At 58.4% G+C, this 57,671-nt stretch carries 34 protein-coding genes (2 of these 34 cut by a window edge); 3 read left to right on the top strand and 31 right to left on the bottom strand.

Going from position 1 to position 57,671, the window contains the following annotated elements; all coding sequences use genetic code 11:
- Nucleotides 1-149, bottom strand: partial view of an RNA polymerase sigma factor gene (locus tag KB449_RS18720; protein WP_282909824.1) — the beginning only. Its footprint begins 415 nt before the window's first position; the window shows 149 of its 564 coding nt (coding positions 1-149); it begins with the start codon at nt 147-149; its stop codon lies beyond the left edge, outside the window.
- 124 nt (nt 150-273) lie between these two features.
- Here KB449_RS18720 and KB449_RS18725 point away from each other — a divergent pair, with 124 nt between their 5' ends.
- Complete coding sequence (locus tag KB449_RS18725) at nt 274-669, top strand: hypothetical protein (RefSeq protein ID WP_282909825.1); 396 nt, start codon at nt 274-276, stop codon at nt 667-669.
- Here the strand turns inward: KB449_RS18725 and KB449_RS18730 are convergent.
- From KB449_RS18730 to KB449_RS18790, 13 genes are all read right to left on the bottom strand, one after another.
- Complete coding sequence (locus KB449_RS18730; protein ID WP_282909826.1) at nt 655-2,748, bottom strand: hypothetical protein; 2,094 nt, start codon at nt 2,746-2,748, stop codon at nt 655-657. The genes KB449_RS18725 and KB449_RS18730 overlap by 15 nt on opposite strands.
- Nucleotides 2,749-2,760: 12 nt before the next feature.
- Nucleotides 2,761-3,651, bottom strand: a complete 891-nt coding sequence (locus KB449_RS18735; protein ID WP_282909827.1) for a carbohydrate ABC transporter permease — start codon at nt 3,649-3,651, stop codon at nt 2,761-2,763.
- A gap of 18 nt (nt 3,652-3,669) precedes the next feature.
- Nucleotides 3,670-5,592 carry an ABC transporter permease subunit gene (locus KB449_RS18740; RefSeq protein ID WP_282909828.1) on the bottom strand — a complete coding sequence of 641 codons (1,923 nt, stop codon included), beginning with the start codon at nt 5,590-5,592 and terminating at the stop codon, nt 3,670-3,672.
- 97 nt (nt 5,593-5,689) lie between these two features.
- Nucleotides 5,690-7,351 carry an ABC transporter substrate-binding protein gene (locus tag KB449_RS18745; RefSeq protein WP_282909829.1) on the bottom strand — a complete coding sequence of 554 codons (1,662 nt, stop codon included), beginning with the start codon at nt 7,349-7,351 and terminating at the stop codon, nt 5,690-5,692.
- Nucleotides 7,352-7,694: 343 nt separating this feature from the next.
- Nucleotides 7,695-8,813: a GntR family transcriptional regulator gene (locus KB449_RS18750; RefSeq protein WP_282909830.1), complete on the bottom strand. Its 1,119-nt coding sequence runs from the start codon at nt 8,811-8,813 to the stop codon at nt 7,695-7,697.
- A gap of 140 nt (nt 8,814-8,953) precedes the next feature.
- Nucleotides 8,954-10,243 (bottom strand): response regulator, encoded by a 1,290-nt coding sequence (locus KB449_RS18755; RefSeq protein WP_282909831.1) that lies wholly within the window; start codon nt 10,241-10,243, stop codon nt 8,954-8,956.
- Between the two features lie 9 nt (nt 10,244-10,252).
- Complete coding sequence (locus KB449_RS18760) at nt 10,253-12,022, bottom strand: sensor histidine kinase (protein WP_282909832.1); 1,770 nt, start codon at nt 12,020-12,022, stop codon at nt 10,253-10,255.
- Between the two features lie 13 nt (nt 12,023-12,035).
- Complete coding sequence (locus KB449_RS18765; protein WP_282909833.1) at nt 12,036-12,941, bottom strand: nucleoside hydrolase; 906 nt, start codon at nt 12,939-12,941, stop codon at nt 12,036-12,038.
- Nucleotides 12,942-12,966: 25 nt separating this feature from the next.
- The gene (locus tag KB449_RS18770; RefSeq protein ID WP_282909834.1) at nt 12,967-13,848 is read right to left on the bottom strand and encodes a carbohydrate ABC transporter permease; all 882 of its coding nucleotides are present in this window, start codon (nt 13,846-13,848) and stop codon (nt 12,967-12,969) included.
- Between the two features lie 9 nt (nt 13,849-13,857).
- Complete coding sequence (locus KB449_RS18775; RefSeq protein ID WP_282912852.1) at nt 13,858-14,718, bottom strand: ABC transporter permease; 861 nt, start codon at nt 14,716-14,718, stop codon at nt 13,858-13,860.
- 120 nt (nt 14,719-14,838) lie between these two features.
- A complete protein-coding gene (locus KB449_RS18780; protein ID WP_282909835.1) occupies nt 14,839-16,530 on the bottom strand; it encodes an extracellular solute-binding protein in 1,692 nt (563 codons plus the stop codon).
- Between the two features lie 125 nt (nt 16,531-16,655).
- Entirely contained in the window at nt 16,656-22,442 is a 5,787-nt protein-coding gene (locus tag KB449_RS18785) for an S-layer homology domain-containing protein (protein WP_282909836.1), read from the bottom strand.
- Nucleotides 22,443-22,631: 189 nt separating this feature from the next.
- Nucleotides 22,632-25,295: an alpha-L-rhamnosidase gene (locus KB449_RS18790; RefSeq protein ID WP_282909837.1), complete on the bottom strand. Its 2,664-nt coding sequence runs from the start codon at nt 25,293-25,295 to the stop codon at nt 22,632-22,634.
- Nucleotides 25,296-25,431: 136 nt separating this feature from the next.
- On the opposite strand from KB449_RS18790, the gene KB449_RS18795 reads away from it, so the two are divergent.
- Entirely contained in the window at nt 25,432-26,301 is an 870-nt protein-coding gene (locus tag KB449_RS18795; RefSeq protein WP_282909838.1) for a helix-turn-helix domain-containing protein, read from the top strand.
- Between the two features lie 300 nt (nt 26,302-26,601).
- On the opposite strand, the gene KB449_RS18800 is transcribed toward KB449_RS18795, so the two are convergent.
- The 9 genes from KB449_RS18800 to KB449_RS18840 all read right to left on the bottom strand — a co-directional run bounded on the left by KB449_RS18800 (nt 26,602) and on the right by KB449_RS18840 (nt 41,719).
- Entirely contained in the window at nt 26,602-29,493 is a 2,892-nt protein-coding gene (locus tag KB449_RS18800; protein WP_282909839.1) for a DUF5107 domain-containing protein, read from the bottom strand.
- Entirely contained in the window at nt 29,471-31,408 is a 1,938-nt protein-coding gene (locus KB449_RS18805; RefSeq protein WP_282909840.1) for a DUF5696 domain-containing protein, read from the bottom strand. Before KB449_RS18805 ends, KB449_RS18800 begins: the two co-directional genes overlap by 23 nt.
- Nucleotides 31,409-31,470: 62 nt before the next feature.
- On the bottom strand, nt 31,471-32,316 hold the full coding sequence (locus tag KB449_RS18810) for a hypothetical protein (protein WP_282909841.1): 846 nt from the start codon (nt 32,314-32,316) through the stop codon (nt 31,471-31,473).
- A gap of 82 nt (nt 32,317-32,398) precedes the next feature.
- Nucleotides 32,399-34,396: a carbohydrate binding domain-containing protein gene (locus KB449_RS18815; protein ID WP_282909842.1), complete on the bottom strand. Its 1,998-nt coding sequence runs from the start codon at nt 34,394-34,396 to the stop codon at nt 32,399-32,401.
- A 215-nt stretch (nt 34,397-34,611) separates the two neighbouring features.
- The gene (locus tag KB449_RS18820; protein ID WP_282909843.1) at nt 34,612-35,502 is read right to left on the bottom strand and encodes a carbohydrate ABC transporter permease; all 891 of its coding nucleotides are present in this window, start codon (nt 35,500-35,502) and stop codon (nt 34,612-34,614) included.
- Between the two features lie 11 nt (nt 35,503-35,513).
- Nucleotides 35,514-36,416, bottom strand: coding sequence for an ABC transporter permease (locus tag KB449_RS18825; protein WP_282909844.1), 903 nt, complete (start codon nt 36,414-36,416; stop codon nt 35,514-35,516).
- Between the two features lie 70 nt (nt 36,417-36,486).
- Nucleotides 36,487-38,208 carry an extracellular solute-binding protein gene (locus KB449_RS18830; protein ID WP_282909845.1) on the bottom strand — a complete coding sequence of 574 codons (1,722 nt, stop codon included), beginning with the start codon at nt 38,206-38,208 and terminating at the stop codon, nt 36,487-36,489.
- Between the two features lie 98 nt (nt 38,209-38,306).
- Nucleotides 38,307-39,944 (bottom strand): response regulator transcription factor, encoded by a 1,638-nt coding sequence (locus KB449_RS18835; protein WP_282909846.1) that lies wholly within the window; start codon nt 39,942-39,944, stop codon nt 38,307-38,309.
- Nucleotides 39,941-41,719 carry a sensor histidine kinase gene (locus KB449_RS18840; RefSeq protein ID WP_282909847.1) on the bottom strand — a complete coding sequence of 593 codons (1,779 nt, stop codon included), beginning with the start codon at nt 41,717-41,719 and terminating at the stop codon, nt 39,941-39,943. Before KB449_RS18840 ends, KB449_RS18835 begins: the two co-directional genes overlap by 4 nt.
- Nucleotides 41,720-41,899: 180 nt before the next feature.
- On the opposite strand from KB449_RS18840, the gene KB449_RS18845 reads away from it, so the two are divergent.
- The gene (locus tag KB449_RS18845; RefSeq protein WP_282909848.1) at nt 41,900-43,327 is read left to right on the top strand and encodes an SGNH/GDSL hydrolase family protein; all 1,428 of its coding nucleotides are present in this window, start codon (nt 41,900-41,902) and stop codon (nt 43,325-43,327) included.
- A 118-nt stretch (nt 43,328-43,445) separates the two neighbouring features.
- Here the strand turns inward: KB449_RS18845 and rarD are convergent, their stop codons facing one another.
- The 8 genes from rarD to KB449_RS18885 all read right to left on the bottom strand — a co-directional run.
- On the bottom strand, nt 43,446-44,324 hold the full coding sequence (rarD, locus tag KB449_RS18850; protein ID WP_282909849.1) for an EamA family transporter RarD: 879 nt from the start codon (nt 44,322-44,324) through the stop codon (nt 43,446-43,448).
- Nucleotides 44,325-44,434: 110 nt separating this feature from the next.
- Entirely contained in the window at nt 44,435-45,553 is a 1,119-nt protein-coding gene (locus KB449_RS18855) for a WG repeat-containing protein (RefSeq protein WP_282909850.1), read from the bottom strand.
- Nucleotides 45,554-45,705: 152 nt separating this feature from the next.
- Nucleotides 45,706-50,127 (bottom strand): discoidin domain-containing protein, encoded by a 4,422-nt coding sequence (locus KB449_RS18860; RefSeq protein WP_282909851.1) that lies wholly within the window; start codon nt 50,125-50,127, stop codon nt 45,706-45,708.
- Between the two features lie 198 nt (nt 50,128-50,325).
- Complete coding sequence (locus KB449_RS18865) at nt 50,326-52,977, bottom strand: DUF5695 domain-containing protein (protein WP_282909852.1); 2,652 nt, start codon at nt 52,975-52,977, stop codon at nt 50,326-50,328.
- A gap of 18 nt (nt 52,978-52,995) precedes the next feature.
- Nucleotides 52,996-54,627, bottom strand: a complete 1,632-nt coding sequence (locus KB449_RS18870; protein WP_282909853.1) for a hypothetical protein — start codon at nt 54,625-54,627, stop codon at nt 52,996-52,998.
- 60 nt (nt 54,628-54,687) lie between these two features.
- On the bottom strand, nt 54,688-55,509 hold the full coding sequence (locus KB449_RS18875; RefSeq protein WP_282909854.1) for a carbohydrate ABC transporter permease: 822 nt from the start codon (nt 55,507-55,509) through the stop codon (nt 54,688-54,690).
- Nucleotide 55,510: 1 nt separating this feature from the next.
- On the bottom strand, nt 55,511-56,419 hold the full coding sequence (locus KB449_RS18880; protein WP_282909855.1) for a carbohydrate ABC transporter permease: 909 nt from the start codon (nt 56,417-56,419) through the stop codon (nt 55,511-55,513).
- Nucleotides 56,412-57,671, bottom strand: partial view of an extracellular solute-binding protein gene (locus tag KB449_RS18885; protein ID WP_282909856.1) — the 3' portion only. It continues 147 nt past the right edge of the window; only the last 1,260 of its 1,407 coding nucleotides appear in the window; its start codon lies beyond the right edge, outside the window; its stop codon occupies nt 56,412-56,414. Before KB449_RS18885 ends, KB449_RS18880 begins: the two co-directional genes overlap by 8 nt.

Raw genomic sequence — 57,671 nt, forward strand, 5'->3', positions numbered from 1 at the left:
TGGCTGATATCCTCCGCGAGGTGCCGATCCCGTGTATAAAAATAAGCGGTACGCATTACCACTGTTCCAAACGCTTCCATAAGCTGCTCCAGCGCTTCCGCGGGATCCTTCGAGAAACTTTCTTTGGAGCTTAAGCCGGCCGGCTTCATGCGATCGTCACCTCCACCCTATTAGACGGCCCGAGTTTGATTTTCGCTGCATTGGATGTTCATTTGCCTATAAAAAGAAGAGGATGACCCTAAAGCCCTTCTAGAGGTGAATTGTGGCCAGACCTTGGTGCTATTCTCGGCCAAGAGGCGCTGTACAGCGTTACCATGGCTGACCGCTGATGCCAATCGCGGCCAAGAGACGCTGGACAGCGTCTCTTCGGGGGATCTCGCCGCCAACCGCGGCCAAGAGACGCTGGACAGCGTCTCTTCGGGGGATTTCGGCGCCAATCGCGGCAAAGAGACGCTGGACAGCGTCTCTTCGGGGGACCTCGCCGCCAACCACGGCAAAAAGACGCTGGACAGCGTCTCTTCGGGGGACCTCGCCGCCAACCACGGCAAAAAGACGCTGGACAGCGTCTCTTGGGAGGATCTCGCCGCCAACCGCGATAAAGAGACGCTGTACAGCGTCTCTTGGGAGGATCTCAAAAAATACGGGCTTGCAGCTTCAAACCTTGCTTAATCTGGCCGCATCGATAAAAAACTTGCCCGCCCAGGGCTGGTTGCCGCCTACCGCGATGTAGTCGATGTCGATGCGGCTGACCGCATGCTTGTAGGACCAAGAACTAAAGCCAAGCGTCAGCTCCTGCCAGCCGGAAGGGTTCGGAATGGCGAACGGCCTGCTGAGCGTCGCGCCCGATTCGGAAGTGAGCGTGATGCGGGCCGTGTACCCGATCGCGCCAGGCGCTCCGGCCCATCCGCTGAGCGCGACCTTGAAGGACGAGAACGACGACCAGTTCTGCGATGCCGCAAACAGCTTGGTGATGCGCCTCGGCACCGCTCCGTTTGCGGCATCGCCCTGCACGCCGAGCAGCTTGGCGCCGCTATACGGAGCGGGCGTCGTCGAATCCCCGCCTGTCACCGCCGACACCGCGCTTACATGACTGCCGCCCGTCCATCCTTCCGTGCCGAACTCAAAATCGCCCAAGTTGTATTCAGCCTTCAGCAGCTGCACCTGATCGATAAAAAACTTGCCCGCCCACGGTTGATTTCCCCCTACCGCGCGAAATCTAATATCGATGCGCCGTACCTGGTCGCGGTAAGGCCACGATCCAATATCTAGCCGGAGCAGCTGCCAGCCGTTGCCCGTCGTCGGGAAGATTTGGGACAACGTCTGACCATTCTCTGCCGTAAGGCTGATCTGCGCTTCATAACCTGTCGCTCCCGGCGCCCCGCTCCAATGATTCAAAGCGACGCCAAGCTGCCGGTACTCGCCGCCATCCACCGGCCGCTCGAATTCCCGGTATACGCCGCGCCACTGATCGCCGTTCACGGCCGCGCCCTGGATCTCCAGCAGCCTCCACTGATCGAATGCTGCGGGCACGTTCGGGCCGGCTTGTGAATAGCTCTGGGCGGCCTGCGCCACGTTCGCGCCTGCTTTCCAGCCTTCCTGGCCGGTCTCGAAATTGCCCAGATCGACGGTCGGCTCCACCAGACCGAGCGGGAACGGCTTGTTGGCCTTGTAATCCGCAATATAACGCTTCATAAATTGGTAATAGGCATCGCCGTGTCCCCCTTCGACGGGTTCGATATCGCGGCTATATTCGTAGGTGAAGTTGTCGACGAAGCGGGTTTTGCCCGCCGAGTCCTCGAACCGCTGCGCGATCCATTCGTTCCACCAGGTCAGGGTGACGATCTTGGGCCGCTCCGCGAAGGCGCGCTTCCACTGGGCGGCGAACGTAATGCCCCCTCTGCGCGGCGTAGCCGTTTCGAAGTCCGACATGTACGACTGCTGGAATGCCGTCGACACCGAGAGTTGCTCCTTCTGCGTTCCGTTCATCCCGACAGGCTGCGGATGCGGCTGCAGGAACGACCATTCCTTATTGGCCAGCGACGTCTGCAGGCCCCACATTTTCCGCAGCGTGAAGTGGGCGGTCAGCGCGGACGGAGCGGCGTCCGTCACGAGCATGAGTGGCTTGCCTTCGTACCGGACGAACAGATCGTCGTACTGTCCGCCGGCATAGAAGCGATTATAAATATCGGTACCGGAAAATGCCGGATTCGGATCGTCGCTCCACGATGCGGTCCAGAACACGACATGCGGCGTGCGCAGGCCTTCCTGTCTCATCGCCTTCATCGTGTCCAGCAGCACGGTAGCCGGATGGACGAAGATATCCTCGTAATACGCCGAATCCCATGTGCTGCGCGCATTGGTGTTATCGATATTGATAAAATCGACGCCCGCTTCCTCCAGCTGGATCAGATGCTGCCGGATGACCGCCGCATTGTCCGAACGATAGTAGCCGAGCGCCGGCTGCGCCCAATAATGGAAGCTGTACAGCGGCCCCCAGGCGGGAGCCGTCTTGTTGATGCCCGAGTCGGTCAATATGCGCTGAACGTCGTTTGTCGCGCCGCCGCCCGCGGGGACGACCGGATCGAACCATAACGAATAATTGATCGACACCAGATTATTCAGCGCGGTAATATCCAAAGCGCCCTCCGTCGATACAGCCTCGGCTGGTTTGACATTCACTGCAAGCGAAAGAAATGAAGCGACGAGCAAGGCCAATACGATCGTCCGTTTCAGAAGCCTTTTTCCCATCCGTTTCCCCTCCTACATTTTGATCGCGCCCGAAGTCATTCCCTGGATAAAATATTTCATGCCAAAAGAGAAAATCAGGACAAGCGGCAGAGAGGAAAGCGTATAGGCCGCGAATTGCACGCCCATATCCGTAATGCCGAACTGGTTCATGAACAGTGTGAGTCCGACGCCCAGCATCTGAATGTCGGCGTCGCTGATCGTCAGGAGCGGCCATATATAATCGTTGTAAATGCCGACCGATTGCATAATGAATATCGTGCTGATAATCGGCAAGGAAAGCGGAAATACGAGGTGAAACAAAATTTTCCGTTCGCCAGCGCCGTCGATTTTAACCGCGTCGAAGATCTCGTTGGGCAGTCCGCCGATAAACGTGCGGCTGAGGAAAATGCCGAAAATCTGTCCGCCCGCCGCAGCCTGAATGAGAATCACCCAAGGCGTGTTGGTGAGCCCCAGATTGGCATACAGCACGTAGGAAGGAATCAGCGTCAAAATGCCGGGAATCATCAGCAAGCCGAGCATCATCATGAACAACAACTCTTTGCCCGGGAATTGCTTCTTGGCGAACACGTAGCCGGACAGCGTGGACAGCATAATGACCGCCATGCTGCCGATCACCGCATACAGCACCGTATTGACCACGTATCTCCAAATCACCTGCGCCGCGGATTCAAAATTCGCCCACTGGGGCGGACTTGGCAGTCCCCAGAAGCTGCCGAGAATTTGCGCGTTGCTTTTGAGCGAGCTGAAGGCCATGAAAAAGATCGGAACCAGCGTCGCCAGCAGGATGACCGACAGCAATAGATAGAGAACGAACTGGGAGGCTCGCGCTCTCCGCCGATGGCCCAGCCCTTCGCTCCTTTCAAGCGCACGTCCCCGAAGACGCTCCGTCGCGCTTTTCGCCATACGGGCAGCCCTCCTCTCTTAATCCGTCGAAGATTTCATGAATTTCATATTGACGATCGTCAGCGCGAGAATAATCGCGAACATCGCCACGCCGAGCGCCGATGCGTAGCCGAGATCGTTGAATTGGGTCGCCGCGAAGTACATCTGCAGTGCGGGCACGTACGTCGAATCGAGCGGACCGCCGCGCGTCACGATCAGAATGCTGCCGAAGTCCTGAATAATGCCGATGAATGCCAGGATAATCAGCAGCTTCATCTGGCCGGCCAAAAACGGCAAATGCAGGGAACGGATAATTCTGGCGGCGCCGGCGCCGTCGATCTTGGCGGATTCGATCGCGTCCTGCGGAATCGAGATGAGCCCGGCGTAGAAAAGCAGCAGCGACATGATGCCGATGAACGGAAAGCCCATGAAAATAATGGCCCAGATCGCCGTATGCGGATCCCCTAACCAGGAGTGGGCCCAGCCGCCAAGGCCGATCGCTTGCAGGACCTGATTCAGCAGACCGACGTTCGGATCGTAAAAGTTTTGCCAGATCAGCAGACTGGCGACCGACGGGATAATCATCGAGACGACAAAGGCCGTTCTGAACCAGTACTGCGCGCCTTTTCTCCGCAAATAGTAGATCAGCTCCGCCACGACAAGCGGCGGGACGATGGTTTTGAACAGCCCCGTAATCATCAGCAGCGCCAGATTGCCGAGCCCTTTGATCACGTAGGGATCGCCGAACATGCGCCTATAGTTGGCGAGTCCGACGAACGTAGACCTCCCGCCCGGCTTCCAATCGTAGAAGGAATGGAATAGGCCGGAAAACGCGGGATAATACAAAAACATGGCGATGAGGCCGAAGGTCGGCAGCAGCATCAGATAGCTGAACCGCTCGCGCCATATCGCGCCGAAGATCCCCAGCCGATTGCTTTTCTTTAGAAAATAGAACAACCAAGCCAGCAAACCGGCGCCGACGGCCGCGACGACCAGCGCGACGATGCGGGTCTGGAGCGCTTGGTGCTTGGCGACTGCAATGGCGCTACCGATCTCCAGCTTTTGAACGACGCCGGTGCTCGAACCCTTGAAGAGCAAGCTGCCGTCATTGCTCACCGCCACCGCACGTCCCGCGCCGTCCTTGCCGCTCGCCGCTTGCCAGAGCTGATCGCCGCCGCCGTCCAGCACATAGTCGTTGCCCGCAAAATCGGACACTGCGACATAACTCCCATCATCGGTAGCCGCAACCGCAGTTACGGAATCCGCAGCGGTAAATATCGAAGGCTCGGCGCCCTCCCGATCGAAAATGAACACTTGATGCGAGGACGTCCCCGCTACGACCCTGCCCTGATCGGTAACGGACAGCGCATCGATCGTGCCGGACGCCGAATACTTCCCTACTTGCTCGTGCGATGCGTTCAGCAGGTAGATATACTGATCGGAGCCGCCAAGCGCGATCCATTCTCCGTTGCCGGACACGTCGACCTTGCGCGGCTGGATGCCGATATCGATCTCTTTGAGCGGCTGTCCGTCCCGATCGTATACATAGGCCGACTTGGAGCCCTTGAGCAGCGCCACGATCGCCGAGCCGTCGCCTGCGGACGCGACGCCGGTCACCGGCCGCTTCAGATTGCGGTCCCAGACGACGCTGCCTTCCGAATCGATCCGGTAGAGATGCCGGTCGTCGGAGGCAACCAGCAGGCTTCCGTCATTCAAATAAGCAGTAGCGGTCACGACGTTTTTGGTTTTGAAATCGAACAGCGGTTGTCCGTCCCCGTCGAATACCGACACCTTCGCGTCATAGGTACCGACGGCCACCGCTTGCCCGTCGGCGCGCACCGAAAGCGACGTGATCTGGGCCTGACCCGCGGTCCATTGCGTGCGCGCCGCGAATACCGGACTGCTGACGGCAAACAAAACGATTACGCCCAATACCGCCGATAGCATGGCGCTCAGCTTCAAATTTACCCCACCTTTCATTAGCACGTCGGTCCGGGCCGGTCAAGGAACGCCGCCTGGGCCGCTCCCGATCCGGCACAGACCGGGCGCCGGTCGTTCTCTATTCCCGTTTGGGCGGCTGCCGCTCCGGGTTATCCAGATCGGACACGTCCAGCTTGCGGAACGTCAGCGCCTCCGGCAAATAACGAAGCATCTGCTCCTGCATCTTGGCCAAGTAATCGTCAACCGTCATGCTGTTATAGAAGTAGCGCTGCACGAGGCTGACATACTCCTGGACGGAAGGCTGATAATCCTGAAGCCCGCGCGCAATCGTGTTCGAAGGTCCCTGAAGACCTTCCAGATTGCCGATCTGCTTGAATGAAGCGAACGCCTTGGACATCTCCTCCGGCAGCGTAATGTCGTTCAGCGCCGGTGGTCCGTTCAGCGCCGCATCGCGGCTGTTCTGGATCGCGGTCACATAGACGCCGTAGCCTTCAGGGCTCGTCAGGTACATCATGAAGTCGACGCTGAGCGCAGTCTGCTTCGCATCCTTTTGCACGAGGCCGTAGAACCCGATCGGCAGCTGAATCGTGCGGGCCGGCGCCTGTACGTATTCCCCTTCCATCGAAGGCATATTGAAAAAGCCGAACTCGAAAGGCTTCACGCCGTCCTTGACGCCGGTCTTCTCGGCATCTGCCAGATCCTTGGGCAGCTGCCAGTAAGCCGAAGGCGCGCCGAGCATCACCGCGGCCTTGCCTGTCAGGAACAGCTTGTAGGCCTGGGCCTCATTGGTTCCGAAGAAGCCCTCCGGCGTGTAGCTGAACAGCGTTTTGAGGTTTTCCATGACCGCTTTCCACTTGGGGTTGCCCGCCATTTTGTAGTCGCCCTGCTGTTCCTTGATCGCCTTCCAGACGCGAATCGGGTTTTTGGTCACCTTGCTCTCCGAGTCGTTGTACGGATCGGCCGCATCGTATTTCCATACGTCGTCAATGTCGGGGTTGTACGTATAATCCGCTTCCTGGGAGCGCGCCGTCTCGATGCTGTCCCTGAAGTACTGGTCGGGATAAATACGCATCAGCCAGCCTGCCTGGCCCGACCAGATCGAGGAGGAATCTCCGGCAAGCGCGAACGGCGTGTACCCGGCCGCCTTGGCCTTTTTGAATATTTCGATGAGTTCGTTAAACGTTGCCGGCGGCTCCGTCACCCCGAGTTTTGCGAAAATGTCCTTGTTGTACAGCCACAGAATCTGTACCGTCTCGAAATTAAGCACGTACAAGGAATCGTCGGCGCCTACCGCGCCCAGGTTGACGCCCATCGCCTCCAGGTTGAAGCTGTCTTTCCAGGGCTTGCCGGTGTACGGGTTGGTCTTGTCGAACCACGGATAGTAGTTGACGAATTTCCGCTGGGCCTGCAGATCCGCGACTTCGTTGATCATGGCGAGATCGACCTGCGGATCGCCTGCCGCGAACTGCGCGGTGAGCCATTCTTTATAGCCGCTCAGCGGCTTGATCTCGACGTTTACCTTCACCTTGGGGTGCTTGGCCATATAGGCTGCCGCCACCTTGTTCCACACCTCGCTGCTTTGCTGCGGCAGCGTGATATTAATCGTACCGTTCAGTTCTTCCTGCTGCGCTGCCTGGGACGCCGTATTGGACGGCGCATTCGTCGGCGAAGAGGCTGCAGACGGTTTGTTACCGCTTTCATTTTTGGAGCACGCCGCGAGCGCGGCAGCTATTAAGGATAACATTAAAATATAGCCCATCCACTTCTTTGCGTTGATCAATGGAATCCCCCCATAATAAAGATTGCGTTGAAGCTTGCCTAGTTCACGCTTGCGCGGCACGATGCAAACTGGTAGACCAATTCGCTTGCCCCCCTCTTTTCATTAAATTAAGAATACTAACTAAATTAATTAGTTATTAATTAGAATTCTAATTAGATCCTTTCATACTGTCAATAGTCTATTTCCGTTTGTTGCTGCAATGATTGTCTATACGAACCGTGTACGAAGCGCCCGGCGGTCAAAACAAATATGCCATAGGCTCTGAACCTGCCTCAGCGGCAGAATCAGAGCCTATGGCATGGTGGCGTGGCGAAGTCGCATCGGATCGTTCGCTGTCCGCGTTTTACGTAAGGGGACCGGTCGAGCTGCGGACGACGAGCGCGGGGATGATCTCGTCCTTCAGCGACGCGCTCCCGCCTTTGCTGGCTTTGGGAGCGCATAAGATTTCGACTGCTTTTTTCCCCATCTGCGCCGTGTTCTGGTTAATCGTCGTAAGGCCTGTGAACTGGGCGAACCTCAAATCGTCGTAGCCGATAATGCTGAGATCTCCCGGAACGGACAGCCCGTTCATCCGGGCGGCGCGCGACAAGCCGTAGGCCTTCAGATCGCTCGTTGCGAATATAGCCGTCGGCGGTTCGTTCAGCTCGAAAAAATAATGGAACCCGCGTTCGCCCGACTGCTGGTTCTCGGTGTCTGCGTCTATGACGTGCACGAGCTTCGGATCGAGCGGGATTTGCGCGATATCCAAGGCCAGCTTGTAGCCCTGCAGACGCAACGAGAACTCCTGATTCAAGTCGACCAGCGACGAGCCGGTCAGCAAAATGCCGATCCGCCGGTGCCCGAGCGCAAGTAAATGCTGGGTCGCGAGATACCCCCCTGTCAAATTGTCGACGATCACGTAAGGCACGGGGAACTGCGGAAAATAGGAGTGAACGGTAACAAGGTCGCGCCCCTCCTTCATCCACTGTTCGATATGCTCCGACGTGAAGTCGTATTTGCCCATCGTGGTGGCGATAAACCCGGTATTCGGCTCATCCGGCAGCTTGCCGCTCAGCGAATAATCCCAGACGCCGAAGGCCAGTCCCCGGCGCTCCGCTTCCTCCCGGATCGCGCTGAACATCTCCTCGTAGAATCGGTGCTCCAAATAATAAATATGAGCTCCCGTATTGTGGACCAGATAGACGCGCTCAAGGCCGTTATTAGTGTATGGCGGCTCGGCTTGCTCCCGTCCCTTCGCTGCGGAGGAAGCGCCTTTGACAAAGGATCCCTTTCCCCTCAGCCGATAGATCAGCCCTTCGTTTACCAGCTCGGACAAGGCGCGGCGCGACGTCATTTCGCTTGTTTCGTACATGTTCGCAAGCTCCGTCTGGGACGGAATGAGCGAATCCGGCGGCCATTCGCCGGACACAATTTTCGCTTTAATATCATCAACGATAACTTGATATTTGGTTGGAACGGACACTTAGCATCGACCCCTTCTAGCTTAGTATACTAATTAGAATTCGAATAAGCTATTCTTTTTTGAAAAGCCAAACAGCCACCGATCGTTCATCGATGGCTGCGATTTTTCGCCTTGACTCCTATTATCTGCCTAAGCTCCGCTTATAAAAACATCCGCGCCTTGTACTCCTGCGGAGACATGCCGAACGTATTGCGAAATACTTTGGCAAAGTAATTCGAATTGTTGTAGCCTACCTGCCTGGCCGCTTCGCTGATTTTCATCCCGTCCTGGAGCAGCAAGCGGCGCGCGGCATTCATTTTTTCCTTGGTGATGTACAGACTGAGCACCTCGTTCGTCCGTTTCTTAAACAATCGGGATAAATAAGTCGGATTGACGTAAAAATGGCGGGATAGCTGATCCAGCGACAGATCCTCGCTAAGATGACCGGAAATATAGCTTTTTAACTGTTCGACCAAAACGGATGCGCCCGTATCGGCACCGCCGGCCTGACCGCCTTCCTGTCCGTCCGCGAGGTCGATCAACAAGCCTCTGCTCTGTCGCCTGTCCAAATCATCCCTCATTAAGCGAAAATACGTCCCCAGGTCTCCCCAAGGCAAATCGACGGATCGAAAGACGATCGAGATCGAAACGCCGAGCAGCCGAAAAATCGTGTTTTGCACGCTTTCCATGATATACGCGATTCGCGCATTCTCCCCGCCTGGCGCTTCTGCCGATTGGAGCAGCATGCCCGACATCCGCTGATCCATTCGAAAGGCAGCCGCCGCGAAGGCATGATTGACCAGCTCCTCCGCCATGTTCATGACGGCAAACCGGATCAACGAACCGTCGTTCACAGTGAATCTGTGACCCCAATCGTCAATACGCATCAAGATTAAATCTACAGGGCGCTCTCCGTCGAAGGGGATGTCCAGCAGCCGGATGGTGGCTTGCAGCGCTTCCCCGGTCTGGCTCCTGGGGTGATTCAGATAGTCCAGTATAATCTGGTTTTTTAACTCGCTGTTGGACAGCTGCAGCTTCTGTTTGGCTTTCTCGATGGACATCATCTCGTCCAATCTCCGATCGAGCTCGCCGATCGCCTTGCGCAAGCTGGCGATCACTTCGTCGTCGTCCGCCGGCTTGAGCAAGTAATCGCTGACGCCCAGCTGCAGCGCCCGCTTTGTATATTCGAAGTCCGAATATCCCGTCAGGAAAATGACCTTGCACAGCCAGCCCGCTTTTTTCACCGACTCGATCCAGTCTAGTCCGCTAATCCGGGGCATGCGAATATCGGCCAGCACGATGTCGTACGAGGAGCGAATCATCAGTTGTTGAGCCTCGACGGCAGAGTATGCAAAGCGAATCTCCTTGAGTGGCAAATCTCTGGATGCGATCATCTGCGCGAGTCCCTCCACGATCGAAGGCTCGTCATCCACGATCAACAGCTTGTACATGTCACGCCATCATCCTGTCTTCGTTGTATGGGGCTGGAGCGCCAAGATAGACGCGTCGATTGCGAACGTTACGCTCGTCCCGTGCGCTCCGCTTGCAATCCGCAAGCCTTCCGATCCCTCGAAGCTGCGAAGCAGCCGCTGATGCACGTTCCACAGACCGCAATGCTCCTTGTCATGGACGGGGTCCTGAAGGGAGTGAAGCACTTCAATCTTCCGTTCCTCGCTCATGCCGCTCCCGTTATCCGATACGCTCACGAGCGCTCCCCCGCTTGCACTTGTTATCGCAATCCGAATGCGTCCCTCGCCCTCCAAGGATTCGAAGCCGTGAATAATGGCGTTCTCGACCAACGGCTGCAGCATGAGCACGGGAACGAGCAGCTCTTCAAGCCCCGCTTCTACTTCAAGCTCATAGGCAAGTCTGTTCGAAAATCTCAACATTTGAATTTCCAGATACGTCCGCGTGAACTTGATTTCATCGGCGAGCCTCACATGCTCCGTCAGCCCTTGCCGGGTGACGAAGCGGAAATAGTCGCCCAAGTATTTGCACAATCTGGCTACATTCTCGTTCTCGCCGGATACGGCCATCCGGTAGCCCTGATACAGGCTGTTAAACAAGAAGTGCGGGTTGATCTGGGACTGAAGCATTTTCAGCTGCGCCTCCTGCAGCTGTATTTTTTTGTGCAGCACTTCTTGTACAAGAATTTGCAATTGCTGCGCCATGCTGTTGAACTGCCGATAGACGTAGCCGAATTCGTCGCCTTGCTCAAGCAGGATGCGTGAGCTGTAGTCTCCCTTTTCGACCGATCTCATCGATCCGACAAGCTTTCGCAGCGGAGAATGGATTTGCTTGTAAATAAAAAAGGCGAACAGCACCACGACGATGCCGGTTACGCCCCACAGAAATGCCGACCACCGGCGCAATTCGTGCATGGGCTTCAGCAATTCAATTTCATCCGCATAGGCCACGATGCTGAACAGCCGGTCCGTGGACGTTCTCGTATGTACCACATAGGTGCCTTTTTGCAATTTTACCCGGTATTGATCCGGCTTCGCTTGTATCGCGTTCCCCATTTCCGCAAAGATGTCGCGGTCAAGCTCCCTTTGCTGGGAACCCTCGACAAGCCGGCTGCTCTGCGTTTCGATCAGGAACACCTTAAAAACATTGGCCTCCTCGAGCGATTTGAGGGCGTCTACGATGCGCTCCTTATAAATATCGACGCCAAGGTAATAAGATACGGCCAGCGGATCTGCTCCGAGTCCGGAAAATTCGGTCGTATACGTCAAAAAATCATGATCGAGATAACGGTTGTACGTCGTATCGCTCTGCGACACTTCTTCAATCAGCTTGGTTTTCCGGGCATCGATCGGTCTGACGCCGTTACGAAACGAAATGGTCTTATTCAGGTCGGGGTAGATCAAAAAAACGTCGGCGATATAGTTATTGGAGTAGCTGATGAGGCCCATTTTCGTTTTCAGGTTCTGGTACAACGAAACGTTATTGAAGGTAAAATCTTCACGCTGCTGCAGGTAATAGGCCGGCAAGTCGGGATCGTTGTTCAGCGCGATCAGCATCTGTCCGATATTATGCAGCTCGTCGTCCATCGTTTTCATAAACAGGTTCATCTGCGACTGGGACGAAACCTCGGCCCGGCTTACCGCTGCATTCATGCCGGCACGAATCGTCATGATGCTGAACAGCAGGAGCGGAAGCGTCATAATCACAAAGCCGATGACGATCTTGATGAATACGCCGGGGCGCCGCGTCCGGTTCGTCCGCATGCTGACTTCACCTCTACTTTATCTTACCAACCAGCCATTGCTCCAGTAAATGCTCGATATGCGCAGGCTCCGTATCGAAAATCAAATAACGATGGCTTCCCTCCCCCGGCATCCAACGGTTGGCGCCGTCGGGCTCGATGAGGACGCGCCCCCTTTCCGACAATCGCCAGCCGTCCCGCAGCCCCCGTACCGCTACCATAACCGCGATCAGATCCCAGCTTGGGCGAACGCCGTCCGCCAGACCGAATCTCTCGTAAGCTTGCCGCACGGGATGCTGCGACGGCGCAGTCGCAAGCAAGCTTCGGCCCGTCAGCACTGCGCTCCCGATCTCGTAGCCTGCGAAAATAATCGGCGTAGGCCACTCTGCCGCGACAAGACGGGCGGCGTCCGGCGCCATCTCGAAATTCCACTCCCGGCCGAACGGGAAATGTCCCCCCATCGCGACCGTTTCTTTAACTTTGCGCTCGACGAGCCGAATGCCCGGAAGCGGACTGATCGCATCCGGCTCCGACCGCAGCAATCCGGCGAGATTGCGCAAAGGGCCGATCGCGGCGATAACGATCGAAGCGTCCTCCGCTTCTGCGAGCAGCCGACGGTAGAGTTGTATCGCATCCGGTGCGGGATGCTCTCCGCGATATCGGTTGTCGTATTGCAGCGCAAGCGCTTTGTTGTAAGTCTCGTAACGTTCGTGCGCCAAAAAATCGGGCTGACTCAAGGTGCCGATCGGAATATCCGGGCATTCGTAATACGCGTTAATCGCATCCAGGCAGCCTGCCCCCCACCTGCTGGAGGTGCAGTGCATCATGCCCGCAATACGGGCTTCTCCGTGGGCAGCCAGCGTATGCAGCACGGCTACGGCGCCTGCGTCGTCGCAATCGGGCCCGATATCCGTATCCAAAATGATATTTACTGCGTGCACGCTCGCATCCCCTCCTCCCTCGACGTTATTCTTTGACGGATCCCATCACGATGCCTTTCGTAAAATGCTTTTGCAAGAGCGGATAGACGACCAGAATCGGAGCCATCGCCATAAAAATTTGCGCGGAGTAAAGCGAGCGGCGCGAGGCTTCCGCCGCATGGCGGGCGTCGTCGATCGTGATCGCTTTTTTCGTCTGATCCAGCAGCGCCTGCAAATACGTCTGCAGCGGATACAGATCGACCTTGTTCATATAGATCAGTCCGGAGAACCATTCGTTCCAGTGCATGACCATGCTGAACAAAATCAATGTCGCCACGGCCGGCATCGACAGCGGGAGATAAATTTTGAACAAAGCTGTGAAATGTCCGCCGCCATCGATATAGCAGGCCTCTTCCATCTCCTTGGGCAGCTGGCGGAAGAAGTTGAGCAGCAAAATGATATGAAACGTCTGTACGGCCGCCGGCAGCACGAGCGCCCAGATCGAATCGATCAGATGCAGCTGCGAAACGAGCATATAACCCGGAATGAGCCCGCCGCTGAACAGCATGGTGAAAACGATCAGCCATACGTACACATTTCGGTAAGGAAACGCCCGCTCCTCCTTCGACAGCGGATAGGCCATCAGAAACGTAAGCAGCATGTTCACCGAAGTTCCCAGCAATAACCGCTTGATCGTAACGATAAACGCATCGTAAAACTTCTCGTTGGCGAGCGCCTCGCGATAGGCGGAAACGTTGAAGCCGACGGGCCATAAGCCGACGAGGTTGGCGTTGGCCGCTCCTTTTTCGCTGAGCGATACGGCCATCAGGTGAACGAGCGGCAGCACGCATACGGCCGCGATGCCAATAACAAACATGATATTCAACAGGTAAAATAGCCTGTACGTGTTGGAATGGTATCGATCCATACGAGCCTCCTAAAATATGCGGTAATTGGCGAAACGGGAGGCTGCCCAATAGGATACGGATATAAGCACCAAACCGACGACGGACTTGAAAAGTCCCACGGCCGTTGCCAGACCATATTGCATATCCAGCAAGCCGGCACGGTATACCCAAGTATCGATGATATCCCCGGTCTTATAGACCAGCGGACTATACAAATTGAAGATTTGGTCGAAGCCCGCGTTCAGAATGCCCCCGATGCTAAGCGTAGCCATCAGTACGACGATCGGCGCAATGCCCGGCAGCGTCACGTGCCATACTTGCTTCCAACGGTTGGCGCCATCCATCACGGCCGCCTCATAGAGTACAGGGTTGATCCCGCTGAGCGCGGCCAAATAAATGATGGTGGAAAAGCCGAACTCCTTCCAGACGTCGGTGACGACGATGACGCCGCGGAATAAACCCGGATCTCCCAGGAAGAAATACGGCCCGATTCCCAGCCAGCCCAATATCCGGTTTACCGCGCCTCCGTTCATAGACAGCACGTCCACCAAGATGCCCCCCAGAATGACCCACGACAGAAAGTGTGGGAAATAAACCATCGTTTGCACGGTACGTTTCACGCCTTGCTGCCTGATTTCGTTCAGCAGCAGGGCGAACAGCACCGGGACGATGAGCCCCAGCACAATTTTCATCACCGCAATGACCAGTGTATTGATGACAATGGTGGCCGTATCCGGCAGGTTCATCATGAACTCGAAATGCTGCAAGCCCACCCACTCGGAACCAAAAAAACCTTTGGTCGGCACAAAATCCTGGAACGCAATGACGATTCCCGCCATCGGTACGTACTGAAAGATAACAAGCAAAGCCATTCCAGGCAGCAGCATCATATGCAGCGGCCAATTGCGTCTCCAATTGACCGGCTTTAATCTGAGGCCAAACACAGCATTCTCTCCTTCCGCCGGAATGGCACGAGGCTGCGCGGCAAGCGCACAGCCCCGTATTCCGCTCTATTTCTGTGTATTGATTTCCTTTAAAATGTCGTCTCCGCCAAGCTTATGGTACTTCTCGACGAACGCGTCGAAGGTGTCGATGGACGCGCCCATAATGATGTTGACGAACGTTTCGGATTCCAGCTTGCCGAGCGTCGGTCCCTTGGACAGCATCGTCGGGGTAGATGCGCCGACATAGGCCGGGTATACGAGCTCCTTGTAGCCGTCGAGCACCGCTTCCGCTTCGTAGTACATCTTTTCCATGGCCCAGGCCTGAAGACCGCCCGGCTTGATCTGGTTGGTGAAGACGTCCTTCGCTTTGGCCGATACGAGCTTGGATTCGTCGTTGCTCTCATGATAAGCTCTCAGTTCCCGACCCACCTCCAGATTGCCGAACGGCGAGTCGAAGAAAAACGGTCTGGCATAGTTGTGCGCTTCGAGGCCTTTGTGCGTGCTGCCGATCGCCTCGTACCAACGCTTCTGAGCTTCGGGAAATAGTTCCGGCTTCGAGCTGATGAACATGTCCGTCCACAGATTCATCGACTTGACGATCGCTTCGGGATGCTCGAAAGCTTTGCGAACGACGATCCATTCGTTGGTGAAAGGAAGCGCTTTGGGTACGGGGGCGCCGCCGTCGAGCGTTGGAATCGGGTAGGCGTTCCACTTGGCGTTCGGATCGTTCTCCAGATTCTGCTTGAGCGGATAGAGCGGGTTCCAGAATGCGCCGAACAGAATGCCCACCTTGCCCGCCATGATTTTCTCGACCGTCACGGCATAATCCTTAATACCGAACTCCGGATCGAAGGCGCCAAGCTTGTAGAGCTCCTGCATTTTTTTGAGCGCTTCCTTCATCTCGGGCTGCGTGCTGCCGTAGACGATTTGGCCGCTCGCATCCTTCACCATGATGCTCGGATAAGCGCCGAACGCCGACGCGATCGCATCCATGGCCAACGTGTTCATGCCGCTCTCCAGCGAGATCGCGAACGTGTCTTTTTGACCGTTCTTGTCCGGATCGCTCTCGACAAAGGCCTTGGCCACGGCGGTCAACTCATCCATGGTTTTGGGCGGCTTAAGTCCCAGCGCATCCAGCCAATCCTGGCGAATATACATGACCGGAATCGAATTTCCGTAATCTTTGGGCGCCGGGATGCCATATAGCTTGCCGTCGGTCTCGGCCGGAACGAACGAGACCCGGTTCTGATATTCCAGATTGCGCTTGAGTTCGGCGGAAGCATACTGATCGTAGACTTGCGACAGATCGGCCAGCTGGTCGTTTTTGATCATTTTCTGCATTTGCTCCGTCCCGACCAGCAATACGTCGGGCAGATCGTCGCTCGCAATGGCAAGATTGATTTTTTCCGACAGCTTGGAGGCTTCCACGACGAATTTATTTTTGTATTCGATATTCAGCATTTCCTTGTTCAACCGGGTATGGATGTTGTCGTCGACGCTCTCGCCTTCCGGATAGTTGATGCCCGCTCCGACGGTCGCCCCGATGGTCACCGTCACAGGCTCCGCGTAGGCCTTGAGATTAATCTCGGCTTGCGCATCCTTCGTGCCTTCCGGCGCGGCGGCCGAGGCGTCGGTCGATGGCGACGCAGTCGACGTACTGGCGTTAGAATTGTTGTTTGACGAGCATGCCGCAGTCGTTATCAAGATGGCAGCAGTCGCGGACAGCAGCCACGCTTTTCCTTTTCTTCTGTTAGACATTGTGTTCCCCCCATTTATTGAGCTGAAATCCGCTGCTTCTTTTTTATCTTAATTCAGGTTGATTTGGGGCATAAGACAAAGATCTTTACCTTCGGGCAACAATATTTACGGGTTCGCCGATCCTGTTATTTCGACGCCGCTGCGAGCTCGGACGGCTGCGGGATAAGGTCGGTCAGCCGCAAGATCGCCGTCGCGGCTTGCGCTCTCGTCGCGGTTGCGTTCGGCGAAAAGCCTCCGCCGGCCAATCCCCGCATCAGACCGAGCTCCGCGGATCGGCCGACGGCTTGCTTGGCCCAAGCCGCGATATCCCGCTCATCCAAGTAGCTTGCAGAATGCTCGTCAAGCTCGGGCACCGCGGCGCAATCCGCCAGCGCACAAGCGCGCATGAGCATAACCGCCATCTCCTGCCTCGTTACCGGCTTGTCCGCCTCGAATTGTCTACGCCCGTTGCCTTCGACCAGCCCCGCTTCATATCCTGCCGCAGCGGCTTGCGCATACCAGGCGTCCGGAGCGACATCCGAAAAGGGAGCGGCGGTTCCGGTCCCCTTGAGACCGAGGCCGAGCGCCCTGGTCAACAAAGCCGTGAATTCGGCTCGCGTCAGCTGTCGATCCGGGCCGTATCGCGTGTCGTCAAAGCCTTGCACAAGCTGTGCGGCGGCCAGCGATTGAATGGCTTGATGGGCCCAATGCGTCGCCGGCATGTCGCTGAATGAACGATCGTAGACGAGCACCCCGTATATGCCGCTCCGTTGGATGACGGCGCTAAGCTTGCCGTCGGCGGCAGACTTGGCGCTTCTGACATATGCCCATTGCGACCGTTGTTCGTTCCAAATATAGAGGCCCGCCAGGCCTGCGGCGTCCAACGAAGGATCGTAAGCCAATTCCAGAATTGCGGATTGAGCTTCGGCGTTATGGTCCGGCACCTTCACTTCCGCGATGGCACCGGCAAGCGTCAGCTTGACCGAAGCCGGGTGTGCGCTTCGCGCGACCAGGCTTGCGGCTGCCTCTTTGCCAAGCGGGCTGATCTTCAGCCCGTCCGCCGCGGTCGCTTGTTCTCGCGCCGGCGGATGGGTCTCTTGCGGCGATTGCGGCTCCTGAGGCTGCTGAACCTCGCCTTCGCCTGGAATCAACATGCCGGCAAGCGTCTGGGCATACCAGCGGACCAGGTAATCGTTCGGATGATTCACGTTGTTGCCGGTCATATCGGCAAACGCCTTGTGCGCCAGCAGCTCCGCATGAACGCCGGTCAGATCGGCTGTCGCCACGCCCGTCTGCGCATCGGCCAACGCTTTTAGCTCGGCGATATAAAGCGGCTGCTTGCCGTCAAAATACGTTTCCGAATTGGCCAGCGTGGTACCGACCAGAATAAACTCCGCATCGCTGTTCGCATCCCGGAAATGATCCATGATCGTCTCGATATGGTCGCGGAATAAGGCAGGCGAATGCAAGGCGTCGCTGCCGACGCCGTCGTTCATGCCGAAAGCGACGACGACCAGATCGGGCTGCAAATCCGCAGCCCGCTCCGCTTCCTCCATGCCCCAAATGGCCGTTTGTCCCGGCACGGAGCGATTGATCAGCGTAATCCTGGAATCGTATTGCGCCTCCAGTCGCCGTTTCAACAAAGCGGCCCAGTCCGGCAAATACGGCGGCGCGTTCGTAACGCCGCTCGCATTGGCGCCGGCTGCGATGCTGTCGCCCAGCACAAGCAGTTTCAGCGGTTCGCCTGCTTCCAGCTTGGCGAGCGTCCGGGACAGCGCAACCGATTCCAGTGCCGGCACCGGTCCCTCCCAGCCGCCTCCCGCATGTTCATAGGTGACGACAATTTGCCGGTCATGAAAATAGGAGCCCTCGTGCAATAAGACGCCCCCGCCGCCTCGCCGGTCTACGCTCTCGTTTGGCACGACCGTCGCCGGATAAAGTTCGTCCTCCGTCATAAAAGGGATCGCGGAGCCGGGCAGAAGCCTGATTTTGCCATTGCTATATGCCCAATCCACGCCCTCCGCATAAGTCTTGTTCATCTGCGCGTTTCGGACGGATACGATGCGGGTCGGCTCGAACAGCAGCGCGGCTTCCGGAAGCGCTTGATTCGCGGAAACCATCAGCAGCGGCTCGTCGTATACGATGCCGCCTTGCCAGAACGGCTGCATCGCTCTCGTTTCCCAATCCGGCAAATAGGCCGCCGAGTCGTTCACCGTATGCACGCGGATTCTGTTTTGTTTATTTTGCTTGTCCGACAAGCCGATCTGTACATAAGCCTTATCGTCAAGCACGCCGTTCACCATGTCCGAGTAATCGCCGTCGAGCAGCACCCCGTCCATGGCAAGCCGCCATACGCCGCCGGTTTGCGTCAGCTTCAGTTCATGCTGCTGAAGCGTGGCCGCATCAAGCGTCAAGCTCGGCATCGGCTGGAAGCCGGCGGCAGTCGTCAATTTATGCGGCTGCACGGTGAGCTTTCCTGCCGTATCGCGGAGCAGAACGACTAAGCCTTGGCCGGCTTCGGGCCGCAGCACGTCAAAATAATCGGAGCTGCTGAGCAGACTGACCGCCAGCCAGGAATCGTCGCCGCCGGACAAGCTGCCCGACAGCTGCTCCGGCGTGAACCGGACAAAAAATCGATCAACGTCCACCGGCTCTTTGAATACGGCGCCATTCGCAGGGATTACCGCGCCGCCCGCGACCGTATAGTAGCCGGAGCCCATGAACACGATGCCGTTTGAGCCCAGCCGGACTTCCGTAGGCGCCTCCGCCGATCCGATGCGGCCGGTATATAGCTGCCAGTCCGCAGCAAAGTCCATATTTTCAGGAACTTCATAGTCTGTCGTCGTCTCCGCTGTCGGTCCCCGGTCGCTCCAACGGCCGGCGGCATTGCCTGCTTCGATCTTGAAGCTGTAGTGCGTAGCAGGCGTAAGTCCGGTAACCTCGTAGTTATCTACGCTGCCGTCTACGACTGCCACCTCCGCGCCATCCTGATAGATTTTATAGGACGCGACGCCTTCCCTGTCGGTCGCTCCGCCCCAGTGCAGCACGACCCGGTTCGCTTCGACATCGGTTACGGTCAAGGATCCGTCCCGCCATTCGGGCCTGCTCGGCACGCCGTAAGCCGCCTCGCCGTTTACCGAATGCACCGCCACGCGGTTCGTTCCCCCCGCTTTGTCCGATAGTCCGATCAGCGCATAGGCCTGTTCGTTCAAAACGTTCGTCACCATGTCCGTATAATCGCCCGCCAGTTGCGTGTCGTCCACCATGAGTCTCCATACACCGGACAGCTCCACCAATTTCAGCTCGTAAGTCCGGTCGATTGCGGCCGTCCCGAGCGTTAACGGCGTCTGGGCATGGAAGCCCGTATCATCCAGCTTGTAGGGTTCCACCGTCAGCAAGCCGCTCGACTTCCGCAGCAGCACCACGATGCCGCGGGCTTGCTCCGGCTTCAAGACGTTAAAGTAACGCCGGCTGTCCAGCAGACCGACGGCCAGCCACGAGTCGTCGCCGGCGGACAAGTCGCCTGCAATGGCTTTGGGCGTAAATACGACGGAGAACTGCCCGGCATCGACCGTCCGATCGAGCACGGCGCCGTTGGCGCTCTCGACTTCGCCCTCCGCAATCGTATAGTAGCCGTCTCCCGAGAACAGGATGGCATCGCTGCCGGACTCGGGTATTGTCGGATTCGCTGCCTCCGTCAAGGGGCTGTTGAACAGCTTCCATTGCGAAGCGAATTCCGGCAGCTCCGGCGCATGCGCCGTATGGCTCAGCACCTGCAGCTCTTGAATGGCAAGCGGGCGATCGTAGATGCGCACGTCGTCGATCGATCCGTCCAGGCGCCCGAGACCCGAGCCTCCGATGTCCGCGCTGGGATGAACGGTTTTTGTGCTCGTCACGCCGGCTTTGCGGAAGATGCCGTTGACATAAAGCCAGGGCTGCTTGTCCTTGTAAACGATGGCGATATGCGTCCATTGGTCGGGGTCCGGCTTCGTGCCCCCATCCACGAGCAGCGCGGGCAAATAGTTATCCGAATGTTCCACCACGGCAATGCCGTTCGTACCGACCGAGACGCCGACGCCCGCATGCGTCGCATCGGTCCCTCCGCCTCTGTAGGCGGGAGCGATCGCATATTGCTGGCCGTTATCGCCGGTAATGCCGTCGCCGGCTTCAGGCCGCAGCACGATCTCGGCACGCGGCTTGACCCAGAACGACAGGGTGAAGTTGTCCGAAATGCCCGCGAGCGAAGCATCGTTCACGTCGACGCCGCCGCCCGTGCCGTCGAAGTCCAGCGCGCCGTCGATCATTCCCGGTCCCCATGCGCCTGCCGTCACGCTCCCGTCGGCGCCGCCCGCAGCATCGGCAGCCGAAGCGCCTGCGGTTTCGTCGAGCTTCCACCAGTGGGCCGGTCCTTCCCCTTCGCCGCTGTCGCGAAAGTCCGCGAGGACCATGTTCGTTTTGCTGGGATTCATCCCGGGCACGAAAGCTTTCACATTGATGACCGTCGACTTGTCGGTCACCGTTATCGGGCCCGCATAGAGCATGCTGCTCGCAGTCGGCACGCTGCCGTCCAGCGTGTATCGCAGCTGCGCCCCCCAGGTCGCGCTCTGGAACGTATACGTTCGCGAATCCGGTGCGCCTGACTGAATGTCCGTCACGAGCGGCATCGCCGTAAAACCCGGCGAGACGGCAGGATCCGCATTGTTGGCATAGGTAAAGCTGGATGGCTTCTGATCGAATCCGGTCATGCCGGCCTCATTGTAAAACCGATTGCCTTCGAACGTGCCGGAGCCGGTATTGTCGGCGCGCAGCCAAATATGGAAAGGCGAGTCCTGGGTACCGAGCGCATTATCCTTGAAGGTGTTGTCGGCAAATAACAGCTCGTTGAAGACCTGTCCGCCCATGAACATCGCGCCGTAACGATAGGAATCATGGATAAAGTTGTTGGTAAAATGAATGTAATCGCCGGACTTCTCAAAATCGTAGGCCGTGCCGTCATGATCGCCGGGGTAAGTGCCGGCCCACCCGAACTCGTTGCCGTCCACTTCGTTATAAACGCCGCTCTCGCCGGTCAAATGCTCGGTCAGCACCGAGGTGAGTCCGACGCCGAAATACTTGCGGGGATAATTGTAATAGAACAGATTGTTCAGCACGTCGACGTTTTTGCCGCTCCACTGGAACACCTGATTTCTCCCGTTTTCAATAAATGTGGAGCCTTCGATCGTTACGTCTTCCTGTCTCGGGCCAATGCCGTCGCTCCACATGATGTAGCTGATTTCCGTTTTTCTGAAAATGTTGTTTTTGATCGCGATATTCGCGAACACCGGCTTGACGCCCGGTACGGTCACCAGATCGATGGCCGTTCCCTCCTCCCCGGGCAGACTTCCGTTCGCATTCGCGATATCGTGAAAATAATTGTCTTCGATCCGGTAATGCTCGAATCTCGGCTTCGTATTGCCGTCGGCGATAATCCGGAGCCCCCTTCTCGCCTTCGCGATCTCCAGACCCGCAATCCGGTACCCGTCGCCGTTGTCGATCCGGATCGCCTCTTCATCTATGCCATTATTCCGGTAGATGTACGGTCGGTTGCCCGAACCGTATGAAGTTACCGTAATCGGATGGTCCGAGGTGCCGCTGCCGCGGAGCGTTAACTGCTCGTTCCATGCGTCGCCGCTTTTGAGCTTGATCGCATCCCCTTCCGCGTACGTCTGTCCGGATACCTTCCCTAGCGTCTTCCAGGGCCCGTGCACGCCGTCCCATTCTGGAGCCAAGCCGTCGTAGCTGTCGTTTCCGTTCGTCTGGCTGACATAATACGTGGTGCCAGTCGGCGACGGCAACGGATCGGCGGATGCCGTACGCGTCGACCATAAGCCCGTCAAGCCTTCGAACAGCAGCGCCAGACACAATGCAATACCCAAAGGCCGATAATTTTTCAAGTTCAATTTGCTCTCCCCCATCGTTAGAATGCGCTTACAAGCTCATTTTAAATTTGGAGGCGAGCATGCGAATAGAGAAATAACCTTTCCTTTCTAGCAATATCTTTACCACTGCATGACGCCATTGTGGACGAGCGACGAAAACAGCCGCCGGAGTATGCCCGGCGGCTGTCGCGTATGATCGATATTCTATCTTTTAACCGTAAACCGATACTTCCCGGAGCCGACGCTAAACGCCAGCCCTTCGGCCGTCTCCTCGACGTTCGAGATTCCTCGCGCGGCGTCGAGCGATTGTTGTGACTCCGTCGCGTTCGCCTTGCTCGCGCCCTGCAGCAGGACGTTCGCGGCGGCATTGGCCGGCACGGAGATATTGTAGTCGAATCCGCCGTCCGGTCTGCGATGCCAGGCCGCTCGAATCTCTCCGTACGGCGACTCAAGCGTCGCGTCGGCGAACTTGAGCGAACCGCCCGGCACCGGACGAATCTGAATTCGCTTGTATCCGGGTTCGGAGGCGTCCGCGTCGATGCCCGCGACAATACCGAACAGCCAGTCGCCGATCGCGCCGTATGCATAGTGATTGTACGAGTTCATATCGTCGCTCCAGAAGCTGCCGTCCGGCTTGATGCCGTCCCAGTGCTCCCAGATCGTCGTCGCGCCCTTGACGACCGGGTACAGCCAGGACGGATACTCGCGCCGCTCGAGCAGCTTGTAGGCGAGGTCGGCGTGTCCGAACCGGGTCAGCACATGGCAAAGGTAAGGCGTGCCGACGAATCCCGTGGTCAACTGGTTGCCCGCTTCCTCGATCAGCTTGGCGAGCCGATCCGCAGCCTGCTGCCGGGTTCCTTCCTCCAGAAGATCGAACATCAGCGCTACGGCATAGGCAGTCTGCGTCGGCGAAGCGAGCCGCCCGCTTGGGGTGACGTATTCCGCGCGGAAGGCGCTTGCGACGTTGTCGCGCAGCTCGGCGTACTTGGCCGCGTCGTCCGCAAATCCCAGGACGCTCGCCGACTTCGCCACAAGTCCCGTCGAGTGCGCGTAGAAGGCCGTCGCGATCAGCTCGCGCGGCGTCGCGCCGATATAGCTGTTCTCCTTGGCATCGAGCCCGAGCCAGTCGCCGAAGTGGAAGCCCGTATCCCATAAAAATTCATTCTCGCCTTGAGCCCGGATATATTCGACCCAGCCCTTCATACTTGCGTACTGCTCCCGGAGCACGCGCTCGTCGCCATAACGCTCGTACAGCACCCACGGGACGATCGCGGCCGCATCGCCCCAAGCCGCCGAATTCGCGCCGGCGATCGAGAGGTTCGGAATGACGTGCGGCACGCCGCCGTCCGGCTGCTGATCCGCAGCCAGATCGCGAAGCCATTTTGCGAAAAAGGTCTGTACGTTGCGGTTATAAGTGGACGCTCGCACGAACGCCTGCGCATCGCCGGTCCAGCCGAGTCGCTCGTCCCGCTGCGGACAGTCCGTTGGCACGTCGACGAAGTTGCCGATCTGGCCCCAGACGATATTGTCCGCCAGCTTGTTGATCATCGGATCCGAGCAGCGGAATTGCCCGGCGGCTTGCAGATCGCTGGTCAGGACGCACCCGACGAAGCGGCCCGGCACCTGCTCCGGCGCAATGCCTTCGATCTTGACGTAACGGAAGCCCTGGAACGTAAAGGACGGCTCGAACGTCTCCTCACCATCGCCCGAGCACACATAGGCGATCGTCTGTTTGGCGGCGCGCAGATTGCCCGTGTAGAAATTGCCGTGTTTGTCCAGCACCTCCGCATGGCGCACGGTCACGACCGTTCCTGCCTCGGCCCTTACGGTGAACCGAACCCAGCCGACCAGGTTCTGGCCCATGTCGAGCAGCGTCTCTCCGCTCGGCGTCGTCCATACGGAGACGGGTACGATCGTATTCACGATCCGTACCGGCTCGCTCTCCTGCGCGACGAGCGCCGACTTCGGATGCGAATACGACGAGGCATTTCCCCATTCCGAATCGTCGAATTCCGCTCGCGACCACGCTTTCCGCTCCAGCCTCGCGTCGTAGTATTCGCCGTCGTAAATCTCGGACCAGCGAAGCGCGCCGTCGCTCCCCCGCCAGCTTCCGTCCGAGCCGATGATGGACTCGGTGCCGTCGGCATAGCGCACCTGCAGCAAAACAAGCGCAGCTCTGGTGTCGCCGTAGTTTCCTGTTTTTTTCCAGCCCAATCCGCCACGGTACCAGCCGTTGCCGAGCATGAAGCCGATCGCGTTTTTTCCTTCGCGCAGCAACGCCGTAACGTCATATGTCTGATATTGCAGACGCTTCTCGTAACTGGTCCATCCCGGATTCAGGCTCGTGTCGTCGGCAGTCTCGCCGTTGACGAAGAGCCGGTACATGCCGAGCGCCGTTGCGTATATACGAGCGGAGGCAACCGGACGATCCAGACTGAATGCCTTGCGCAAATAGGCGATCGGTTCATGTCCCTCTTCGTTCGCGGGCAGCGCGTACGAGATCCAGTCGGCTCCAGCCCATTCCTCTCCCGACAACAGCCCCGTCTCAAAATAAGCGGCCGGACTCCACTCGGATTCCTCGCCCTGATTTGCCCATACCTTCACCCGATAAAAATACCGCGTGCGCGACCGCAGCGTCTCGCCTTCATAAGTCACCGCGACCGAACGATCGCCGGCCAACTTCTCCGTATCCCACGCAAGCCCGCCTTCAAACGCGGCATTTTCCGCGACCTGGATGCGGTACGCCTCCTGAACGACCCCGCGCCGCTCCGAACGCAGCTTCCAGCCCAGCCGCGGCGCCTTGTCGTCGATACCCACCGGGTTCAACCTGGTGTTGCAGGACAGTCCGTATACTTCGATCTCCGCCATTCGTTCATGCCCCCATGCCGTCATTAAATTACCGATCCTGATTGCAGTTTAAAGCGCTGCCAGCGGCAAATACATTGGTGAACCGGACAATATTCCATGGTAAAATAGACATCAACTTGAAGCCGGAGGCCCTGAGATGAAAAAGACGCAATATACGTTGCGGGGCAAAAATCTGTTTCGCGGCGGCCTGCGTATTTTCGTCAACCGAATTGAAGAGAACTTCTTCGATTCGGGTCTGCACGAGCACGATTTTATCGAACTGAACTACGTCGCCGAAGGGACCGGATACCAGTATATCGGCGAACAGGCGCTGCCCGCGGCTCGCGGCGATCTCTTCGTGCTTCCCGTCGGCTGCTCGCACGTATTCCGTCCATCCTCCGCCGACAAGCGAAGCAAGCTGGTCGTTTATAATGTCGTGTTCGCGACCTCACTATGGACGGAGATCGCCCGGACAGCCCCCGAGCTCATGCTCGACGACATGATGGCCGCGCTGTCCCAAGACAAGACGGAAGCAGGCATTGCAAGGGACAAACGGCTCGTGCTCGAGCCGCTCTTCGAGCGGATCCACGAGGAGCACGCCGCCCTTCGTCCCGGCGCTTCCGCAATGCTGACCGCGTTGCTGACGCAGATCTTGATTGAATGGACGCGGCTGCGCGAGATGGCGAACGGCGCAGGCTCCCCCGCGGCCGCCGCTCTCGACTTCGGCGAAGCCGTCGCTTACGTCCGCGAGCAGGCGCTCGAGCCGCTGACGCAGCGACAGGCCGCCGAACGGTTCGGACTGAGCGAACGGCACTTCCAGCGCCTGTTCGTCCGACATACCGGGCAGACCTTCCATACGTTCGTCCAGCGCCAGCGCGTCATGACCGCATGCCAGCTTCTTCGCGATACGAACTTCAAACTCGACGCCATCTCTGGCATGGTTGGTTATCGGGACACGCAGTCTTTTACGAGCGTGTTTAAACGAATCGAGGGAGTCACGCCGGGTCAATATCGGGGAAAGCTCTAATTCCGGCTTGACTATTAGATGGGAAGAACCTGCAAAGTTACTTCCTATTTAGGAACAACTTCTGCTGACGTTGCTTATAAAGCGTCTGGATGTTCCTAAGCAGGAACAAGTCCGACTGGCCTTGCATATTGAGGCTTGGGAGTTCCTAAGTAGGAATAACTTCGGCCAGCCTTGCGTATGAGGCTCCGGCCTTTCGGTTCCGTCTCCAGCTGCCGGCGATGACAGTGTTAATGCCCTATTCAACAAGCCTCTTGCCGGATTTCCTTCTTCTCGAAACCATACGTACCGGCCGCGACAGATCTAAGGCCGGAACCTGCGCAGCTCCGCCAGACATTGCAGGCTGTAATGCCGGCTGCGCTCCGTCTTCGGAATTTCCTCCCGACTCAGCTCCCGGTATCCGTCCAGCCAATAGCTCGCCGCTTCCTCCCCTCGCCCGAGCGCGGCGCTCACCTGCCCCCGGACGCAATTCACCTCGGAGCGGGACAGGTAGATCGGCTCGCCGTAAACCAAGTTGTCCGGATAGCGGTCGATCCGGTCCGCCCAATCCGCAGCGGCAGCGATATCGCCGTTCGCCAGCGCCTTGCGGACAAGCGACAGCACCGTGTCGCGGTAGCAAGGTCCGCTGATTTCCTCGCCCTCCCAGTTTTCGAACGGCTCGGCCCGAAGCAGCTCCAGCGCGCGTTCCTCCTGCCCGGCTTCCCGCAGCAGGTCGACCATGCGGACGACGACAAGCGTCCGGTTGCCCGCTTGCTCCATCATGGGCAGCAGCGCCAGCCGCGCCGCCAGATCTCCCCGCTGCCGGTAAATATCGTCGAGCAGACAAAGCGTTCCCTCGTTTCTCCCGCCGTTGACGGCCACATCTTCCTCCAGCACGGCGGCGGCGCCCGGCAGGTCGCCCAGCGCCGCAAGCCGGGCGTACCCGATGCTATACAGCAGCGCCGTAAGTCGCAGTCCTTTGCGGTAGGCGGACAACAGCAGTTCCGCCCCGCGCTCCCGGTCGCCGGCGGCATAGCAGGCGATGCCGAGCAAATAATCGGCAATGCCGACGGTGTCGAGCGGACGCACGCGCTCCAGCGCCTTCAGCAGCGGCCGCTCATTTAAAAATACGCGGTCGAGGCTGTCCGTTCGCAGCGCCTCCAGCAGCAGGGCGGTGTCACCGGCGCCCGTCAGGCGCAGCAGCCCTTCGGCGAGCCGCGTCTTCATGCCCGGCCGCCGTACGAGCTTCAACAGCGACGCCGCATCCGCCGCTAGCCCCAGCTCTGCGTAGATCAAGGCAATCGGGATCAGAGACGCCTCCTCGCCTCGCGTCAGCTCGAACAGGGATTCCCTTGCGGCATCGGAGCCGACCGCCAAATAGCGCTCCGCCAGTCCTTGCGCATTGTCCGGCAGGCTCGTCCGACGCTCACCGGCCGGAGCGGCTCCCGTGTCGGCCAGTGCGAGGCGTCGCGCGATCGCGGCAAGAAGGCGTCCCTCGGCATTGTCCTCCGGCAGCAGCGCGCAGGCCGCCATCGCGTCCGCGAACCGTCCTGCGGCGATGTCCATTCCGGCAAGCTCGGTCAATGCCGCGTCGAAGCTCTCCGCGTCAGCGCCGATGTCGGCGAACAGCCGCTGCGCTCTGCGCGTATTGCCGCGTTCCCGCTCCGTCACGGCCAAGTAGTAGCGGGCCCAGCCGTTGCGGTTGTTATCGCGCAGCAGCTGCTCGAAGCAGTCCGCCGCCCGCTCGTAGCGGAAGCTTTTCAGATTCAGCAGACCGAGCCGCAGCAGCGACTCCTGGCAGTCCGGACGGATCGCCAGCCGTTCGCCGTACAGCGCGATCGCGTCCGCCGTCAGCCCGAGCGATTCGCTCCACTGCGCCCGCTTCAGCACGCTCGCCGATTCGTCCTGCAGCACCGTTACGCGCGCGTCCTCGTACAGGTCGTGATCCGGATATTCCTCGTCGCACGCCGGATCGCCGTCGATATCGAGCAGCAGCCGCTGCCCGCAAGTCAGAAGCAGCCGAAGGCCGCCGGCCGGAGCGGACCAATCGCCGGGCACCGTGACGGTCGTCGGATACTCGGCCGACAGATCGACGGCCAGCTCCCGCGCCGCGTCTCTGCGACCGAGGACAAGCCGGCAGCCGGGCAGCGCTTCGGTTGCCGAGAGAACGAGCACCGCCTCGGCCTGTCCCGGGCTCCAGCGAATCGCGACAACCTCGGAAGCTTGGTGAAAGCCGCCGGTTCCGAAGATCGGATACCAGTACTCGGTCCACTGCAACTCACTATGCGGCTTCAGGAACTTATAGACGTTCTGGCTTTCGTAAGGACCGCTCTGCACCTCGATATATTGATCCTCGCTCTCGGTCAGCGCCCGGTTCCACGCCTTGGCCTTGTCGTCGTTGCCCCAGACGAAAAACTTGGCGCCCTTCAGCTTGCGGCGGTCGGCGACGTGGACGAGTCCGGCGTCTTTATTTGCGTTGTAGGCGCCGAAGCTGTCGCCGGTCATGCCTTTTCCGAACGTCTCGTAGGCGTAAGGGATCTGCTGCGGCAGTCGGCAATCGATCTCCTTGTAGTACGGCCATTTGGCGTACCGGTCGTCCAGATTTACGCACCAGTCGAACGGGTAGGCGAGCCGGACGCTGTCGTCGTAAGCGACCGCCGTATTCGTCCAGAAATAATACTTGTGCTCCATCGCAGTCGGATTGCGCAGCGTCACCCGCTGCTCGAGACGCGCTTGCCCCGGGTGCAGCCGCAACTCCACCTGCCAATGCATGAAAGACATTTGCTCGATGCCCCCGATCAGCACCGACGCGCTGCCGTCCTCGTTGCCCCGGGTCTGACAGTCGACGCGCGACATCGTCGTCGGCGAATGGCTGATCGGAAAATTGAACTCCATGCCGCCTGCGAACCAGGCGCCCCGCGTGCCGATCATCCGCGGACGGATGACCGGATTGCGGTACAGCGCCTCTTCGCCGCTGCGCTTGTCGAGCATGCTGTACAGCCTTCCGCCCAGCTCGGGCAGAACGATCAGATGCAAATAATCGTTTTCGAGATGAACAGCCTCGTACAGCACTTCTTCCTTCTCGCGCTTCATCGCGTTTTGCATCGGATAAGGATACGGATCGAGCCGCTTGTCCAGAATCGGATTGATGTCTTCCTCGAGCAGCCCGTACGTCGGAATCGCCAGCTCTGACCTATAGACGCGGACTGCGGACATCGGCCGTCTCCTCTCCGTACCGAACGGCATATGCCTTCGTATCCAGGTCGATCTCGACGACGGTGCCGTCGGCGTATACGGCCCGCTGCCTGCGGAGATTGCCGTCGATAAAGCTGTGTCCCGTCATCTCCATACACCCGACCCGGTTGTGCAGCTCTGACATTTGGCGGGCCAGCGCGATCTCCGCGTCGGTCGGCTCGATATTCAGACAGGGCAATCCGGCGTTCAGCAGGCCGTGCAGGAACCCCCAGTCCTCCGGCGGAATGCCCCACTCCCCTTCGCCCGGGAACCAGGGCAAAAACACCGCGTCGTGATACACGAGCGAAAACAGCGGAACCGGAATGCCGACGACGGGCCCTTTGCCCGGATTCGGATTGCGCGCGTACGGTCCGTGATGAACCAGATCGAGGGCGGGAATCGCCCAGTCGACCGGCTCCTCGGAGCTGACGATCATGCCGCGCGAGCGTATGGAATGAAAGCAGGACAGACGGTGCTCCATACACTGCTTGCGGGTCATGGGGTGGACGGGATGATAATCCTCCTCCAGCGCGATGACGGCGAAGACGTCCAGATACGCCCCGTCCGGCAGGACGCTCTCCGCCTCGAGCTGCTCGTAATTGCGTTCGACGTACCCTTTGGCCAGACTCGCGCTGAGAAAATGATGGGCGCCGCCGGGCCATATCGTGCACAGCTCGTTGTTGCCGTCGCGGTCCATCACCGCCTGCTCCGCCCCGTAACTCGGCGCGTCGTGATAGAAATCGCGGTATTGATCGTGCAGCGCCAGCAAATAACCGAGCTCCTCGCACCGCTGCCGCAACAGCCGCATCCCCTCCCAGCCGCCGTTGACCGGGCTCGGCGGCAGCACGTCGGGATGCAAATTGTCGTAGCCGCGCTGGCCCCATCCGTCCAGATGGACGTAAACGGGTCCGTCGTACGCATCTTTAAGCTTAGCCAGCTGCTCGGCCCGAAGCGCGAAGGAATGCCGCTCGTCGTTTTTCTCGGGATGATCCGGATCGTAATAGTCCGATTCCGGCACGGCGTAGAAGTGAATGAGCGTATTGACGACCGCCGCTCCGCGCAGCCGGTCGACGCGCGGATTTTCGGCGATTTTCTCCGCCATCGAGCGGAATCGACCGATCGATTTGGCGTAGGCCCGGTAGATTTTCGCCATTTCGACATAGTCCATTTTCGGACCGAACCGGTACCTCACGCTGCGGTTGTCGTCGTAGCGGCCAAGCGAGGGCAGCCAGCGGACGCCGAAATGCGAATGCTGCCGAGGCGCATGGTCGAAGCGGCCCTTGGCGTCCCAGAACGTATCGACGATTGCCGTGTACCCGTGCTCTCCGTCGGTCTGACCCCACCATGGCATATAGGCGTCGCGGCCGTGCAGCAAGCCGTCTTCGTAACGAACGAGGTCGCCCTCCCAGTCTGCCGGCACGAGAAAGCCTTGCATCATCGGCACGACGGTATATTGGCCGGGCTCGACGCCTCCGAACCCGAACGGAGCGGGCCAGGCGATATGCACGATGTCTCCCGCATCGCGTTCCAGCGGGTGCAGCTCGCACACAAGCTCGCCCGTATGCGTATACAGCAGCACGGACAGCCGAACGGACAGACGCCGCTGCGCAGCGCCGCTCGCGCCGTCCGCATCGGGGAAGCCCGACAGCGTCGCATACACGCCTTCGTAGTAGCCCGAGCGGCGAACCTCGAACGTCTTCTCCGCGGCGTCGGCAAGCCGGACGAGCCGCTCTCCCTCCGCCGTTCGAAGCAGGATATGATCTTCGCCCCGGACGGTCGCCCAACTCCGGCCGGCAGTCGTATCGGTCAGCGTCAGGACAAGCGTATTCGGATCGATCTCAAGCTGCCGGTCCGCCGCCTGGACGATCCAGCCGCTTCCATTTTCGTGTATAGTCACTGTTTCGGTTCTCCTTTAAACATCGCTTTTCAAATTCGCTTCCGGCAGTTCTTCGATCTTCTTCAATAGCCGATCTTACGATAAGCCTTCTCGTCGATATCGATCTTCGCGGCCGCGGCCGCTTGGTCGGTCCATTGCTGAAAACGGGAAGACCAATAATCGTTTTGCACGACATTCCTGATATCCTTGAAGGGCAAATAGTCCGAGAAGCCGCTGTCGGGCGCCAAGGAAACGGTAGAAGACGCGGATTTTCCCGCGGAGGGCTCTTCATTGCCCGGCCGTTTTCGATAGCGCTTTTCCTTCGTCGACTCGTAGTAGGCCTCCAGCGTCTTGTCGTCGGCCGGCCACAACGCGGGGCCCATTACCTCGATCAGTCGGTTACGCATATTGGACAGCGTATAGTCGTAATAGTCCGCCATCTGATATTCGACGGGGCCGTATACGATGCCGCCCTCCGCGACAAGCCGCTTCCGCCGCTCGTTCTCCCGGTCAAGCCGCTTCTGAAACGACGAGAACGAGTCGCTGTCGAGCAAGCCGTAAGACACCGCCTCCCGCTGCTGCACCTTCACGCGCGTCAACTGCGCAAGCGCCCGCCGTTTGGCCGTATCGAGCGGCGTCTCGCCGCCTGCGGCCGTCGTCCAGAACGACGCTCCGCTGCCTGCTTCAATGCCGTAGCGTTCGCCGTATTCGGCAATGGTCGGCGCGCGCTCGTTCTCCAGCAGCAGCAAATATTCCGCGGCCTCCACCGGTTCGCCGTCGATTCGCAGCGGAATCGCCGCCGTCGGCGCGCCTCTGGCCGACAGGACAAGCGCAACGGCCGCCGCGCATATCACAGCCAGCACAACCAGCGCGACCATTGGCCGGACCAACCGTCCGCCGGACCATCTTTTACCGAAAATCGTCTTCAAGACCTCACCCCTCCCGCCGCCGGAGCGGGCAGGGAAAGGAGCGGCGCTCCTTCCCTCTTGTGCCGCCCGGTCCGGTCGGCCGTTAGTTTTTGGTCAGCTCGATATCGTCGATCAGCGCATAGTCGGCGCCGCTCACATAGTTGACGTACACCTTGACGGAAGTCGTGGAAGGCCCGGTCGTAAAGGTCGTAATCGCCGGCTTCCAGACGGCGATGCCGATCTCGTAATAGCCGTTCAGCGAGGGATTGGCGGCATCCTGCAGGCCGATCCACACCTGACCGGGAAACAGGCCCGTGCCCGTCGGCTTCGCCCAGCCTTTGAGCGTGTACGTGGTGTTCGGCTGGACGGTCACCGTCTGCTCGAGATAAGCGCCGGGATAGATCTTGGCGGCGTAGGCGCCGGCCCGGACGTCGCCGCTGGCGACGGAAGCGGGACTCGAGCCTGCGCTCACGGTCGTCCAGCCGCTCAGGCTGCCGGTCTCGAAGCCCGGATTGACCGTCAGATTAGGCGGCGTCACGCCCGCGCCGTTGTACGCGCCGATATTCGGCGCCGCGGAGGAAGAGACCGCGTTGCCCCAATAATCCGCTCCGCCGTTGCCGGCCACGAGCTTGCCGGCGCCAAGGGCGGGAGAGCCCGTCTTCAGCATGTAGCCGTCCAGCGTATCCATGCCGTCGCGGCCGCTGCCGGGACTGACGAACTTGGGATCGGCCGTTATTTTGTTCGCGTCCGCCGGTTCGTTGGAAGGATGATAGCCGTAAAAAAGGTTGTGCTCGAACGTATTGGTCGATCCGTTCAACAGGTAGCTGACCTCGCCAAGATTGTAAAAAATGTTGTTCGCCCAGTAGGCGCTCGCGCCGGAGGAGCCGACGGCGATCAAATAAGGCGCCGTATCGGGATGGACGAAGACGGTGTTGTTGTAAATTTTCGTATTCTGGGAGTCCGCGCAGAAGCCGAATATTTGCGTATTGTCGTTCTGGCTGACGTTGTAGCGAATGACGCTGTCGCGCACGAAGCCGGCCGCCGGGTCCTTGCAGACGAGCACGAAGCCGCCGTCGTTGTCGTGGCTGTAATTGTACTGGACGACCGTGCCGGTCTGCCCGTGGTCGATGTCGAAGGCCATGCCGTCCATCGGCGTATTGCCGTTGTACACCTCGTTATGCTGCATGACCGCATGATCGCTGGCCCATGTCCAGATGCCGGCATTGAAGGTTCCCGAGCGGACATTGAAGCCGTCCACCACGTTGTACTCGATCAGCGCCCCGTCCGTGACGTGCGGCGTGATGCCGTCGCCGCCCGTATCGCTGACGAAATTGTTGCGGATGACGACATGGGTGAGCGGCACCCAGGACGGTCCGGAATACCCGATGCCGGCGCTGTACCGCCAGCTGGAAAACGTCGCGATGCCGGTGCGGTCCACGGACGAGACCCGATTGTTCTCGATGAGGACATCGTCGAACGTCGTCTGCACCGTCGTGCCCTTCACCTCGACGAGAATGCCCGCGCTGCCGCCCGCATCCTTCGTATTGTCGCCCTTCACCCGATGCACGTACAAATTGCGCAGATGAATCGCGTGCAGCGTGCCGGCATTTTCTCCAACGATGTAGACGCCTCTGCGATTGGAAGCCGTCGCGCTGTCGTTCGTCACTTCCAGATCGGCGATGTCCCAATATTGCTGGTTGTACAAATAAACCGCGTTCGCCGCGCCCGCGCCGTTGATGAGCGGGGCGCGGCCGCTTCCGTATTTGCCGATCGTAATGGGGTCCGTGGCATCTCCGGACCCCTTGGGCCAGAGCGTGCCCGTCCACACGCCGCCGGCCTTGAACAGAATGGCGTCGCCGGGATCGAACGTCGTCGCGTTCACCTTGGTCAGTGTCTTCCACGCCGTCGCCGGCGACAGGCCGTTGCCGCTGTCGCTGCCGGCGGCGGAATCGACGTAATAGACGGTGCCGGCGAACGAGAGCGCTTTGGCCTTGGGCGGCGCCTTGGCGTCGGCGGGAGCGGCGTGGCCGGTCGGAAGCGCCAGCGCCAGCAGCAGGAAAATCGCAGTCAGAAGTCGCCATGGGGAAGTGCGGATACTCATTATAGTCCTCCTCAGGGGATCGGCCGTCATGCGGCGCGATCTTTATTTTGCAAAAAAGCAGCCGCCCCGCCTCTTCTTCCGCCTCCTCGCACGGCCTTCTGGACGGCTCTGCTTTCCTACAAGCGAACCTTGTCTCCGCCGAAGCGCGGACTCACCCGGACCAGGCGGCTGACGCGTGCCATGTTCGGCCCGGCGCCCCTCCATGCGCTTCGTCGCTATTCCTTGACGCTTCCGAGTACGATGCCTTTTATGAAAAACCGCTGTAAAAACGGATAGACGAGCAGGATGGGGAATGCCGCTACGACGATTTGGGCGGAATGAACGGTTCTGTCCGAGATGAGCGCCATCGCCGCCGCGTCCTGTACGGACGAGAACTGCGCGTCTTTGGCGATGACGATCGTCTGCAGCAGCGTCTGCAGCGGATAATTATCCTTGGAATTCATGTAAATCAGGCCGTCAAACCAGTTGTTCCAGTGCGCCACCATTGTGAACAGCGTCGTCGTGGCGAGCGCCGGAAGCGACAGCGGCAGGTAGATCCGCAGCAGCACTTTAAAGTGGCCGGCGCCGTCGAGCTTCGCCGATTCCTCGAGCCCGCGCGGCAGCCCCCGGAAAAAATTGAGCAGCAGCAGCACGTTGAACACCGGCACGGCGCCGGGAATGACCAACGCCCAGATCGTGTCGAGCAGATGCGTATCCTTGACCGTCATATAAAGCGGAATGAGTCCGCCGCCGAAAAACAGAACGAACGCAAAATACCAGGCGTACAGCGTCCTGCCGGCAAATTCGCGCGGCTCGCGCGACAACGGGTAAGCGGCCAGGCTGGTCAGTACGAAGCCGACCGCCGTCGCCAGCGCGACACGCTGCGCCGAGATCCACGCCGCCTCGAGAAATTGCCGCTGGCGGAAGACGAAGCGGTAGGACGACAGCGTCGCCTCCTCGGGCCACAGCACGACGCTGCCGGATGCCGCCGCGTGCGAGGAGCTGAACGAAACGGCGACCACATGGACGAGTGGGAACAGACAGAGCAGCGACGAGACGAGCAGGATCGCATAGAGGATGCCGTCCGACCAGCCGCCTTTCCATTTCCGGGCTGCTAACAGGAGCATTCACCCCCCTTTCAAAATAGCCGGTAATTGGCGAACCGATAGGCGAGACCGTACGAGATGACGATAAAAAACATGGACACGAGCGACTTGAACAAACCGACCGCCGTCGCGACGCTGTATTGCGCCTGCTCGAGGCCGATCCGGTAGACGAGCGTATCGATGACGTCGCCGCTCTCGTAGACGAGCGCATTGTACAAATTAAAGATTTGCTCGAAGCCCGCGTTCAGCACGTTGCCAAGACTGAGCGCGGCCATCAGGACGATGATCGGGGCCATCCCGGGGAGCGATACGTAGAGCGTCCGCTTCCAGCGGCTCGCCCCGTCGATCTCGGCGGCCTCGTACAGCGCCGGGTTGATCGAGGTCAGCGCGGCCAGATAGATGATCGTCGCATACCCGAATTCCTTCCAGACGTCGGAGGTGACGAGCACGAACGGAAACCAGCGGTTGTCGGTCAGAAAAAACACCGGCTCCAGGCCAAGCCCGGCGATCGCCTTGTTGACGATGCCTTCGGACGGCGACAAAATGTCGATCAAAATGCCCGACAGGATGACCCAGGAGAGAAAATGAGGCAAATAAACGAGCGTCTGGAACGTTCGCTTGACCGCGGCGACCCGCACCTCGTTCAGCATCAGGGCGAAGGCGATCGGCACGAGCAGCCCGGCGACGATTTTCATCGACGCGATGTAGACGGTGTTGAAAAGCACGCGGCCCATATCGGGCATGCTGAAAATGTAACGGAAATTATCCAGCCCCACCCATGGCGAAGCGAACACGCCCTTGGCCGGATTAAATTTCTGAAATGCCATAAACAGGGCGCCGGCGATCGGCACGTAGCTGTAGACGAACAGGAGCGCGACGGCCGGCCAGATCATCAGATGAAGCGGCCATTGATTTTTCCATCTCAAAGCTTTCACAACATGACCTCCCGCTGCCGATCGGGGAACGCGCCTTCGCCCGCCCCCGACGACAGACTTGCCGCTATTGTTAGTGCGACTGCAGCCAATCGTTCACTTCCTGCGTAATCTGCGCGCCGCCCAGCGTCTTCCATTGCTCCACGTACTTGTCGAACTCGTCGACAGACGCGCCGTTCGTGATGATCTTCGTAAACACTTCCATCTCCTTGGCCTGCAGCGTCGCCCAGCGATCCGCCATTGTGGCGGTCGGCGGTCCCGAGTAAGCGTTGGTCAAATAGCGTCCCTCTTGAAAATACTCATACAGCAAAGGCTGCGAGCCGCCTTCCTTGAAGGCCATATAGGCGCCGTATTGATTGGCGTCGCCGGCCTCGAACTTCATCACGTTTTCGTAGTTGATTTTGTTCTCGTTGTTCAGCATGGACGGATCCTTCGCCTTGATCGCCTTGGGCATCATCTCGCCGGAATAGAGCTGCGCGCCGATGTTGTAGACGAGCACCGGATTCAACGTGTAGTACGCCTGCGGCTTGTCCTTCAGCGACCCCTGCGAATACTTGGCGACGTCCTCCGTCGGGTCGTTGCGCGTCAGCGCCGTCACCCAGCGGTTCAGCAGCTTGAACACCGCCTCCGGATGCTTCGCCTTTTTGGAAATGACGTAGTAGCCGGTGACGCCGAGATCGACGGGCTGCAGGGCGGGCTTATCGTCGATCGACGGAACGGCGTAAATGCCCCAGTCCTGAACGACCTTGCCGTCCTTGACCGCGCCGCCCTGCAGCGGCCAGCTGGGCATCCAGAACGGGCCATACACCATGCCCGCTTTGTCGGAGACGAGCAGCTCCGCGCTCTTGCTGCTGTCCTTGACCATAAATTCTTTGTCCAGCTCGCCGGCCTTGAACATGTCCTGAAGCCGCTTCAGCGTCGTCTTCACCTCAGGCTGGATGCCGCCGTATTCCACCTGGCCCGAGGCGGTCTTGATCCATTTGCCGGGATAGGCATGATAGCTGCTGAAGTAGCCGATCAGTCCGGAATCGCTGGCCAGTATTTCTTTTTGCAGCGACAGGCCGATCGTGTCCGCCTTGCCGTTGCCGTCAGGGTCCATCGTCGCGAACGCATGAGAGATGTCCAGGACGTCCTGCATCGTCTTCGGCGCCTGCAGGTTCAGCTTCTTCAACCAATCGTTGCGGATGTACAAAATTTGCGCGGGAACGTATGGCGCGTCCGTGCGCGGGATGGCCATCAGCTTGCCGTCCGATTTGGCCGAATCGAGCTGTGCGCCGCCATCCGCCGTTAGAAACTTTTTCGTCTCGGGGGTCGCGTACTTCTCGTACAGGTCGGTCAAATCCATCACCATGTCGGACTTGACCAGCTGGTCCAGATCGGCCCGCTGCACGTACATAAAGTCGGGCAAATCGTTGGAGGCGATCGTGATCTTCACCTTGGCGTCGTACTGGCTGGTGTCGACCGCCCATTTGTTTTTGACCCGAATGCCCAGCTCCTGCTCGTAGTTGTCGTAGACGCTGTTCTTGTCGATGCTCTCGCCCGGATTCCAGACGACCGTCGGATTAACCGAAGCACCCGTCGATATTTCGATCGGCGGATCGTATTTGGCCATGATGTCCTCCGGCTGTGCATCGGGACTTTGGTCGCCGCCCGTCTGGCCCGGAGACTGCGACGCGCTTGCCGACGCTTCCCCCTGCCCTTCGCTTTTGTTCCCGCCGCCGTCGCTGCATGCCGCCGTCGTCCCGAGCGCCACGACCAGCAGCGCGGCGATCCATGTTCTTTTTGCTTTTGTCAACCTTTTTCGCCCCTTCCGAATAAGTTGAGCTGCTTTACGACTTCATTATAAAAACGGATAGGAAGCCCTTCCACGCTCATCTGATGACATGACGACCACTATTGTTTACTTGCGGAGCCGTCCGGGAATTGACGATATTCCTGAGGCGTAACGCCCGTCTGGCTTTTGAAAAAGCGCGCGAAGGCAAACGAAGAATTGTAGCCGAGCGCCGCCGCGATCTCGTGGACCTTCAGCGAGCTCTGGCGCAAATATTTGCGCGCCGCCGCAAGACGTCGCTCCGATATGTAATCGTACAGCCCGCGGCCGGTCATTTCTTTGTAAAGCCGGGATAAATACGAAGGGTGCAATTGAACGAGATCGGCGAGCCGGTTCAGCGAGATATCGTCGCCCAGATGGTCGTCGATATGACGATGGATCGTCGCCAGCACCTCCGATTCCCGCTCCGCCTGCCCTTGCCGCCGCCGCTCGAACAGCCGCTCCGCCTGCTCGGCGAAGTCGGCCAGCTCCTCTTCCCAGCCCGGCTCGTCGGGATCGTGCACGCCGTCAGGCTGACGGGCGCCGACGCTGCCCGCCTCGGGGAAGCCGCCGAAGTCGTAGGTCATCAGCAGTGCCCGCAGGCCGAAGCGGAGCGCCATTCGCTCCTCGGGGCTGCCCGCCGACGCGGATGCCGCCAGCTCCCGCATCGCAGGGAAGAAGAGATCCTTGCGGTTGTTTTCGAGCAGCGCGGACAGCTCCGCCAGTCCGTCGAAGCGAAAGCGCGGCCGCTCCGCATCCGCTTCGCCATCCGGCGCGACGATGTCGGCGCCGGTCTGCGTCTCGGTCAGCAGCATGCCCGGACGCAGACCTATGCCCCAGCCCATCCGCCGGTTCAGCCGCCGGAAGCTGTCGGCCGCATCGCTCCAGGCGATCGCTCGCTCGCCGAGCATAAAGGATACAGGTCGCTGCAGCGTCCGGCGGCAAGCCGACTGAACCGACTCCAGCGTTTCCGCCAGAAAAGGCAGGATGCCGCCGTCCCCCGTCGGCTGCATTAACCAGACGATCTTGGCGGAATCGTACGGCAGGGCAAACAGGCGAAGTCGCACTCCCACAAGCTCAGCCATAATGCGCTGGACAGCCAGCAGCAGCAGCATGCGGTCATCGTAACGCTCGGCAGGCGACCATTCGTCGACGCGGCCGACCAGCAAGTACAGCGGCTTGTCCGCCGACAGCGGCGAACCAAGCTCATCCAACCGCTCCGCCAGCCGTTCCTCCTCCGTCCACCGGCCGTGAAGCAATTCAAGGAAGAACGCCTTTTGCAGCGTCGGCCTTGACGCTTCCAGCTGTCGTCTGGCTTCCTCGAGCAGATGCGCCATTTCCGCTTCCTCGTTCAGCGCTTCCGCAGCTCGGCGGATGGCGCCGACGATCTTGTCGTCGTCCTCCGTCTTCAGCAAATAGTCGAAGCCGCCGGACGCAATCGCCTGCTTCGCATAGTCGAATTCGTTATAGCTGGTCAAAAAGACGACCTTGCAGCGCGGCCAAAGGAGGCGGATACGATCCAGCAGCTCCAGGCCGTTCATCTCCGGCATTTTGATGTCGGTAAGCACGATATCGATACGAACCCGGTTCAGCAGCTCTAGCGCCTCGACAGCCGAATAGGCCTTGTAGCATTCCAGCTCCAGTCCTGGCAGCTCGTCCATCAGCTCGAACAGGCTGTCCACGATAATGGCGACGTCGTCGACGATCAGCAGTCGGTTCAAGATGGCTCCTCTCCCTTCGTCTGCTTTAGCGTCAGCTCCACCAACAGGCCGCCGAGCGAACTTCGCCCGAAGCGCAAGCCCGATGGCGGGCCGAGACGGATGCGGATCCGCTGATGGATATTGACGAGGCCGGTGCTCTCCGCCGCATCGTCCGGCGATACGGTGAGCCGCCGGTTCAGCTCCTCGATCGCGACGTCGTCCAACGAATCGCCGCTGTCCTCTATCAAGATGCGGACGAGGCCCTCCTCCTCCGCCTCAAAACGAATGCCGAGCCGCCCGCCCGCAATTTTGCGCTCGAACGTATATTTGTAGGCGTTCTCGATAATCGGCTGCAATATAAGTCGCGGCACGAGCAGCTGTCTCGCCGACTCGGGCAGCGGACCGACGTCGACGGCCACCCTGGAGGCGAAGCTGAACGTCTGCAGCTCGATATAGACGAGCGCATGCGCCACTTCCCGCTCCAGCGTCATCTCCTCGGCCGCGTCGCGCGTGATGAATTGCAAATATTCGCCTATATATCGGGAGAAGCGCTCGGCGGTCTCGTAATTTTGCGACTTGATCAATCGGGATAAAATGAAGTGGTTGTTGAACAGAAAGTGAGGATTGATCTGCGACTGCAGCCGCTTGAGCTCCGACTGCTGAAATCGTATTTTTGCCTTATATACATCCTGGATCAGATTGTCCAGGCGGCCGACCATGTCATTAAAAGAGGCGTACAAGTAGCCGAATTCGTCCCTTTTCCGATGCTGGATCGTAAAGTTCAACGAGCCGTCCTCCACCCTTCGGAATGCGAAGCCGAGCTTGACGAGCGGCCTGTGAATGAGCCGATAGATGCGCATCGAGAACAAAAGGATGACGACGGCGGCAATGAGAGAAAACAGCAAGAACCAGCGTTCGTAGAGCTTCAACGGACCGACGACCCGCGACTCGGGAAGGACGGCGACGATCGCTTTGCCCAAATAGGGCGAATAATCGGCGACGGTCAGACGGCCTTCCCCCCACTCCGTTTCCGTCCGGGCGGCGCCGTCCTGGTTCCACCAGCGTACATCCGCGATCAACCGGCTTGCCGCGCTCCATTCGGACGCTGCGGCTGTGGTCGCTTCGCCCCCCAGGACGACCGTACCCGACTCGCCGTCGATCAGCAGACTCGCGCCAGCCTGACCGCCATCCGTATCGAATGCACGGTCCATCGCTTCACCGATGCGGACCGACGACATTTCCGCGACAATCACGAACATCGTTCTTGTTGGTCCGTCGCTTGGCAGGCTGCCGTAGGACAGGCTGACATACAGCCGCCCGTCCTGAAGCAGCAGCGTCTTGGCATTGGCTGGCTGCCGGAACGTCTGGAATTGCGCCATATCGATCGTCGTGTCGTAATGCAGCGCCGAGATGGTCCGGTTCATGACCGGAACGAACAGACGGACATCGGCGATATACGGGCTCGACGCGCGCATCACCTTGAGCCGCTTCTGCAGATTGAGCACCGCCCGGTTCCGCTCGTAATCGCTCATTTCCGCGGCCGCCATGCTCAGCTCCAGCAGATCCTCGTCCACGATATAATCCTGCTCCAATTCGACGATCCGCTGTACCTCAAGCTCCAGACCGTCCGTATAGGCCCGTACCTTCGACGACAGCGAATTGGCGATTTCCCGCTTGTTCTGCTCCGCGCCCATCCGGTTCATCAACAGCGTCATCGCATAGAGCGGCGTAATGACGATCAGGAAAGTCAGCAGCAGCCGCGTAAAAATGGAAGAAAACAGGGTGCCCGGTTTCATGGAAAATCCGTCCCTTCTTTCCCTTGTTTCTATGGTACAGACGAAGAAGCCGGCATCGCCATGCACATTTTTTGAGGTGCGGACCACAATAATCGACTTGGCGTTGCCGCAGGAATTGTCTTCATTATACTGAAGAAGAAAGCGGCCAAAAGTAAAAATGAGCTGGGAGGACGATTCGCGATGCGTGGGACAGGCCTAGGAGATTCGCTTGGCGGGCTGTCGTTTCTGCGCCGTTACGGGAGCCGCTTGACGGCTGCCGCATTTCCCGCGTTGGCGGCCAACCGGCGACAGCTTCGAACATCGTGCCGGGAAATCCTGCTATTTGGCGACAGCCACGGCTGGGGGCAAGGAAGCGCCGATTACGACGGACGCGCTCATTATTCGACGCACATGAGCTTCCCGTACAACAAAGGCTTCTATGCCAGGCTGGGCGCTCATGTGAGAGACCGGTTGGAATTCGGTACGGAGCTGCTTTTCCCCGAAGGCGGCGGAGAAAGCATGAAGCTGGAGCTGGCCGGTCCCGTTCGGGCCCCCGGCTTCTATGGTCCCGCGGCGTTCTTGGATCGGGCACGCGAGCATTTGGGGTATTTGGCCGAGCAGCACGTCTTTGGAAGCGAAGTCTGGACACTGGGGAGGGTGCACGGGACAGACGGCGAGGCGACGCCTGCGGAATTCCGCATTCCGCTGAAATCGCCTGCGAGCATGCTGTTCATTGGCGTCGTTGCCGACCCCGACGGAGCGGCGCTGGAGGTGAGAATCGAAGCGCCCTATTACTACGCTGCGCCTTCCGGCTATCCGAAATTGTTTCTGGTAGAGGGAGGAACACTGACGGAAGCGGCCGAGCCCGTCCGTAATAGCGGCTCCGGCACGATCGTCATCGATACGTTTGCGCCCGAACCGCAGGAGCGTGTATACGGCGTCGATTTCGGGATGAAGCGGAAGGGGAATGTCGTTCTCCGTCTGGCCGGCGAACGGCGGGAGAACGAACTTTGCGAACATGCGGCCTCCGGGATGTCCGGCGAACGGCGAGGCAGCAGGGCCATACTGCGGGGGGTCATTCCCGACCTGAATCGCGTTCGCAATTTTTCGATGGGCGGACACACGGTCGGCCAATGGCTCGGCGACGGAACGGCCAGTTTTAACGACGGACCTTACGACCATGTGGACGAGCTGCTCCGCTACGTCGCCTTTACGCCGACGCTTGCCGTCATTCAGGCGCCTGTCGTCAACGAATACTTGAGGCAGACGCCGATCCGCGAGTTCGAAGCCGCGCTGGAGGCGCTCGTGCTGCGGCTGAATCGTCATTTGAACGCCGACGGCAGCCGGCGGACGGATGTGCTGATGTTTACGACGCTCGGCGATCGCGGCATCGCGTTCGAAGGCGAGCCGTCTCTCTCCATCTCCTACGAGGACTATTATGAGGCGATCCGCCGCTTCTGCACGCGGGGCTCATTCGGATTGATTGAATTCCACCGTTTTTTCGAAGATGCGGTCAGGGACGAACTCGTCGATGTCGATCTGCTGTTCGACGACGCCATTCACCCTGGTCCGTTCGCCAATGAATGGATCGCGCAAGGATTGATTGCGGCTTTCGACCTGGTATGGTAACGGTGTATGCGACATCCGGTAGGCCCCAAAATCGAAAACAGCAGCAGCCAAGGACGAGAGGATCGCGTCCGTAACTGCTGCTGTTTTTTCGATTCCATGCTTAAAAACGTATTTGCCGTCAGCCCGCTTTCGCAAGCGATGCGCCGCGCATCGACGCTGCAGCGTAAACGAATAATGCCGTCCAGATCAGCGCGAAGCCGACGAGCAGCACCGGCGAGACCGACTCTTTGAACACGAGCACACTCAGCAGCAGCATGATCGTCGGTCCGATGTATTGGACGAAACCTAGCGTGGACAGCGACATCCGGGCGGCAGCCCGCGCGAAGAAGAGCAGCGGAAGCGCCGTGACCACGCCGGACAGAAGCAGCTCGACGAACGTAGCCGCAGGCAGCGTCCAGGCCGTCGTCTTGCCCGCCGCGGCCAAGTAGATCCAATAGCCGAGCGCTACGGGCAGGACGACGGCCGTCTCCGACAACAGGCCTACCGACGCGTCCTGCCGGATTTTTTTCTTCGCGAAGCCGTACAAACCGAATGACGCGGCCAATGAGATGGCGACCCACGGGAACCGCCCGTAGTCGAACGCGATGATGAGAACCGCGGCGCCGGCGATGGCGATCGCCAGCCACTGGCCGCGGTTCGGCTTCTCGCGAAGGAACACGACCGCCAGCAGCACGTTCAGCAACGGATTTAAATAGTAGCCGAGACTCGTCTCGACGACATGGCCGTTGTTGACCGCCCAGATGAAGATGAGCCAATTGGCAGCGATCAGCAGTCCGCTTGCTGCGAGTGGAAGCAAGAGCGCGCGGCTGGTCGCAATTCGCTTGATATCGCCCCAGCGGCGCTGAAAGGCAACGAGAATGCCCATAAAAACGAACGACCAGACCACGCGATGAGACAAAATCTCGCCCGCCGGCACGTCGTTAAACAGCTTCCAATAAAGCGGGAGAACGCCCCACATGATATACGCGATTACCGCGTTGACCAACCCGTTGTTCATAACCGATGTCCCCGCTTCTCTCTCCGATGTCTGAACGGATTATACGCCTCCATCGAAGCTGAAGCAAAGGAAATAAATAGAAAATTCTTTCACACGCTATAATCGCATAATCATTTGCTCGGCTTCCAAACATACTTTCCCTTTGTATTAATATATCCGTATTTTCCGCCGTCGGTCGTCCATTGTGACGTGGAAGAATCGTTAATCATGACACTGGCTAACCCATTGTGAAACGAGTCCGCGTAGTCATATTGAGGCTTGACAATCATGGATCCGGTCTTGTCGATGTAGCCCCACTTCCCGATTTGACCCGTTTGAACTTCGACAGCTGCCAGCCCTTCGCTAAATAGATCGGCGCTGCCGTATTTGGCGGGGATAACCCACTTGCCTTTATTATTGATATAACCCCATAATGGCTGACCGTTGATTTCTTTCATCACCGGGGCCATACCTTCATGGAAGGAATTCGCTTGAGCAAACTGCGGCTGAACGACATAACGGCCGGTCTTATCGATAAAGCCCCATTTGCCATTCGAATCCTCGACCGCAGCCAGGCTCTCTTGAAACGGCAGTGCGGCTTTAAACTGCATTTTTATTTTCACAATGCCCATCTTGTCAATAAAACCATAACGTCCGTCCTTATGAACGGCAGCCAAGCCTTCCGCAAAATACGAGCCTTCCATAATGGAGTAATCGTATTGCGGTTTAACAATGATCTTGCCTTTTTTATCGATAAAGCCTACTTGCATTTCGCCGGTTCCCGTACCCGCAAAATGGCTTACGATAGCCGCTCTTCCTTCCGAGAATCCGAAAGATACGTATGCGCCAATCGATAAAGCCGTCTTTCCGCTTTTATCGATGAATGCCGTTTTAACACCTCCATCTTGCGTATAGGTAAGTACGGCGGCAATGCCTTCTCTATAGTCCATCGCCAGATCGTAGTTAAAGGGAATCACGACTTTGCCTTGCTCGTCGATATAACCTGATTTCGAATCAGAATCGTTGTTTGTCCGTTTCTTCACAACCGCGCGCCCCTCAGAAAAGTCTTGGGCATCGTCGAATTGGGGTTTAATCTTGATCTTGCCGTTTTTATTCATATAGCCGTATTTTCCGTTTTGTTCGATAACGAACAAAGGCTCTGTCCCGCTGGGCGCAACGGCGGCCGTCAGGAAGACAAAACAACCGACCAAACCGACGCTCGCCAGCAATAAAAGTAATCGCTTATTCACGCATACGCTCCCGTTCTAAACGTTAATTGTTCCAACTCCAACATTCAGCCATTTATTTCAAATTGTCAATGCTGCTGCGCGAAAAGCTCCTGCCGGCAAGGGCAGGAGCTGATCTGTTTTTCTTAAAGCTTCTCATTGCGAACGCGAATATCCTACTTCCCGTAAACCTCAAAATCCCTGATTCTCGCATAATTCGCTTGCCCGTCCTGCGCCCCCTGCGTAATGTACAGCCTTACATACCGTCCGCTGGCCGCGATGTTTCGATTGGTGATGTCCGCGGTGTTCCCTGTCACCGAATCCACGTCCGTAAAGTTGGTTCCGTCATTGCTCACCTGGAGTTTGAAGTTTTTCGTATTGTATGCCGCCGCATCGCCTCCAGAATGAGCATGCTTGACCACCCATCTCGAAAGATTGTATACCCGGCCAAGATCAACGCTTAACCAATGCGGGGCTGCGTCGATGCTGCACCAGTGATTGGTCAGCAAGCCGTCTACCGCATTCGCGGGACCGCTGCTCGCGTCCACTTGCCCGCTCGCCGTCGCCGTTTTGCCTAAGGCCACATTTTTCTGGATAGCGCCGTAAACCTCAAAGTCCCTTATTCTCGCGAAATTCGACTGTCCGTTCTGCGCGCCTTGGGTGATATAGAGCCTTACGTACCTGCCGCTAACGGTGACATTCCTGTCCGTAATATCCGCCGCATTCCCGGTTACCGTATCCGCATCCGTAAAATTCACGCCGTCGCTGCTGACCTGCAGCTTGAAATCCCTTGTATTGAATAGGGCATTGTCCCCTGCCGAATGCGCATGCTTGACCACCCATCTCGAAATACTGTAGTTCGCGCCTAAGTCCACTGTCAGCCAGTGCGGAGCGCTGTCGATGCTGCACCATTGGTTGTCTATGGACCCGTCGACGGCTTTAGCCGCTGCAGATTCGGCGTTCACCTGGCCGCTTGCCGTCGCCGGCTTATTCAATACGATATTGTGCCTGTTCGTATCGATCTCCGCATGGTATAACCTCGCCCCCATATTACTGTCAGCCGCTCCGTCGGTAAATTTCAAGTAGATCTGCTTGTTTGGATTGTTGGATAACAAAGCGTTCAGATCGACAGTGACGTCCGCTCTCGGCATAACGCTCCCCGGGTCGGCCAGCACCGTCCAATTCGCGTTGTCGCGGGAGCCGCTCACGATATAATCCCCGCCGATATCCAGATAGGCGGTCGCATCGGATACGGCATCGTCCAGGTCGAACTTGTAGGTCCAGGAGTTGGCCGCGCTTGCGTATCTGGAATTGCCGTCCATGACGGTGCTTCCATCGTCTTCGAACAGGACGGAGGTTTCGGTTCCTTTCCCGTTTGCAGGAAAACTCAGGTTAGATAAGTTCGCGATCAAGGATTGCCGGTATAATCTGAAAAATGCGTATTGGTCGACGACCTCGAAATTTAACGCCGGAAAATCGGCATGCAAGGCGTCAATGGCATCCGCAAGCTGCTTGGGGTCCTGGATCACCGTTCGGAAAAAATAAAATTGTTCGTTCGGAAGAATGGCGGTCATGTAATCGTAAAAGGTTTTCTCCACGAAGCTGGCGGACTCATTGATGAATGGACTGATGACCGGCACATAAGGTACGCCCTGCACCAACTTCTTTTCCGCGCTGGTCCAGCCTACGCCATTTGGAACAAGCTCGCTCAGGACGTCATACGTTTCCGCGGTCATGGGCGCGTCTTCGGTAACGAACAAAAGACCCGTACTATCGATATCGAACTTGTTTAATTCGCCTGCGAGGTACGTCTTGTAAGATTGCAAATACGGGCTCGGTATCTTTTGCAAATAAATATAGGCGCCGCTCGAATCGCTTCCCGTAAAATAATCCTTTTGCGACGCTTCGGCATACAGCTTGTTAAAAACCATCGGAGCCCGCTTGGAGACAACCGGCGATACGGGCCACGAGAGAGGAATTCTGCCTCTTCCGTTCGTTTTGTCCCATATTCCCGGCAGCAGACTGCCGGCCCATGCGGCGTTATCGTAGTCCCCCATATAGAGCATGATATATTTTTTGGCGGGATCGTATGTCACGCTCGAATCCCCGTCGTTCGACTGATGCAAATTGCCGTCCAGCGGGATGTCCTGGTACACGGACGCATTGGCTAACGATTCCATTCCGATCGCATCCGCATCGAACTGGATGAGTCTTTGGGAAAACATATGGCCTTGGGCGATTTCCACCGAGCTTACCGTATCCGCAGTCGCATCGACGAAATCGGTATATTTATATTTCCAGGGCAAATAGCCGCCCGCCGTTATCGGATCGGTCCCCGATTGCGCTCTTGCAGCATCGAGGATGGCAGACAAGGTGTTGTAATCCGTCCCTAAAGGCTGACTGGGGTCGTCGTTCGGTTTATGCAACACGCTGCCGGGATTGCGCTCGGGCTGCAGGTCCAGGAAGAAGGCTTTATTTCGGATGAAATAATCCTTGACGATCAGACCGCGGTCGTTGAGTTCGCCTTCGGCGTCGGTGCTGTTGGGATAGGCGATATTCCCGTTTTTATCCGCGTTTGTCGTCCAGGCATCGATATAGTAGGCCAGCAGCCTGGCGTTCGCCTTGCCGGTATTGATGTACTTCTCTTTTGCCCATATATAGGCATCGTTTTTCTTGCTTCCGGTGGACGTCGTGGACGAATTCCAGATCGTGCCGCTCCCCGTAAATTTGCCGTTCAAATACACCGACGGCGTAAGTCCAAGCGAGCTTCTGCCCATGATATCGCTATAGAGGCTGTTGACGGACGCGTCGTATCTGACCGGCAGTAGATCCTCGACGCCTGCAATCGTGTTTGCAACGTTCGAGGTCGCGGGTACGGCTTCGTCCCACAATACAAGCCCGCCGAACTTGTAGGCAAAAGCATCGATCAGCACAAACGGATCGGTCACGGTTATCCTGGTCTTGCCGGCTAACAGATTGCCCGGGTCCGTCAGGCCGTCCAGCCAGTAATCGGCAGAATTATAGCCGGACAAATATTCAGGGTTCGTCGAGAAATATTTATATAATATTTTTGGGCCCCCGGTATCCCTGTTAACGACGCCTTGCAAGGCCGTAAGTAAAGTAATCATATCGTAAGCGTATTTCTTGTAGAGCTGTGTGCTGAACGACCTGTCGAAGGCGTTCGGATACGTGGTGTTCGTATAACTGCCTGCGCCGATAAATCCTTTATAGCTCGAATCGACATCCGCAGCGCTCGCCAGCACTTCGAAGGCCACGGTGTTGTTCGCCTGCGGCCCTCCCGAATAGCCGTCGTTTTTTAAGACCACCCTGTTGAATTTCATCACGCTGCCCAGGTCGATCTTGAGCCAGCTTGCAGGCGTGCCGGTGCTCACCCAGCTTGTCGCGGCATTCCCGTCGATCGCTCTTCCCGGAACATTCGCCCCGTCGTGACCCGAGCTTGCAATGACCGTTTTGTTCGTGAGGAGATTTCCCTGGTCGTACAGTTCAAACTCATAAATATTCGCATGCAAGTCCCCGTTCTGGCTGGGCGTCGTTATATTCAGTCTGAAGTACCTGCCGGTTGCGCCGGTTATCGATCTTTCGGTTACCGCGCCGGTATTCCCGGACACGCTGTCCGCATTCGTAAAGTTCACCCCGTCCGTGCTGACTTGAAGCGCGAAATCCCGCGTATTTAACGAAGCCGGCTCTCCCCCCGCCTCGGCATGTCTGACCGCCCATCTCTTTATCGTTTTCGTTTGCCCCAGATCCACCGTGAGAGTGCTATTTGCCGAGGCGCCGCTGCTGACCCATTTGGTCTCAGGCACGCCGACGAGGGACGATCCGCCATCAACCGCCGCCTCCGGCCTTGTCGTCGCATTCAGATAGCTCGATGCCGCAACGCTTTTCGCCATTGCCAGATTGTAATAGAGCTCGAATTCGGGCACCCTTGCCGTCGTGTTAAACGCGTCGCTTGAAGGTCTGCTAATATTTAATTTAATGTACCGGCCGGAAGGGATGGCGGATTCCGCCAAATATTCCGTGGCTCTGCCGGGGTAAAAGGATTTCGGGTCGCTGTTGATATAGCTTTTCATATCGAAGTAGTAATAATTGTTCGAGCTTGGGTGCGTATCGTTAAACAGTTCCACTTCCAGTATTCTAACGATCGTGTCCATTCCCTGATTGGGAGCGGTAATAAGTATTCTTGCATACCGAGCCGTCTGCGGCGAAAGGAGTCTGTTCGTGATTCCCTGCGTATTCCCGGAGACGGCATCGACGTTCGTGAAGGCGCTTCCGTCATTGCTGATTTGAAGAACGAAGTCCTTCGTATTGTAGGCCGGATTGTCGTCGCTGGCCTGGGCATGCTTGATTTTCCACCTGTTAAACGTAGTTGCGGCGCCCAAATCGATACGGAGCCAACGATCCCCCGTATTGGTGTTATACCAACCCGTACCGTAGCTGCCGTCGACGGCCAGCTCGGGGGTAACGCTGCCCGCAGAAGCGGTCACGGATTTGTTCAAAGCCAGATTCGGGCTGGAGGCGAATGCGACCTGAGGCGCGAGTATCCCGTTGGAACCAAAATCGAGATACGCGACTGACATTATAACCAGCAAAAGCATACTTATCGCTTTTTTTAGACGCATTATTATTTTCATTCCTCTCTCGCTTCAGGTGTAAAGCGCTATAGCTCTCGTTAACAAACTTATCCTGGAGAACCTTCGCTTCTTTCGCCCGAAAGCGCTCGATACGAGACTCGGATCGTCCAATAGAAGGAAATTTCCAGGATAAGTTGTAATCGTTTATTTATTCCCGCCTTCCGCTTTCGACGACGCGCGCGGCATCGCGATGTCGATCCGGCATTCTTGGCCGCCCGATAAGACGGTCGGATAGTCGACGGCATATGTCTGCTCGGCAACCGGACGTATCCGGACGGCCGTTCCGTTGACGGTTGCGCCGATCGGCTTTACGGGCAGCACAAGCCGAAGTTCGCCGGAATAGACACCTTCGCCCGTGGTTGCCTCTTCGTCGTTATTGCCGCTGCCCCGGATGGCGATCCGCAGCCCGCCTTTTTCTCCGCCGAAGACGATCTCGCCGATCGCGCCGGACGAGCAGTACGCATCGCCCCGTTCGACCTTACCGTGCTCGTCCTCGAAATGCCAGGACACCCGCCTGTCCGCACCCGCAAGCGGCGCAAACCGAAGGCCCGCTCCGGACGGCTGCCGCGTCAGCTGGCCCAGATACCCGAGCTCCCCATGCCGGGGCGAAGCATAGGCAAAAGCTTGCAAGCCCAGCAGCGTGCCGTACAGACTCAGCCCGACATCGCCCGTGCACACATGATCGCCGAAATTGGGAGATTCCTGCTCCCAGCAATAGCTCATGCTGGCCCGCCCGTCCCCGTGAATCTTGGCCGTAGAGCCGAGCAAGCCGCCATAGATAAGGGACAGCAGCGTCGGATCGGGCTGCACAACGCCTTGCCGAACGAGCATCAGAAGCGCGCTCGAATTGAGCGGGCTGGTATAGTGATGGCATACCTCCGCAAAGTCGGTCCCCGCATCCCACCAGCGGATGTCGCTGCCCTGCCACCACCAGACCGGCTGTTCGCCGCGCACGGCCTGCATCGCTTTTCCGATCGCCGACAGGCAATCTTCTTCCTTGAAATAATCGGCGTAAAATGCGATACACTCGTATCCGGTGTTGTCGTACGGGCATTCCGAGCCGTAGGGCACATCCCCCCGGAACAGCTCATCCGCGTGCCGACGGACCCGAATGAGCAGGTTGTAGTACATCTCCACCTTCTCTTCGTCCCGCAAGCTGTTCAGCAGGTCGAAGATTTGCTGTCCGCCCATCAGCCCGGTGATGAGGTCCATCGGACGCGACGCATCGAACATTTTCATCAGCGTCCGGTATGCGAAGTCCAGGTATTGCTCGGCCGTGTACGCTTCCGTCATGCCGTATTGCCTGGCGATCCGGTACATCGAGTAGTACAGATTGGCGACATGCATGTAGTTGTAAGAACGGGTCGTGTCGAAACGAAAGAGCCACCACTGGACTTCATCGTTGTCCGGGTTTTGCAGGTAGCGGCGGACATAATCGACGATATACCGCTCCAATTTGGCGATCTGTCCCCGATTCGGATACAACGCGTTTTTCTCCGCGGCGAACATCCCATCGGTGATCCCGCCTTCATAGGATCCGTTGCCCCACAGGCTGTCCTCCTTGGCATACAGGCCTTCGCCCTTGAATGCCTCGAAGTCGCCGAGCGAATACAGGAGAATGGCGCCGTTCAGGACGCTGCTCTCGTCGTGCAGCACCTGATAGTCGACAATAAAGTCCGCGCGTCGTTCGAACAATTCGGGCAGCGGCGCGGTCACGCGAAAAAGCAGCGCCGCGGGCTCGGCTGCGCCGTCGCCGGCAATCCGCACCAGCTGCTCGCCCGGTTCGCGGAATTTGAACCGCCAGACGCGGCCATCCGCGCTCTCCCGTTCGGACACCGCCTCAAGCTTATTCGCGTCCAGGAGCGAGAGCTTGCCGCGGCCCCTGGCGACGATCCGGAACTCGGCGTCGATCGGCCCGGTCATCGCGGGCACCGCGTACGCATCGATTTTACCGCTGTTGACCAGCACCTCGGCCACGTCGCTCCGTCGCTCGACGAAGCCCAGCCGGAGACGCCGGACGGCCGTCTCTCCCGGCCCCAGACGAATTCCGCTTGCTGCCAGGCCAGGCAGCAGCGGCTTGAAGCCGTTCGCGTCCAAATAGCCTTCGGCATGCAGGAACAGCACGCTGCTTCCCGGCCAGGAGTGATTGGGAATGCCCGGCCTTTCGAGATCGATCGTGCCCGGGAACCGGGACACGTGCTCGAATCGGGTATCCCCGAGCGGAATGCAGTACAGCAACGGTTCGTTCCCGCTCAGGCTTTCCACCAGCTGATAGCCGTGCGCGCCGCCCGGATGGACATGCTCGTAGTGCAAATGCCCGTACAAGTAGCGCTGGTCGTATCGCCACGGACAATAGTAGTTGTTTATCGGCGCCGAGATCGCCAGTTCGGCGGCTTCGAGCCCGAGGCTGCCTGCCGTGACGGCGAGTTCGACCGTCAAGGCATCGGCGTCGGCACGGAACGTTTTGATTACCCGGACATGCTCGTTTTCGAATACGTAAGTTTCCGCCTCTCCCGGCTCCCGCCGGAAAGAGAGCCATTGTCGGCGGTAACCAAGCTCTTCCTCCGGACGGTCTCCCGGCAAACGGTAACCAAGCAGGACGGCCGAGTAGCCTTCCACTTTGTTCGGGGCGTCAGATCCGATTAACGGCAGTTCCATCGGTCCGGCTACATAATTTTCCTGTCTAGGGTCACCTGCATAGCCCAGAAAAGCAATCTCTCCGTTGTCCGGATTCGGACGAAACGTCAGGCCGATGCCGGGTCCCGCATCACTTCGCGTCGTGGCCGCAGCTGTCATAGCCCATCCCTCCAATGGTCAAAATGGTACGCCGGCCAGACCCGGCAAATGCATGCGCCACGCCTTGGCCTTGGCGATTTGCGCTTCCGCCTCGTCCGCGTGCCGAGTCAGCGTATCCGCCACGATCGACAGCGTCGGAATCACCTCCGGCGTATCGCCGGACGGGAGCTGCCCGCCGGAAGGCCACGCCCATTCGTGCACGCCGCCCGAGCCTTTGCCCGGCGCCGGATGGGCCAAATAATGCGTTTGCCTGGCATAACGGTACAACGCGTATTCGTATGCGCCCGGGGCGCGTCCTTCATGGAACAGGCTGAATGCGCCCCATAGCGCATCATAGCTGTTCTCGCCGAACAGCAGCAGGTTGGGATAACGGCTCTTCATGGCCGCGGCCCACGCCAGCGTGCCTTCGTACGGCGAATGGACCGGGTCGTTGATCCAGTAGCTCGACACGTCCAGGAAAATGCCGTCCACCCGGTAGGTGTCTACCAGATGCGCCGCCCGCTCGATCATATGCTCGCGAAAGGCCGGATGGCCAAGATTGGCAAGCACACTGTTGCTTTCCACGGACAGGTCGTAATCCCAATCCACCCAATTGATGCGGCTCTCCGATCCCCAACGGTCCCGCGCGGCAACGTCCCGCAAACCAAGCGCTTCTGCGTACTGCAGGTTCAGCCCGTTGGCGCCGAGCATCGGCACAATCCGGAAGCCCAGACGGTGCGCCGTCGCGACGAGACTTGCGAACCCTTCGGCTCCGCCCATCGCTTCGCTCGGCTCGTAAATCGGATAACGATGATAGTAGCGGCCGTCCCACGCGGGGAGAAAAGCCATAGCCTGATGGGCGGGCATCCGCTCCGCGATCCAGTGCAGACTGCGTTCCATCTCCGCGAACGTCTGGAATACATGCCCTGTCCAGTGCTCGCCGTGCAGGATCGTCACCAGCTTGATCTCGTCCAGCCAGGCCGGGACGTCGGACCGCCGCCCGTACGGCACGATATTAAAGTGCGACTCCAGGTCGGCGCATCGCTCCCGCACGATGTCGGCCGGCTCCTCGCAGCGCCCGATGTGCCAAGGCGGCGCATCGATCTCAAACGCATGGCGTCTGGCGTCTTCCTGGTGGACCAAGTCGAGCACGTTGCCTTCCAGGTACGGATCTTCATGCACGGCGAAGCTTTTGCCCCGGACGGCGCGGTCCTTCGACAAGGCGTACCAGGTTTGTCCTTTTCCGTCCTCGACGAAAACAAGCGGCATTTTCATGATAAAACCGGGATACGGCTTGGCTGCGATGCAGCCGCCGGACCCAAGCGTCTCGCGCCTGTTCTGGTCGTAGGTAAGCGCCGTAACGTCCAGTCCCAGCACTTCGAGCATGATCGATTTGCATTCCTCCGAGGCATGACTCCCTCTGGCCGTCACGATGTAACGCCCATCCGCTCCTCGTGCGATTTCAAGCCCGATCGAGCCTTCCGCCCGCCGCTGGTTGCCCGCCCACGACAACCCGCTCGCCGCAAGCGTTACGCGGTCCCCTTCCCTGCGCACTTCGACGCGCTGCGGGTCGGGCGCGTATACGTTGTTCACCGTGAACAGGCGGACGGCGAATTGCAATTCGTCCATTCGGACAAAGGTATCTCCAAAATCGTAACCAATCGTGTACAACCGCATCTTCCTCCTGGATCGCCATCGGCTGCGATCCGCAAATTTCATCGCCGACCGGCGCTAGCCCTTGATGCCAGTCAGACTGATACCTTCAATAAAGTATTTCTGGCCTGCGAAGAACATGGCGATGGCGGGCAGCACCATGATCGCGGAGCCGGCCATCAGCAGGTTCCAGTCCGTGGCGTACATGCCTTTCAACTGAAGCAATCCGAGCGCCAGCGTAAACTTGGAATCTTCATTAAGAAAAATGAGCGGCCCGAAGAAATCGTTCCATACGTTCATAAAGGTGAAAAAGGCGACCACCGTCAAAGCGGGTTTGACCAGCGGGAGCATAATGCGGATATAAATCTGCAGAAAGCTCGCGCCGTCGATGACGGCGGACTCGTCCAGGTCCCGCGGAATGTTCATGAAAAACTGGCGCATCAGAAAGATGTTGAACGCGCCCCCGCCGAACCAGGCCGGCAGAATGAGCGGCCAGAACGTATTGACGGCCCGCAGCTCAGACCACATGATGAAGGTCGGAATGAGCGTTACGGCCGAGGGCAGCATCATCGTCGACAGAATCAGCGCGAACCAGGCGTTGCGGAACCGGAACCGCAATCTCGCGAATGCGTATCCGCACATGCTGCTCGTCAGAACCACGCCGATCATGACCGGTATCAGGATCAGCAAGGTGTTGAACAAATAACGGGCAAACGGAATGATGTCGAACACGTCCGCGTAATTTTGCCAGAGCAGCTCTTCCGGCAAGATGCGGGGAGGGAAGATGAACAACTCGTCGGTTCTCATGAGCGAGCTGCGAACCAGCCACAGGAACGGTACGGCTGCCAGCGCCGCGCAAACGAGCAGAACCGCGAAGCTGGCCGTCTTGCGAATTCGCATGTTACTTGCCACCTCCGTAATGCACCCATGCTTTCGAGCTCTTGAAGACGCCGGCCGTCAACGCCGCGATCAACGCGAACAAAATCCAGGACAACGCGCTCGCATAGCCGAAGTGATTGTATTGGAACGCTTCCCGGTAGATCAGGTAGACATAGAACAATGTCCCGTTGTTCGGTCCCCCGCCGGTCATGACGTAAGCCTGGGCGAACGCCTGCAGCGAACCGATCAACCCCATGACCAGATTGAAGAAAATGACCGGCGTAATCATCGGGATCGTGACGTAACGGAACTTGTGCCAGCCGTTCCCGCCGTCGATCTCCACCGCCTCCAACAGATGCTTGGGCACATCCTGCAGCCCCGCGAGGATGATGAGGGCCGCGCTGCCGCAGCCCCACATGCTCATCAGGATGAGCGACGGAATGACGGTCGCTTCGTCGTAAATCCACATTAACGTCGGGAGACCTACGCTTTTCAGCACGGTGTTCAGCAAGCCGAAGTCCGGATTGAACAGCCATACCCACAGCATGCTCGAAGCCACGATCGGCACGATCGTCGGCAAGTAAAAAATCGTGCGGAACGCCGCTTGCCCCCTGACGCCGTAATTCATGAACAACGCCACGACGATGGAAGCCAGCATCGTGAACACGACGCTCCCGATGGCGAAATAAAAGGTGACCAGCAGCGACTTTTTAAAGAAAAGGTCCTCGGTGATAACGGTTCGGTAATTGTCGAAGCCGACCCATTTTGCCGCGCTCAAAATCTGCCAGTCGGTCAGGCTGATGCCCAGACTGGCCACCATCGGACCGATCGTCCAGATCAGCAGGCCGAGAATCGCCGGAAGGGCGAACAGATAGCCGGCGATCTCTTCCTTTTTTTTCAGCGCGGCTTTTCTCGATACAGGCTTACTCATACCGGTACTTGTCCCCGTATTTGGCCTTCAGCTTCGGCAAAATGTCGTTGCGCACGACATCCGCGGCCGTCTTTTTACCCTGCCACAGCTGATCGAGCTCCGGATTGATGATGACGAGCGCCTCGGTGTCCTCCCAGTAGTAGGAAGGGTTCTGCTTCGTGTGATTTAATGCGTAATCGACGACGGCTTTGCGGTATTCCGGCGGATGAACCGGCGTATCGGTCCACTTTTTGATCAACGCTTCGTCCGTATACCATTGCTCTTCGTTGGGCATCCACAAGCCGCTGTTGATCAGGCTGATGCTGTTCTCGGGGTTCATGATATAGGCATAGACCGTTTCGACCTGCGCCTTGTATTTCCGCGTTCGATCGGTGTCGAAAATGATGACCGGTTCGCCGAAGTTGGTCGTCAGCGGCGTCTTGAATTTGGGCAGCACGCCGATGCCAAGCTTCAGATTTTTCTCGTTTTTGGCTTTTCCGAGCGTCTGCAGCGACCATTGCCCGCTGATCGACATGGCGATCCGTTTGGTGAGCAGCGCCGTATCCTCGGCGGGGATGGTGGACATTTGCGAAGGCTTGGGCATGACTTTGTCCACGTACATCAGATCGGCGATCGACTGAAGCGCTTCCACGGATGCGTCGCTGCCGATCGTGAAGGCGGTAGCGTCTTCGCTCACGATCCCGGTTCCGTTGCTGAACAGCGCCGCCGGATAATACTGCCCGAGACTTTGAATATTGACGCCGAACGTTTGCACGTTATTGGCGTCGAAGCCCGCTTCCCCCGGATGCTTGCCGGCGCGGTCCTTCGTCAGCTTTTTGGCCGCATCCACGAACTGCTCCCAGGTCCAAGCCTCGTCCGCGGAAGCCGGCGGATAAGGCACGTTCGCTTCATCGAACATTTCCTTGTTGTAATTGAGCACCAGAATTTCGTTGGCGACGCCCGCTCCGATGATGGAACCGCCGCTATTCCGGAAAATGACGGACTCCAGCTTCTTGCCGATCCGGTCGCTCTCATACAGCTCGGTCAGATCCGCCAACTTGCCGTTTTGCGTCCATGACGCAACGGCGCCGGAAGGAAAGTAGCCGAGGTCCGGCAGCGTATTCGAGGACGCCATCGTGTTCATCTTCGCCATATAGTCGTCCGCGACGTGCATGCCTTCCACCTGAATGTTCGGATGGAGCTTGTTGAACTGATCCAGCTGCGCCAGCATCGACGCCTTCTCCTCCGGTCCTCCCCAGAAGGAAAACTTGAG

Origin of the sequence: Cohnella hashimotonis (assembly GCF_030014955.1) — a bacterium.
Taxonomy (GTDB): domain Bacteria; phylum Bacillota; class Bacilli; order Paenibacillales; family Paenibacillaceae; genus Cohnella; species Cohnella hashimotonis.

What these genes read in the sequence shown, in the direction of transcription:
- KB449_RS18730 (WP_282909826.1), bottom strand. Translation starts at nt 2,748, where the DNA reads ATGGGAAAAAGGCTTCTGAAACGGACGATCGTATTGGCCTTGCTCGTC.
- KB449_RS18735 (WP_282909827.1), bottom strand. Translation starts at nt 3,651, where the DNA reads ATGGCGAAAAGCGCGACGGAGCGTCTTCGGGGACGTGCGCTTGAAAGG.
- KB449_RS18755 (WP_282909831.1), bottom strand. Translation starts at nt 10,243, where the DNA reads ATGTACAAGCTGTTGATCGTGGATGACGAGCCTTCGATCGTGGAGGGA.
- KB449_RS18760 (WP_282909832.1), bottom strand. Translation starts at nt 12,022, where the DNA reads ATGCGGACGAACCGGACGCGGCGCCCCGGCGTATTCATCAAGATCGTC.
- KB449_RS18770 (WP_282909834.1), bottom strand. Translation starts at nt 13,848, where the DNA reads ATGGATCGATACCATTCCAACACGTACAGGCTATTTTACCTGTTGAAT.
- KB449_RS18775 (WP_282912852.1), bottom strand. Translation starts at nt 14,718, where the DNA reads ATGATGCTGCTGCCTGGAATGGCTTTGCTTGTTATCTTTCAGTACGTA.
- KB449_RS18780 (WP_282909835.1), bottom strand. Translation starts at nt 16,530, where the DNA reads ATGTCTAACAGAAGAAAAGGAAAAGCGTGGCTGCTGTCCGCGACTGCT.
- KB449_RS18790 (WP_282909837.1), bottom strand. Translation starts at nt 25,295, where the DNA reads ATGGCGGAGATCGAAGTATACGGACTGTCCTGCAACACCAGGTTGAAC.
- KB449_RS18795 (WP_282909838.1), top strand. Translation starts at nt 25,432, where the DNA reads ATGAAAAAGACGCAATATACGTTGCGGGGCAAAAATCTGTTTCGCGGC.
- KB449_RS18800 (WP_282909839.1), bottom strand. Translation starts at nt 29,493, where the DNA reads ATGTCCGCAGTCCGCGTCTATAGGTCAGAGCTGGCGATTCCGACGTAC.
- KB449_RS18815 (WP_282909842.1), bottom strand. Translation starts at nt 34,396, where the DNA reads ATGAGTATCCGCACTTCCCCATGGCGACTTCTGACTGCGATTTTCCTG.
- KB449_RS18820 (WP_282909843.1), bottom strand. Translation starts at nt 35,502, where the DNA reads ATGCTCCTGTTAGCAGCCCGGAAATGGAAAGGCGGCTGGTCGGACGGC.
- KB449_RS18840 (WP_282909847.1), bottom strand. Translation starts at nt 41,719, where the DNA reads ATGAAACCGGGCACCCTGTTTTCTTCCATTTTTACGCGGCTGCTGCTG.
- KB449_RS18845 (WP_282909848.1), top strand. Translation starts at nt 41,900, where the DNA reads ATGCGTGGGACAGGCCTAGGAGATTCGCTTGGCGGGCTGTCGTTTCTG.
- rarD (WP_282909849.1), bottom strand. Translation starts at nt 44,324, where the DNA reads ATGAACAACGGGTTGGTCAACGCGGTAATCGCGTATATCATGTGGGGC.
- KB449_RS18860 (WP_282909851.1), bottom strand. Translation starts at nt 50,127, where the DNA reads ATGTCAGTCGCGTATCTCGATTTTGGTTCCAACGGGATACTCGCGCCT.
- KB449_RS18865 (WP_282909852.1), bottom strand. Translation starts at nt 52,977, where the DNA reads ATGACAGCTGCGGCCACGACGCGAAGTGATGCGGGACCCGGCATCGGC.
- KB449_RS18875 (WP_282909854.1), bottom strand. Translation starts at nt 55,509, where the DNA reads ATGCGAATTCGCAAGACGGCCAGCTTCGCGGTTCTGCTCGTTTGCGCG.
- KB449_RS18880 (WP_282909855.1), bottom strand. Translation starts at nt 56,419, where the DNA reads ATGAGTAAGCCTGTATCGAGAAAAGCCGCGCTGAAAAAAAAGGAAGAG.